The sequence below is a fragment of the Streptomyces californicus genome, from assembly GCF_000717645.1.
GTDB lineage: Bacteria > Actinomycetota > Actinomycetes > Streptomycetales > Streptomycetaceae > Streptomyces > Streptomyces californicus.
On the sequence record NZ_JNZZ01000006.1, the window covers coordinates 57,672 to 113,443 of the forward strand.

Consider the following 55,772-nt stretch of genomic DNA (forward strand, 5'->3'; position numbering starts at 1 on the left):
GGTCGTTCACCGCGAGGAGCTTGCCGTGCCGACGGCAGGCGTCGGCGAACACGGCGAGGTGCTCCAGCTCCTCGGCGGCCTCCAGCCCCTTGTCCCGGAGCTGGACGATGTCGACGCCGGAGGCGAGCACCGCGTCCAGGAAGGCGGGCAGATCGCCCCGGTCCTTGCGGGCGTCCGTGCACAGGTAGAGCCGGGCGTCGGACAACTGCTCGCGGATCGTGGACATCGGTGGCGCTCCCCCGTGGTCGTGACGGTGCACGGGCCGCGTCGAACGGCCCGTGCACCGCTTCCTGTCGGATCGGTCAGACGGCGAGCGCCTGGGCGCGGCGCTTCACCTCCGTCCCGCGATTCTCGCTCAGCGCCTGCGCGGGGGTGCCGGGCAGGGTCGGGTCGGCGGTGAAGAGCCACTCCAGCATCTCTTCGTCGGAGAAGCCGTCGTCCCTCAGGAGGGTCAGGGTGCCGGAGAGGCCCTTGACCACCTTGTCGCCGTCGATGAAGGCGGCGGGCACCTGGAGCGTCCGGTTCTCCCCACGGCGTACGGCGATGAGCTGGCCCTCCTTGACCAGCTGGCGTACGCGCGTCACCTCGATGTCGAGCATCTCGGCGATGTCGGGGAGGTGGAGCCAGGCGGGGACGAGAGCATCGGTCTTTGCGTCAATCTCGGTCACAGGGACAAGCGTGCCATCCAGGACCGACAGCCGGTAGCCGGGCCGACCGTACGGGGGCCCGCGGCGGGCGGCGGGCCCCTCCGGCTCCCTCAGAGCGCGGCGGACTTCAGCGGTACGGCGGGGTCGGCCGCCTTCTCCGGGTCGAGGGCGGCCCCCGACTCGATGAGCCGGCGCCCCTGGGCGAGGTCGCGGGGGCGGCCCACGGCCAGCACGGCGACCAGGGCGCCCTCCCGCAGCCAGCACACGGACCAGGCCGGGTCCGCGCCGCCACCGCGCCACAGCAGGGTGTCGGCGTCCGCGTGGTGGCCGGCGTACTGCACGAAGCGGCCGAACTGCTCGGACCAGAAGTACGGGACGGGGTCGTGGACGGGGAGCGGCGCACCGGTACCGGCGGCCATGACCGAGGCGGCGGCGGTGCGCGGGCCCTGGAGGGCGTTGTCCCAGTGGTGGACGAGCAGGCGGGTGGAGTAGCGGGCGGAGGGGAAGGAGGCGCAGTCCCCGACCGCGTACACGTCGGGCAGCGAGGTGCGCAGGGCGCTGTCGGCGGTGACCGAGCCGTCCGGGCCGAGCGCGATGCCGGAGCCGGCCAGCCAGCCGGTGGCGGGGCGCGCGCCGATGCCGACGACCACAGCTCCGGCGGGCAGCACCCGGCCGTCCACGAGGACGACGGAGCCCTCCTCGACGCGGTCGACCCGGGCCCCGGTGAGGAGTTCGGCGCCGCTCTGCGCGTACCAGGCGGCCATGGGGGCGGACACCTCGGCGGGCAGGGTTCCGGCGAGCGGGCGGGCGGCGGCCTCGACGACGGTGACCGCACAGCCCGCGGCGCGGGCGGCGGTGGCGAACTCCGCCCCGATCCAGCCCGCCCCGACGACCACCACGTCGTGCTGCCGCTCCAGGACGGGCCGCAGCCGGGCGGCGTCGTCGAGCGTGCGCAGCAGGTGGACGCCGGGCACGCCCTCGGAGCCGGGCAGGGTGATGGGCTCCGCGCCGGTCGCCAGGATCAGGGCGTCGTACGGGACGGGCCCCTCGGCGGTGTCCAGTACGTGGTCGGCGGCGCGCAGGGCGGTGACGTCCAGGCCGAGGCGCAGGGTGATGTCCAGCGCCTCGAAGTCGACGTCGAAGGCGGAGTGCTCCGCCTCGCCCAGCAGCACGGCCTTGGACAGCGGCGGGCGGTCGTAGGGCTGGTGGGGCTCGGCCCCGATCAGGGTCACGGGGCCGGCGAAGCCCGCCTGGCGCAGGGCGACGGCGCTCTGCACCCCGGCCATGCCCGCTCCGACGATCACGACGTTCCGGGCGGGGCTCTTCTCCGTCTGCTGCTCGCTCACCCGTCCACCTTAATCACCTGACGGTGCGTCAGAAAGGGGGCCTCCCGGAGGGGCCCGCCGGGAGGCGGCGGAACTGTCGTGCGTCAGGCGGGCAGTTCCTCCACCACGCTGGTCCCGCTGCCCTGCTGGGACTCCCACGTCCACCGCTCCTCCAGCCGCACCCGGCCGTCCGGGAGGCCGACGACGGTGGAGAGGCAGTGCCCGGAGGAAGTGGTGCCGTCCCGCTTGAGCTGGACGTAGCGGAAGTCCAGCGCGTCCCCGTCCCGGGTGCCGACGAGGTGGCCGCGGACCACGTCCCCGCCCGCGTACTCGGCCCAGATCCGGCCGTCCTGCTCGTGGTACGTGAACCGGGTGCGGGTCCCGACCTGGCCGGGGGCCTGATCGGCGACGGGCGAGAGGACGAGTCCGTCGAGCGAACGGGCCATGGCGACCGGCTCCCTGCTGGGCGGTGGGCGGCGGGGTTTAGGGTGGCCACGGTAGAACACTCGCGGGAGCCCGGACGCACCGGGCTGAGAGGGAGGCTGACCGGCCTCCGACCGTACGAACCTGATCCGGGTCATGCCGGCGAAGGGAGGGGCTGGACACCCATGCGCGTCTCGGGAAACACCCCCGGAGTTCCGGGAGGGGCCTGCGGGCCGGTCGCGTCCGACGGGCGGGCCTGCGGGCCGGCAGGGCCCGACGGGACGGCGGGGCCCGACGGGACGGCGGGGCCCGTCCCGTCGCACGTCTCCGCCGGGGCGGGGCCGACGGCCTCCGGCCGGGCGGAGGGGTCCGACGTCCTCGTCGTCGGCGGCGGCGTCATCGGCCTGGTGACCGCCTGGCGGGCCGCCCAGCGCGGGCTGTCCGTCACCGTGGCCGACCCGGAGCCGGGCGGCGGGGCCGCCCGGGTGGCGGCGGGGATGCTGGCCGCCGTCACCGAACTGCACTACGGCGAACAGCTGCTGCTCGGGCTCAACCTCGCCTCCGCCGCCCGCTATCCGGCGTTCGTCGCGGAGCTGGAGGAGGCGAGCGGCCGGGACACCGGTTTCCGGACCTGCGGCACGCTCGCCGTCGCGCTGGACGCCGACGACCGGGCGCATCTGCGCGAACTGCACGCCCTCCAGGAGCGGTCGGGCCTGGAGTCGGTCTGGCTGAACGGCCGTGAGTGCCGCCGCCTGGAACCGATGCTGGCCCCGGGCGTCCGGGGCGGCCTCCGGGTCGACGGCGACCACCAGGTGGACCCGCGCCGCCTCGCCGCCGCGCTGCTGACCGCCTGCGAGCGGGCCGGGGTCGTCTTCCTCCGGACGACCGCCGAGCGGCTCAACGTCACCGGCGACCGGGCAGCCGGGGCGCTGCTCGGCGACGGCACCGCGTTCGCCGCCGGTCAGGTCGTCCTCGCGGCGGGCAGTCTCAGCGGGCGGCTCGCGGGGCTCCCGCCGGAGCTCGTACCGCCGGTGCGCCCGGTCAAGGGCCAGGTTCTGCGGCTCACCGTGCCCCCGGCGTACGCCCCCTTCCTCAGCCGCACCGTGCGTGCGGTGGTCCGGGGCGGCCACGTCTACCTCGTACCGCGTGAGAACGGCGAGCTGGTCGTCGGCGCGACCAGCGAGGAGATGGGCTGGGACACCACGGTCACCGCGGGCGGGGTGTACGAGCTGCTGCGCGACGCCCATGAACTGGTGCCCGGGATCACCGAGTTGCCGCTGACCGAGACGCGGGCGGGGCTGCGTCCGGCCTCCCCGGACAACGCCCCGCTGCTCGGCCCCACCGCCCTGCCCGGCCTGCTGCTCGCCACCGGCCACCACCGCAACGGCGTCCTGCTGACACCCGTCACCGGGGACGCGATGGCCGACGCGCTGACCACCGGCGAGCTGCCCGAGGAGGCCCGCCCCTTCTCCCCCGGCCGTTTCCAGCCCGCCGCCGCCCCCGTACCCCAGGAGCAGCCCGTATGACCCAGCACTCCGCCGGACCGGAAGCCACCGCCGCCAAAACCGCACCCGCCGCCGGACACGGACCCGGCACCCGACCCGAGCCCGGTACCGACCTCGGAGCCGGGCCCCTGAGCGCGGCCGGAGAAGCCGTGCGCGACGCCCGCTCCGTCTCCGTCTCCGTCAACGGGGAGGCCCGCGCCCTGCCCGCCGGGACAGACCTGGGCACCCTTCTCGCCACCCTGACGCAGGCTGCCTCCGGGGTGGCCGCCGCCGTCAACGAGAGCGTCGTCCCGCGCGGCCGGTGGGCCGCCACCACGCTCGGCGAGGGCGACCGCGTCGAGATCCTGACCGCCGTGCAGGGAGGCTGACCATGTCGGACGACGTCTTCACCCTGGGGCCCGCCGCCTTCGGCTCCCGGCTGATCATGGGCACCGGCGGGGCGCCGAGCCTGGAGGTGCTGGAGCGGTCGCTGATCGCGTCGGGCACCGAGCTGACCACGGTCGCGATGCGCCGGCTGGACCCGACCGTGCGGGGGTCGGTGCTCTCGGTGCTGGAGCGGCTCTCCGTCCAGGTCCTGCCGAACACCGCGGGCTGCTTCACCGCGGGCGAGGCGGTGCTGACCGCCCGGCTGGCCCGGGAGGCGCTCGGCACGGACTGGGTGAAGCTGGAGGTGATCGCCGACGAGCGGACCCTGCTGCCCGACCCGATCGAGCTGCTGGACGCGGCGGAGGTCCTGGTCGACGACGGGTTCGTGGTGCTGCCCTACACCAACGACGATCCGGTGCTGGCCCGGAAGCTGGAGGACGTGGGGTGCGCGGCGATCATGCCGCTGGGCTCCCCCATCGGCTCCGGGCTCGGCATCCGCAACCCGCACAACTTCGAGCTGATCGTGGAGCGGGCCGGGGTGCCGGTGATCCTCGACGCGGGGGCCGGGACGGCGTCGGACGCGGCGCAGGCGATGGAGCTGGGGTGCGCCGCCGTGATGCTCGCCTCCGCCGTGACCCGGGCCCAGGAGCCGGAGCTGATGGCGGGTGCGATGCGTCACGCGGTGGAGGGCGGGCGGCTCGCGTACCGGGCGGGCCGGATTCCGCGCCGCCACTTCGCGGAGGCGTCGTCCCCGGCGGCCGGGCGGGCGGTGCTGGATCCGGAGCGGCCGGCCTTCTGAGGCGTGGCGCCTCCCGCCGCCTGCGACGTGTCCCTGTCACGGATCGGCTGCAGTACGGCCCCGGGAGCGCCCCGGCCCGTCCGGGGTGTCGGTGGCGGCTCGTAGACTCTCGGGGTGGACACGACCCTCCAGGACCCGCTCGTCGGACAGCTGCTCGACGGCCGGTACCGCATCGAGGCGCGCATCGCCGTCGGCGGGATGGCCACGGTCTACCGGGCCGTGGACACCCGCCTGGACCGGGTGCTCGCCCTCAAGGTGATGCACCCGGCGCTCGCCACCGACGTCTCCTTCGTCGAGCGCTTCATCCGGGAGGCCAAGTCGGTGGCGCGCCTCGCGCACCCCAACGTGGTCGCGGTCTTCGACCAGGGCGCCCAGGGCGCGTACGTGTACCTGGCGATGGAGTACGTGGCGGGCTGCACCCTGCGGGACGTGCTGCGCGAGCGCGGGGCCCTGCAGCCCCGGGCGGCGCTGGACATCCTGGAGCCGGTCCTCGCCGCGCTCGGGGCGGCGCACCGGGCGGGGTTCGTGCACCGCGACATGAAGCCGGAGAACGTCCTCATCGGGGACGACGGCCGGGTCAAGGTCGCCGACTTCGGCCTGGTCAGGGCGGTCGGCACGGCCACCGACACCACCGGTTCGCTGCTGGGCACCGTGTCGTACCTGGCCCCCGAGCAGATCGAGCACGGCAGCGCCGACACCCGCAGTGACGTGTACGCCTGCGGGGTCGTGCTCTACGAGATGCTGACCGGCGCCAAGCCGCACACCGGGGAGAACGCCGCCCAGGTCATCTACCGCCACCTGAACTCCGACGTGCCGCCCCCGTCCGCCGTCGTGCCGGGGCTCCCGGTCGCCCTGGACAGCCTGGTGGCGAGCGCGACCGCCCGCAATCCCGAGGTGCGCCCGCACGACGCGGTGCTGCTGCTGGCCGAGACCCGGGAGGCCCGTGCCGGGCTGACCGAGGCCGAGCTGGACGCCGTACCTCCGCAGGCCCTCTCGGACACCCATGACGGCGCGGACGACCGTACGAGCGTGATCCCCCGGGCCCTCCCGGCCGACGACGCCGGGACCGTGCACCGCACCAGCCGCCTGGAGACGCCTTTGGCGGTGTCCGCCGCCCGGCGCCGGCCGCTGCTGCGGCGCGGCCCCTTCGCCGGGCCGCACCGCACGCTGATCCTCGTGCTCACCGCCGTACTGCTGACGCTGGGCATCGGCACCGGCGTCTGGTACATCAACTCCGGGCAGTTCACCCAGGTCCCCTCGCTGCTCGGCCAGACCCAGCAGGAGGCCGAGCAGCGGATCGCCCGGGCCGGGCTCGACCTCAAGGGCGTGGAGCGGGTCTTCAGCGACAGCGTCGAGCGGGGCTCGGTCGTGCGCAGCGTCCCCGCGTCGGGGAACCGGATCCGGGGCAACGGCTCGGTGAAGCTCGTGGTCTCGCGGGGCCCGGAGATCGTGCGGGTGCCCGACGTCGTGGGCAGCTCCCTCGCGGACGCCCGGCGCTCCTTGAAGAAGGTGGGCCTGGTCCCCGGCATGGTGACCAAGGAGTTCAGCGAGGACGTGGCGCGGGGCGAGGTGGTCCGCACGGACCCCCGCGCGGGCACCGACCGCAACCCGGACACGGCCGTCGCGCTCGTCGTCAGCAAGGGCGCCCCGATCGACGTCCCGGACGTGACCGGGCTCTCCGTCGAGGACGCCACCGCCGAGCTGGAGGCCGAGGGGCTCAGGGCGGAGGTCCTGCCCGGCCGGGTCCACTCCACCGAGGTGAAGGGCGACATCGCCGAGCAGTCCCCCGGCGAGGGGACCGAGGCCGCCGAGGGCGACACCGTCGAGCTGACCGTCTCCAAGGGCCCCCGCATGCTGGACGTCCCCGACGTCACCGGCCGCGACGTCGACGAGGCGCGGAGCACCCTGGAGGAGGCGGGCTTCGAGGTCAAGGTCGACCGGCCGTTCCTCTCGTTCAGCGACACCGTCGCGAGCCAGTCCGTGGACGGCGGCGAGCAGGCGCCGGAGGGGTCCACGATCACCGTCAAGACCAAGGGGTTCTAGAACCGCATGCACGCTCTGCGCAATCCGGTGGGCGGCCACGTCCCGGTGGCCGGCGGTCTCGCCAAGGTCGGCCTGGAGTACGCCCGGGAGCTGGCGGCGGAAACCGTCCAGGTCTTCGTGGCCAACCCGCGCGGCTGGGCGACGCCCGCCGGGAACCCGGCGCAGGACGAGCTGTTCCGCGCCGGGTGCGCGGCGGCCTCGATCCCGGCGTACGTGCACGCCCCGTATTTGATCAACTTCGGCTCGCACACCGAGGCGACGGTGGAGAAGTCGGTGGACTCCCTGCGCCACTCGCTGCGGCGGGCGCGGGAGATCGGCGCGCTGGGCGTGGTGGTGCACACCGGGTCCGCGACCGGCGGCCGGCCGCGGGCGGAGGCGCTGGCACAGGTGCGCGAGCACATGCGGCCGCTGCTGGACGAGCTGACCCATGACGACGACCCGGATCTGCTGCTGGAGTCGACGGCGGGCCAGGGCTCCTCGCTCTGTTCGCGGACCTGGGACTTCGGGCCGTACTTCGAGGCGCTGGACTCCCACCCGAAGCTGGGGATCTGTCTGGACACCTGCCACATCTACGCCGCCGGCCACGACCTGACCGGCCCGTCCGGCATGCGGCAGACCCTGGACCTGCTGGTGGAGACGGTCGGCGCGGGACGGCTCAAGCTGATCCACGCCAACGACTCCAAGGACGTCGTGGGCGCCCACAAGGACCGGCACGAGAACATCGGGTCCGGTCACATCGGGGCGGAGCCGTTCGGCGAGCTGTTCGCGCATCCGGCGACCGAAGGCGTACCCCTGATCATCGAGACGCCCGGCGGCAAGGAGGGGCACGCGGCGGACGTGGCCCGGCTGAAGGATCTGCGGGCGGCCCGTTAGGGCTCGGGGCGAGGCCGCGGACGGGCCCGTCGGGACTCCGGGCGAAGCCGCGGGAGGCCCGGTTCGGGTTCTCGGCGAAGCCGCAGGGGCCCGTCAGCCGCCAAGCGCTCCCTACAGCTCGGGGCCGTCCCCGGGCTCCTCCTGGTAGGAGTAGCGCTGCTCGGACCAGGGGTCGCCGATGTTGTGGTAGCCCCGCTCCTCCCAGAAGCCGCGCCGGTCCGCCGTCATGTACTCGATGCCCCGGACCCATTTCGGGCCCTTCCACGCGTACAGGTGGGGGACGACGAGGCGGAGCGGGAAGCCGTGCTCGGCGGTGAGGAGTTCGCCGTCCTTGTGGGTGGCGAAGAGGGTGCCGTCGGCGGCGAAGTCGGCCATGCGGAGGTTCGAGGAGAAGCCGTACTCGGCCCAGACCATCACATGGGTGGCCTCGGGGGCGGGTGGCGCCAGTTCCAGGACCGTACGGGCGGGGACGCCGCCCCATTCCGCGCCGAGCATGCTGAACTTCGTCACGCAGTGCAGGTCCGCGACGACCGAGGAGAACGGGAGCGCCGAGAACTCCTGGTGGTTCCAGCAGTGTTTGTCGCCGTCGGCGGTGGCTCCGAAGACCCGGAACTCCCAGCGGTCGGGCTTGAACTTGGGAACGGGCCCGTAATGGGTGACCGGCCATCCGCGTTGCAGTCGCTGTCCCGGCGGAAGCTCCGACTGATCTGCTGCGCGATTCTCCCGGCTTTCCGGCTGACCCATGTCTCCATGGTGACAGACAGGCAGGGGTGGTCATGACCAGGCCGGACCGCCATCGGGGCAACTCGTACTAAGCGTGCACTTACTGGACGGCCGGTGGGCGCGGTGCGAGGATCTGGCCAACTCGCCAGTTCGATCACCGGTTGGAAGGAGCCTTTGCCATGCAGGGCGACCCCGAGGTCCTTGAGTTTCTCAATGAGCAGCTGACTGCCGAATTGACCGCCATCAACCAGTACTTCCTGCACGCCAAGATGCAGGAGAACTTCGGCTGGACCAAGCTCGCCAAGTACACCCGGGCCGAGTCCTTCGACGAGATGAAGCACGCCGAGATCCTGACCGACCGGATCCTCTTCCTGGACGGGCTGCCGAACTACCAGCGGCTCTTCCACGTCCGAGTGGGGCAGACGGTCACCGAGATGTTCCAGGCGGACCGCCAGGTCGAGGTGGAGGCGATCGACCGCCTCAAGCGGGGCATCGAAGTGATGCGCGCCAAGGGCGACATCACGTCGGCCAACATCTTCGAGTCGATCCTCGAGGACGAGGAGCACCACATCGACTATCTCGACACGCAGCTGGAGCTGGTGGAGAAGCTCGGTGAGCCGCTCTACATCGCGCAGCTGATCGAGCAGCCGGAGAGCTGACGGCTCAGGCGGCTTCCGGGAGGCGTACGTCCCCGATCGCGGCGACGGCGGCGGGCTCCTGCCGCTGGTCGAGGAGCTCGCGGCGAGCGCACTCGCCCCGGCCGAGCAGGGCCTGGATGCGGCGGACGCATCCTCCGCAGTCGGTTCCGGCCTTGCAGGCGGAGGCGATCTGCCGGGGGGTGCAGGCTCCGGCGTCCGCATGCTTCTTGACCTGTGCTTCCGTGACGCCGAAGCAGGAGCAGACGTACATGCGGTTCACCTCCCTGTGGATCGGTCGCGGGCGCCGCCCGTTTCCACGGTGAGGCTAACCTAACCTTACCCGCCGCTCAACCGACCGAAAAGGCCCGGGGACGACTGTGGGGCACGGATCACATGGATCCGTGCCCCACAGGTGCGTCCGCCGGGAATTCCCCGCCGACGGCGGGATTCCTACTGGTCGCGGTACATCTCGGCGACGAGGAAGGCCAGGTCGAGCGACTGGCTGCGGTTGAGCCGGGGGTCGCAGGCCGTCTCGTAGCGCTGGTGCAGGTCGTCCACGAAGATCTCGTGGCCGCCGCCCACGCACTCGGTGACGTCGTCGCCGGTCAGCTCCACGTGGATGCCGCCCGGGTGGGTGCCGAGGCCCTTGTGGACCTCGAAGAAGCCCTTGACCTCGTCCAGGACGTCGTCGAAGCGGCGCGTCTTGTGGCCGGAGGCGGCCTCGAAGGTGTTGCCGTGCATCGGGTCGGTCACCCAGGCGACGGTCGCGCCGGAGGCGGTGACCTTCTCGACCAGCTCGGGCAGCTTGTCGCGGACCTTGTCGGCGCCCATGCGGACGATGAAGGTCAGCCGGCCGGGCTCGCGCTCCGGGTCCAGGCGCTCCACGTAGCCGAGCGCCTCGTCGACGGTGGTCGTCGGACCGAGCTTGATGCCGATCGGGTTGCGGACCCGGGAGGCGAACTCGATGTGCGCGCCGTCCATCTGGCGGGTGCGCTCACCGATCCACACCATGTGGCCGGAGGTGTCGTACAGCTCGCCGGTGCGCGAGTCGGTACGGGTCAGCGCCGTCTCGTAGTCCAGCAGCAGGGCCTCGTGCGAGGCGTAGAACTCGACCGCCTTGAACTCGGCCGGGTCGGTGCCGCACGCCTTCATGAAGTTGAGCGCGTTGTCGATCTCGCGGGCCAGGGCCTCGTAGCGCTGGCCGGCCGGGGACGACTTCACGAAGTCCTGGTTCCAGGCGTGGACCTGGCGCAGGTCGGCGTAGCCGCCGGTGGTGAAGGCGCGCACCAGGTTCAGCGTGGAGGAGGACGCGTGGTACATCTGCTTCAGCCGCGCCGGGTCCGGGATCCGGGCCTCTTCGGTGAAGGCGAAGCCGTTCACCGAGTCGCCGCGGTAGGTCGGCAGCGTCACGCCGTCGCGGGTCTCGGTCGGCTTGGAGCGCGGCTTGGAGTACTGGCCCGCGATCCGGCCGACCTTGACGACGGGCACGGAGGCGGCGTAGGTGAGGACGGCGCTCATCTGGAGCAGCGTCTTCAGCTTGGCCCGGATGTGCTCGGCGGACACGGCGTCGAACGCCTCGGCGCAGTCGCCGCCCTGGAGCAGGAACGCCTCGCCCTTGGCGACGGCTCCCAGACGGGCGCGCAGCTGGTCGCACTCGCCCGCGAAGACGAGCGGCGGATACGACGCGAGGTCCGCGAGTACATCGCGCAGCGCCTCGGAGTCGGGGTACTCGGGCTGCTGCGCCGCGGGAAGGTCTCGCCAGGTGTTGCCACCGGCGACGGAGGTATTGGCGTTCACGGTCACGGTCACCACATTACGGGGTCCTGGAAGGCGTCCATCCGGGCGCTCAATGGGTGAGACGCCCGCTCCGATGCCCGGATCGTCCGCTAGGGTCGCACCATGTCGACGCAACAGATCCAGCTCTCGATCCAGAACTGGTGGTGGACCGCTCATCCGGCGGCCCGCTGATTCATCGCGCTGACACTTCGCGAAGGCCGCCCGAGGGGCGGCCTTCTCTGCGTTCGTCAGGCCGTTCCTCTCCCTGTGAACCCCGTGCGGATCCCCGGTGGATCTCCGTACGGGCCGTCCGGAAGGAACCGCACCCATGTCCCCGTACGCATCACCCTCCGCCGCCGCCCTCGTCCGCCGGCTGCTGGCCGAGGACGCCCCGCCGTTCGCCCTGCTGCGGCGGCGGACCCCCGGGCGTGACCACGATCACGTCGAACTGCTCGTCGGCGGGGTGCGGGAGGTGGACCGGCTGGCCGATCTGCCGGTGGGCGCGGCCCCGGCGCTGGCCCTGGTGCCGTTCCGGCAGATCGCCGAGCGCGGCTTCGACGTCCGCGACGACGGCACCCCGCTGAGCGTGCTGGTCGCCGACGAGGCGCACGAGCTGGAGCTCGCGGAGGTGCTGGCGGCGCTGCCCGCCCATGACGTACGGGTCGAGGACCGCGGCTTCGACGTGCCGGACGGGGAGTACGCGGAGATCGTGCGGCGGGTGATCCGGGACGAGATCGGACGCGGCGAGGGCGCGAACTTCGTGATCCGGCGGACGTTCCGGGGGGAGATCCCCGGGTTCGGGCGGGCGGACGCGCTGGCGCTGTTCCGGCGGCTGCTGGCGGGCGAGCGGGGCGCGTACTGGACGTTCGTGGTGCACACGGGCGGCAGCGGGCCCGGAGGGGCCTCCGTCCCGGGGCGGCGGGGGGAGACGGGTGGGCGGACGCTGGTGGGCGCGAGCCCGGAGGTGCATGTGCGGATGTCGGGCGGGACGGTCGTGATGAATCCGATCAGCGGGACCTACCGCTACCCGGACGGGGGCCCCACCGCGGAGAGCCTGCTGGCGTTCCTCGGGGACCGCAAGGAGAGCGAGGAGCTGTCCATGGTGGTCGACGAGGAGCTGAAGATGATGTGCACGGTGGGCGACATGGGCGGGGTGGTCGTCGGGCCCCGGCTCAAGGAGATGGCGCACCTCGCGCACACCGAGTACGAGTTGCGCGGCAAGTCCTCGCTGGACGTGCGGGAGGTGCTGCGCGAGACGATGTTCGCGGCGACCGTCACCGGCTCCCCGGTGCAGAACGCCTGCCGGGTGATCGAGCGGTACGAGTCCGGGGGCCGCGGCTACTACGCGGGGGCGCTGGCGCTGCTGGGCCGGGACGCGAACGGGGCGCAGACGCTGGACTCGCCGATCCTGATCCGTACCGCCGACATCGCCCCGGACGGCGGGCTGAGGGTGCCGGTCGGCGCCACGCTCGTACGCCACTCGGACCCGGAGAGCGAGGTGGCCGAGACGCACGCCAAGGCGGCCGGGGTGCTCGCCGCGCTCGGGGTGCGGCCGGGCCGCCCGGCGGCGGAGGCGGACCGGCCGCGGCTGGCCGACGACCCCCGGGTGCGAGCGGCGCTGGACGGCCGGCGCGGCGGGCTCGCGCCGTTCTGGCTGCGGATGCGGGAGCGCGTCCGGGACCTGTCCGGTCACGCGCTGGTGGTGGACGGCGAGGACACGTTCACCGCGATGCTGGCCCATCTGCTGCGGGCCTCCGGTCTGGAGGTCTCGGTGCGCCGCTACGACGAGCCGGGGCTGCGCGAGGCGGTCCGGGCGCACGAGGGGCCGGTGGTGCTGGGCCCCGGCCCGGGGAACCCGGGCGATCAGGGCGACCCGAAGATGCGGCTGCTGCGGGAGATCGCCGCCGAACTGGTGCGGGACCACCGGCACGGGCTGCTGGGGGTCTGCCTCGGGCATGAGCTGATCGCGGCGGAGCTGGGCCTGGAGATCGTCCGCAAGGCGGTGCCGTACCAGGGGGCGCAGACCCGGATCGAGCTGTTCGGGCGGCCGGAGACGGTGGGCTTCTACAACAGCTTCACCGCCCGGTGCGACACCTCCGCCGCGGCCGAGCTGGCCGCGCACGGCATCGAGGTGAGCCGGGACGGGGAGAGCGGCGAACTGCACGCCCTGCGGGGGCCGGGCTTCGCCTCGGTGCAGTTCCACCCGGAGTCGGTGCTGACCGTGCGGGGCGCGGCGATCGTGACGGAGCTGCTGGCGGGGCTGCCGGTGGCGGGCTGAGCGCACGGGGCCGCCCGTGGCGCGAGGGCGGCCCTCAGGCCCTCGGCACGAGGACGTTCTCGCTGTGGCGGCGGGCCAGGTGGTCGGTGACGTTCCGAACGGTCGCGTCGATGATCTGGCCCACCGCGTCCTCGGTGTAGTACGCCTGGTGGGAGGTGACGACGACGTTGGGGAAGGTCACCAGCCGGGCCAGGGTGTCGTCGTCGATGCCCTCCAGGGACTTGTCGAGGAAGAACAGCCCCGCCTCCGCCTCGTACACGTCGAGTCCGACGCCGAGGAAGCGGCCCGCGCGGAGTTCGGTGACCAGGGCGGCGGTGTCGATGAGGCCGCCGCGGCTGGAGTTCACGAGGATCGCGTCGTCCTTCATCGCCTTGAGGGCGGCCTCGTCGATGATGTGCTGGGTGGCGGGGAGCAGCGGCACGTGCAGGCTGATCAGGTCGGCCTCGGCGAACAGCCGCTCCTTCTCGACGTACTCCATCCCCAGCTCGACGCAGGCCGGGTTGTGGGCCACGTCCCAGCCGAGCAGCTTCATGCCGTAGCCGTGGGCGATCCGGGTGAACGCCTCCCCGATCTTGCCGGTGCCGACCACCCCGACGGTCCGGCCGTGCATGTCCCGGCCGAGCAGCCCGTCGAGCCGGAAGTCGAAGTCCCGGGTGCGGCTCGCGGCGCGGATGATGCGCCGGTTGACGGCCATGGCGAGGGTCCAGGCGAACTCGGCGACCGAGTACGGCGAGTAGTGGGAGACCCGGGCGACGCGCAGGGCGAGCCGCTCGGCGACCTCCAGGTCGATGTTGTTGAAGCCCGTGGAGCGCTGGGCGATCATCTGCGTGCCGCCGGCGGCGAGCGTCTGGAGGACCGGGGCGCTCAGGTCGGCGTTGACGCTCGTGGAGACGATCTCGTAGCCGGCCGCGATGGGGGCGGTGTCCCGGTTGAGGAAGACGTCCAGGCAGCGGACCTCGTGGAGGCCAGCGAAGGCCCTCTCGATCAGGGGCTTCTCGTCGGACTGGACGCCGAAGGCCAGGATTTCCACGGGCTCTCCCGATCCGGAGCTGTTCGCGGGGCGGGGCCGTGCCCAGGAGAAGGGGGCGGGGCCGCATCCGCGTCGATGTGGCGGGGCCGTACCCCCGTGAATATACGGCCCCGCTCCGCCGCCCGCCGGTCAGACGTCGTCGAGGCCGCGCTCGATGGCGTACCGCACCAGCTCCACCCGGTTGTGCAGCTGGAGCTTGCCGAGGGTGTTCTGCACGTGGTTCTGGACCGTGCGGTGGGAGATCACCAGCCGCTCGGCGATCTGCTTGTACGACAGGCCCTTGGCGACCAGCCGCAGCACCTCGGTCTCGCGCTCGGTGAGCTGCGGGGCCTTGGGCTCGTTCGACGCCGCGGGGGCGGGGTCGGAGGCGAGGCGGCGGTACTCGCCGAGAACGAGGCCCGCCAGCCCCGGGGTGAAGACGGGGTCCCCGGCGGCGGTGGAGCGGACGGCCTCGATCAGCTCCTGGGTGGAGGCCGACTTCAGCAGGTATCCGGTGGCCCCGGACTTCACCGCCTCCAGAACGTCGGCGTGCTCGCCGCTGGCGGAGAGCACCAGGACCCGCAGGGCCGGGTTGGCGCCGACCAGTTCCTTGCAGACCTGGACGCCGGGCATGCCGGGCAGGTTCAGGTCGAGGACGAGGACGTCCGGGCGCACGGCTCCGGCCCGGCGGACGGCGCCCGGCCCGTCGCCGGCGGTGGCGACCACGTCGAACCCGGCCTCGGCCAGATCGCGGGCGACCGCGTCGCGCCACATCGGGTGGTCGTCGACGACCATGACCCTGAGGGGCCGGCCGCCGGCCCCCTGCTCGTCCTGTGCTGTGCTGGGCGTACTCATCGGGCCGATCCTGCCTTCCCCCGGGAAACCTTCGGTGCTCTGGGAACCTTCAACTCGACCTCGCAGCCCTGTCCGGGCACCGAGATCAGCTCTGCCGTACCGCCGAGATCGCGCAGCCGGCCGCGGATGGACAGGGCGACCCCGAGCCGCCCCTCGCCCTCCGCCTGGGCGAGCCGTCCCTCCGGGATGCCCGGACCGTCGTCGCGGACGGTGACGATCACCTCGTCCGGCTCGTCCTCGACGAGGATCCACGCCTGGGCGTCGGCCCCTGCGTGCACCCGTACGTTGTCCAGGGCGGCGCCGACGGCGGCGGCCAGTTCGCGGGCCGAGGCGGCCGGGAGCAGGACCGGGGCGCCCGGCTCGGCGAGGCTGGTCCGGGCTCCGGCGTGCGGGGCGAGCAGGGCGCGCAGATCGCAGGCGGCCTCGTCGCCGGCCGGCTCGTCGGCCACGTCGACGGTGCGGACCACGGCCCCGTCGGCGGCGTCCTCGGAGACCCGGGTGGGCGGCACCAGTCCGCTGGAGACGAGGGTGCGCAGGGCGACCTCCTGCTCCCCGGCCAGCCGTCCCAGCTCGGCCGCCTCGCCGCCGATCGCCGCGCCCCGGCGCTGCACCATGGCGAGGACCTGGAGGACGCTGTCGTGGATGTCGCGGGCGAGCCGTTCGCGTTCGCGGGTGGCGGCCTCGATCTCCAGGGCGCGGGCGAGGGTGCGCTCACTGGCGCGGGCGACCTCGACGACGTACCCGATGGCGATGGAGGCGACCCAGACCAGCAGGACGTTGTGGAAGGTGTCCCGGCTGGGGTCGCCGCGCTGGATGATGTTGGCGGCGGCGACGAACGTGGAGGCGAAGGCCGCCCACCGCCAGCCGCCCTTGATGGCGAAGGCGAGGACCGATCCGGCCGTCCAGATCGAGGGTAGCGTCGGTCCGTCGAAGGTCTGGGAGTCGAGGTCGGCGAGCGGCGTGAGCAGGATGCCGGTCAGGGCGACGACGAGGTCGGCGCCGAGGAAGCGCTTGGTGCAGTTGGCCGCCGAGCGGACCTTGGGCAGGGTGGCGAGCGTCCAGACGACGAGGAAGCCGAGGTAGGCGGCGGCCACCCAGGGCCGTTCGAACTTCTCCCGGCCGAAGGCGGCGAGCAGCACCGCGTAGACCGCGGTCAGCACGCGGTAGCCGGTCAGCGCACGCCACAGCGGCAGCTCGACCGACATCCGTACGACCCGCTCACGCTTGGCCATGGCACACCCCCCGGACGGTGGACGACGCGGTTACGCGCCGGACCGTTCCGTTCCGTTTCCGTCGTTCGCGGCCGCCTGCTTCCGCTCCCGCTTGGCCTCCTCCGCCTTGGCCTTCGCCTCCTCGGCGATCTGGCGCTTGGCGGCGGTGGCGTAGACGTCGACGTACTCCTGGCCGGAGAGCTTCATGATCTCGTACATGACCTCGTCGGTCACCGAGCGGAGGATGAAGCGGTCGCCGTCCATGCCCTGGTAGCGGCTGAAGTCGAGGGGCTCGCCGATCCTGATGCCGGGGCGCATGAGCTTGGGCATCACCTGGCCGGGCGGCTGGATCTTCTCGGTGTCGATCATGGCGACCGGGATCACGGGCGCTCCGGTGGCCAGCGCGACCCGGGCCAGCCCGCCGGGCTTGCCCCGGTAGAGGCGGCCGTCGGGCGAGCGGGTGCCCTCGGGGTAGATGCCGAAGAGGTTGCCGCTCTCGACGACCTGGATGCCGGCCTTGATCGCGGCCTCGCCCGCGCCGCGCGCTCCGGAGCGGTCGACGGGGAGCTGGCCGACGCCCTTGAAGAAGGCGGCGGTGAGCTTGCCCTTGACCCCGGGGGCGGTGAAGTACTCGGACTTGGCGATGAACGTGACCTTGCGGTCCAGCACGGCCGGGAGGAAGAACGAGTCGGAGAAGGAGAGGTGGTTGCTCGCGAGGATCGCCGGACCGCGCTCGGGAATGTTCTCCAGGCCCTCCACCCACGGCCGGAAGGCGAGCTTCAGGGACCCGCCGATGGAGAACTTCATTGCGCCGTAGATCAACTCTGGTGCCTCCTGTGTGCTGTCCGTAGACCTTAGCCTGTGGGACCTCCTCCTCCCCCGCCCGCCCGGGGGCCGCCCGGCCGGACTGGGAGCCCGCGCGGGGCCGGGACGGCCCTGGTCGGTGTCGGTCCGGTCGCGTACGGTGAAGTCATCCGTCAAGCACTCCCCCAGGTGCGTCCTCCCCCGCCCCGTCCCACGAACAGGAGACCCTGGTGCCGGTCCTCCCTGGAGCCGAGCCGTTCCGCCACGAGGGCGGAGAGGTCGGCGTCCTCCTCTGTCATGGCTTCACCGGATCCCCGCAGTCGCTGCGCCCCTGGGCCGACCACCTCGCCGAGCGGGGGCTGACGGTCTCGCTGCCGCTGCTGCCGGGCCACGGCACCCGCTGGGAGGACATGGCGGTCACTGGCTGGCAGGACTGGTACGCGGAGGTGGACCGGGAGCTGCGGATCCTCGTCGGGAAGTGCGAGCGGGTCTTCGTCTTCGGGCTCTCCATGGGCGGGGCGCTGTCCCTGCGGCTCGCGGCCAAGCACGGCGACGCGATCAGCGGTCTGGTGCTGGTCAACCCGGCCAACAAGGTGCACGGCCTCTCGGCGTACGCGCTGCCGGTCGCCCGTCATCTGGTGCGGACGACGAAGGGCGTGGCCGACGACATCGCGCTGCCCGGCTCCCACGAGGTGGGGTACACCAAGGTGCCGCTGCACGCCGCCCACTCGCTGCGGAGGTTCCTGGCGCTGGTCGACGGGGAGCTGCCCCAGGTGACCCAGCCGCTGGTGCTGCTGCGCAGCCCGCAGGACCACGTCGTGCCGCCCGCCGACAGCGCGCGCGTCCTGAGCCGGATCTCCTCCACGGACGTCGAGGAGATCCTGCTGGAACAGAGCTACCACGTGGCGACGTTGGACCATGACGCGGAGCGGATCTTCGATGAGAGCTACCGGTTCATCGGCCGTCTCGCACCGAACGTCGGGATGAAGGGGAGCACGTCCGGTGGCTGAGAACGACGCGGAGCGCACGAGCGGCGACGAGGAGCGCGAACCGCGCCCCACCGAGCCGGCGGCCGTCCCGGAGGGGACGGCGAAGCCGGCCGGGGCCGAGGGGGCGGAGCAGGAGCGGGCGATCGACGAGGACGCGGCGTGGGCCGCGATCGTCGCGGGGTACGGGGAGGAGCCGCCGGACCCGCCGGGCGCCAAGCCGTTCAAGTCGATCGAGGACCTGGCTCTGCTGGAGGAAGACCAGCTCAACGCGGTGGGGCCGGACGGCTCCGCCGGGGGTCCGGCGGACAAGGGATCCGGCAAGACGCCCCCGAAGCCGCCGGAGAAGAAGCCGCTGGGCAGTTCGGTGGTCTTCGCGCCGGGCGTCGCGGGTCCGCGCGACTACGAGCTGCCCGGGTCGAAGGACGACGGGGTCGGCGCTCCGGACGACGGGGACGAGGGCCATTTCGTGCCCCCGGAGCCGCCGCCGCTGCCGGAGGCCGACGTCACCGCGAAGTTCGCCTGGCTCGCGGTGATCGGCGGGCCGGTGCTGATGCTGGTCGCGGTGCTGTTCCAGTGGGAGATGACGTGGTGGCTCACCACGCTGTGCATCGGCGGCTTCCTCGGCGGCTTCGCCACCCTGGTGGCCCGGATGCCGCACGACGACGATGACGACACCTACGACGACCCGGGGCGCGGCGCGGTCGTGTAGGGCGGGTCCGGCGGATCCCGGCGCGGTCGTGCAGGGCGGGGGGTCCGGCGGATCCCGGCGCGGTCGTGCAGGGCGCGTCCGGCGGATCGTGACCGGGTCCGCGTCGCCCGGTGCGGCCTGTCCGGTTCCGTTACGCCCGGCACGCCCCGGGTCACCCGGCGGCGGGGACCCTGAGGGCGGCCAGGACCGGCAGATGGTCGGTGGCCGCCCTCAGGTCGTCCTCGCTCACGCCGGGCAGCCCGGTCGGCACCCCGCAGCCGAGCACCTCGATGCCCGGTGTCGCGAAGACCGCGTCGATGCGCTTACGGGGCTCCGGGGGCGGGAACGTCAGCTCGCCGCCCCACGGGGCGACGGCCCGGCAGTCCTGGAGCGGCCCGGCCAGGCGCCGGAACGCGTTCCCGGTCGGTACGTCGTTGAGGTCGCCGCCCGCCACGGCGTGCTCCACTCCCATCGCGGCCAGCCGCTCCAGCAGCAGGTCGGCCTGGGCGAGCCGTTCGTCGCGCTGGAGGCTCAGGTGGCAGCTCAGCACCCCGAGGCGGGCGCCGCCGATCCGCACCACGGCGGTGGCGAAGCCCCGGCGGTGCAGGCCGGGGGTACGCGGCAGCAGGACGTCCTCGGTGCGCTCGACGCCCGCCCGCAGCGAGCACAGCAGCAGGGGTCCGGCGGCGGTGGCCCCGCCGCTCAGCACGAGCAGATCGCTGCTCCTGGCGAGCCGCGCGGCGGCCTTGCGCCAGCGGAAGAAGCGCGGGGCCTCCTGGACGAGGACCAGGTCGGGGGCGCAGGCGCGGATGACGCGGGCCAGGGCCTCGGTGTCGTCGCGCATCGAGCGGACGTTGTAGCTCAGCACCCGGACGACGGCTGAACCGTCCGCCTCGGTACGGGAGTCGGGCAGGGGCGTCAGGACCATGCGGGCCACGATACGACGGACGCCCGCCGCTGCCCCGGAGGGCGGCGGCGGGCGTCGGGTGCGTCGTGCGCGGGTCCGGATCAGCCCTGGCGGGCGAGGTCGGCCGCGCCCACGAGCCCTGCCTTGCCGCCGAGTTGGGCGGCGAGGACCTGGGCGTGCGGGCGCCATTCGCCGCCGATCAGCCAGCGCCGGAACGACTTGCGGATCGGGTCGAGGACCAGCTCGCCCTCGTCCGAGACGCCGCCGCCGACGATGAACGCGGACGGGTCGAACAGCGAGGCGAGGTCGGCCAGTCCGGCGCCGGCCCAGCGGGCCAGCTCGCGGAAGGAGTCGATGGCGACCGGGTCGCCCTGGCGGGCGGCCTCGCTGATGTGCTTGCCCTCGATGCCGTCCACCGAGCCGTCGCCGAGGCCGAGGAGCACGGTGGCGTTCTCGGGGGTGGCGTTGGCACGCTGCTTGGCGTACCGGACCAGTGCGCGGCCGGAGGCGTACTGCTCCCAGCAGCCCTGGCTGCCGCAGCCGCAGAGCAGACCGTCCGGGACGACCCGGATGTGGCCGAACTCGGCGGCCACGCCGAAGCGTCCGCGGCGCAGCTTGTTGCCGATGATGATGCCGCCGCCGAGGCCGGTGCCGAGCGTGATGCAGATGACGTCGTCGTGGCCCTGGCCGGCCCCGAAGCGGTATTCGCCCCAGGCCGCGGCGTTGGCGTCGTTCTCGACGACGACGGGCAGGCCGACGCGCTGTTCGACCTTGTCCTTGAGCGGCTCGTGGCGCCAGTCGATGTTGGGCGCGAACAGGACGGTGGCACGCTTGTCGTCCACGTAGCCGGCGGCGCCGATGCCGACGGCCTCCACGTCGTGTCCGTCGCTCGCTCCGGCGACCGCCGCGCAGATCGCGTCGACGATGCCTTCGGCCGTCGGCGGGGTCGCCACCTTGAACGTCGAGAGGATCCGGCCCTCTTCGTCGACCACTCCAGCCGCGATCTTCGTGCCGCCGATATCGACGCCGATGGTGAGTCCCATGAATCCCTCAGTTCCGGTCGAGCCCCGCTAGGGCCAACCGTACCCGAGGCCGGGCCCCGCACCGGCCGGAGCCGGTGGGTACCGGCCGCTGTGCGCGGCCGGTACCGGGCGGCCGGGCCGTCAGTCGAGGTCGATGCGCTCGGTGCCGGAGGGGCCTTCGTCGCGGGGGTCGGCGGGGTCGTCGGCGGGCTTCTCCGCCGGGCGGGACGAGCCGGACGCGCCGTCGGTGGTGCGGGTCCAGCGGCTCTCCTGGCCCTCGACCGCGGAGCGGTAGGCGGCGAGGAGTTCGCTGCCGGCCGCCGCGAGGTGGTCGAAGACCTGGGGGTTGCGTTCGATGACCGGCTCGACGGCGGACCTGGCCTGCCGGATGGCCTGCTGGACCGCGCCCTGGGCGGCGATGCCGAGGAGCGGGGTCTGGAGCGAGGAGACCTTGTCGGCGACGGCGTCGACGAGCTTGCGCAGCTCCTCGGCGGCCGAGCCGGGCGGGGGCCCGTACCGGGCGCGGCGGCGGGCCTGCTCGGAGGCGAGGTCCTCGGCGCAGGCGTCGGCCCACGCGTCGCCGTCGACGGGACGATCGGTGGCTTCACTCATGGCGGGCTCCTGCGACGCGGGCGGCCGACGGTCGGCCTGCGGTTCGCGTACCACCGACGTTACCCGAACGGCCCCGGGCGGTTCAGGTGGTGCGCGGCCACAGCGCCGGATCGGGCGTGAACCGGACCCGCAGCACCCCGTCGGTCAGCGCGGCGCCGGAGACGGTGCAGCGGCGCAGCGCGGAGGCGATCCGCACGATCCGGTGGAAGGGGCCGACGGTCAGGAGGAGTTCGTCGCCGCGGCGGACCAGGCGCAGGTGCTCCTTGGCGGCCCCGGGCAGCGGCAGGCACCAGGTGAGGGTGGTGGCCCCGTCCTCGGCGTCCCGCTCCTCCTCGGTCCACCACGGCTCCCCGGCCCGGCCCGGCGTACGGGTGTCGGGGGCAGGGATCTCCAGGGCGGCGAGGTCGTCCGGGCCGTGCGGGTCGCGGCCCAGGTGGGCGGCCTCGTGCACGGGGAGGCCCGGGGCGTCCTGGCGCCAGTGGTCGAGGCACTTCTCCTGCTGGGCGGCGAGCCCGGCGAACCAGGGGTCCGAGGAGTGGCGGGGCAGGACGCGGGAGGCGACCAGCAGGTCGGCGCGGAGCCCGTACAGCGCGAGGCCGGTCCGGGCGGTGCGCAGGGCGTCCTCGGCGGCCGGGCCGGGCTCCGCGACCAGCCGGAGCGTGGTGGAGGCGTCCTCGATCAGCGCCTGGACGGCGGCCAGTTCGGCGTCCTTGCGGGCGGCGGCCTCGTACAGCCACTGGGCGGGCATCGGGACCCCGGCGAGCTGGGCGAGGACCGGGCGCAGGGCGCGGGCGGCCTGGCGTTCGGCGGGGAGGAGCCGGCGCAGGTAGCGGCGGAGCTGTTCGGGGAGGGCGAGCAGTGCCAGCGCCTCGGTCAGCGGTGGCAGGTCGACGACGAGGACGTCGTAGCCGGACCAGTCGCCCTCGGCGGCGCGGCGCAGGGCGTGCAGGAGGGCGAGCTGCGGGGCGCCGGGGAGTTCGGTCAGCTCCTCGCCGTCGAGCCGGCCCGCGCCGAGCAGGTCCAGGAGGCCGGAGGCGCGGTCCTGGAGGTCGGTGAGTTCGGCGCGGAAGTGCGCGCCGGAGTCGATGCGGGCGTGGTCGAGCGGGCCGGCGACCCGGGTGGGCTCGGCGGCGGCCGGGAGGCCGGGTATCGGCTCGGCGGAGAGCAGCAGGGTGCGGGCGCCGTCCGCGGCGGCGGCCAGGGCCGTGGCCGCCGCGACGGTGGTACGGCCCGCGCCGCCGGGGCCGGTGACCAGGACCGTACGCACGGGGCTCAGGTCCCCGGGGCGGACTCGACGCGCTTCTTGAGGCCGGCGAGGGCGCGGTCGATGATGACCTTCTCGGCCTTGCGCTTGATCATGCCGAGGAGCGGGATCTTGACGTCGACGGCGAGCCGGTAGGTGACCTCGGTGCGCGTGCCGCCGGCGAGCGGGGTGAGGGCGTAGGTGCCGTCGAGGGAGCGCAGCATCTGGGACTTGACCAGGCTCCAGCTGACCTCGTTCTCGCCGGTCCAGGTGTAGGAGAGGACGTGGTCGTCCTTGATCGCGCCGGCGTCCAGGACGAGGCGGACCCGCTCGGCGCGGCCCCGGTCGTCGGTGGCGAGGACCTCGGCCTCCTTGACCTCGCCGGTCCACTCCGGGTAGCGGGCGAAGTCGGCGATCACGCCCATGACGTCGGCCGGCGCCGCCTCGATCGTGATGCTCGAGCTGGTGTGTTCAGCCATCGCCGTGGCCCTCCAGTGCGGTGTAACCGGTCCCGTTCGGCAGAGGTCTGCCGCTGTGCAGGCTATCGCGTGCCCAGGGCGCTCCGGTCCGCGGCCCGGCGGCCCGCGTTCACCAGCTCAGCGCCCAGGGGGTCCCGGTGGAGGCGAAGTGGCCGACGTTGACGCACTCGGTGGCGCCGATGCGCATCCGGCGGACCAACGGCTGGTGAACATGGCCGAAAAGCGCGTATCGGGGGCGGGTCGCGCGTATCGCCTCCAGCAGGGCCGGGCTGCCGCGCTCGAAGCGGCGGGCGACGGTGTCGTACGTCAGCTCGGGGACCTCGGGCGGGATGTGCGAGCAGAGGACGTCCACCTCGCCGAGCGCCTCGACCTTGGCGGCGTACTCCTCGTCGCTGATCTCGTACGGGGTGTTCATCGGCGTCCTGAGCCCGCCGCCGACGAAGCCGAAGACCCGGCCGCCGATCTCGACGCGCTCGCCGTCCAGCACGGTGGTGCCCGGCCGGGTGTACTCGGGCCAGAGGTCGGGGACGTCGACGTTGCCGTAGGTGGCGTACGTCGGAGTGGGGAAGGCCGCGAAGAGTTCGGCGTACTGTCTGCGCACCGCGCCGAGGATCTCCGCGTTGCGGTCGCGGCCCGCCCACAGCTCGCGGCCGAAGGCTCGGGCCTCGTCGTAGCGGCGGGCGGTGCGCAGGGCGACGATGCGGTCGGCGTTCTCCACGCCGAACAGATCGGGGAAGATGCCGCGCGAGTGGTCGGCGTAGTCGAGGAAGAGCACCAGGTCACCGAGGCAGATCAGGGCGTCGGCGCCGTCTCCGGCGCGGGCCAGGGCCTCGGTGTTGCCGTGCACGTCGCTGACCACGTGGATCCGGGTGGGCCGGGTGGCCGCGCCCCCGTCGTCCGGTTCGCTGCCTCGCATGGGATCACCCTAGGCGGCCCGCTCCTTCGCTGGGTAGACCGTCCGGACCTGCGGTTACTTCCACGTCGGGACGGCTGTGGACTACTGTGCGCGAAAGGGCCATTTATATGTGTGATGCATAAGACATCTGGCCGGAACCCCCTATCCGGAACCGAGTACCGGTGGGTAACGTCCCGGGCAGTCCAGTCGTGCTCACCCCACTGAGCACCCGCCATTCCTGGACAGCAGCCGGTGCGTCACACAGAGCCGTGGCACCGGAGCCCGATGAGGAGCAGCAGTCTTGCGCGAGTTCAGCCTTCCGGCCCTGTACGAGGTCCCGACGGACGGCAACCTGACGGATCTCATCCGCCGCAATGCCGCTCAGCATCCCGATGTCGCGGTCATGGGCCGCAAGGTGGGCGGCGTCTGGACGGACGTCACCGCCACCGAGTTCCTGGCCGAGGTGAGAGCCGCCGCCAAAGGGCTGATCGCCTCCGGGGTGGAGCCCGGCGACCGGGTCGCCCTGATGTCGCGCACCCGCTACGAGTGGGTGCTGCTGGACTTCGCGATCTGGAGCGCGGGCGCGGTGACCGTGCCGGTGTACGAGACCAGCTCCGCCGAGCAGGTGCAGTGGATCCTCGGTGACTCCGGGGCGGTGGCGGTGCTCGTGGAGAGCGACGCGCACGCCGCCGCGGTGGCCTCCGTACGGGACGCGCTGCCCGGTCTCGCGCACGTGTGGCAGATCGACGACGGCGCGGTGGAGGCGCTGGGCGCGGCGGGGGCCGAGGTCTCGGAGGAGACCAGCGACCTGCGGATGCGCAGCGCCAAGGCGGACGACCCGGCGACGATCGTCTACACCTCGGGCACCACGGGCCGCCCCAAGGGCTGTGTGCTCACCCACCGCAGCTTCTTCGCGGAGTGCGGCAACGTGGTGGAGCGGCTGAAGCCCCTCTTCCGTACGGGCGAGTGCTCGGTGCTGCTGTTCCTGCCCGCCGCGCACGTCTTCGGCCGGCTGGTCGAGGTGGCGTCGGTGATGGCTCCGATCAAGCTCGGCTGCGTCCCCGACATCAAGAACCTCACCGACGAGCTGTCCGCGTTCCGGCCGACGCTGATCCTGGGCGTGCCCCGGGTCTTCGAGAAGGTCTACAACGCGGCCCGCGCCAAGGCGCAGGCGGACGGCAAGGGCAAGATCTTCGACCGGGCGGCCGACACGGCGATCGCCTACAGCCGGGCGCTCAGCACCCCGCAGGGCCCGGCCCTGGGGCTGAGGCTCAAGCACAAGCTCTTCGACAAGCTGGTCTTCGGCAAGCTGCGCGCCGTCCTCGGCGGCCGCGGCGAGCACGCGATCTCCGGCGGCGCCCCGCTGGGCGAGCGGCTCGGCCACTTCTTCCGGGGCATCGGCTTCACCGTCCTGGAGGGCTACGGCCTGACCGAGTCGTGCGCGGCCACCGCGTTCAACCCGTGGGACCGTCCGAAGATCGGCACGGTCGGCCAGCCGCTGCCCGGTTCGGTGGTCCGGATCGCGGACGACGGCGAGGTGCTGCTCCACGGCGAGCACCTGTTCACCGGCTACTGGCACAACGAGGCGGCGACCGCCGAGGCGCTGGCCGACGGCTGGTTCCACACCGGGGACATCGGCACGCTGGACGAGGACGGCTACCTCGCGATCACCGGCCGCAAGAAGGAGATCATCGTGACGGCGGGCGGCAAGAACGTCGCCCCGGCCGTCATCGAGGACCGGATCCGCGCGCACGCCCTGGTCGCGGAGTGCATGGTGGTCGGCGACGGCCGCCCGTTCGTCGGCGCGCTGGTCACGCTGGACGAGGAGTTCCTGGGCCGCTGGGCGCGGGAGCACGGCAAGCCGGCGGACTCCACGGCCCTGTCGCTGCGCGACGACGCGGAGCTGCTGGCCGAGGTGCAGCGCGCGGTGGACGACGGGAACGCGGCGGTCTCCAAGGCCGAGTCGGTGCGCAAGTTCCGTATCCTGCCGACCCAGTTCACCGAGGAGGCGGGCCACATCACGCCGTCGCTGAAGCTGAAGCGCAACGTGGTGGCGAAGGACTTCTCGGACGAGGTGGAGTCGATCTACCGCGGCTGAGCGGTGCACGCGTACGAAGGGGCTCGCGCCTGGTGACCAGGCGCGAGCCCTTCGCGGCAGTTCGCGGGCCCTTCGCGGTAGTCACCGTCACAGCAGGGTCTTGAGCTTCTCCGCCAGCAGGTCCCAGCGCCACTTCTCCTCGACCCAGGCCCGGCCGCGCTCCCCCATCCGCTGCCGCAGCTCCGGGTCCCCGAGCAGCGTGACGATCCGGTCGGCGGCGTCCTCGGCGCTGCCGCCGCGCACCACCCAGCCGGTCTCGCCGTCCAGCACCGCGTCCGGGGCGCCGCCGGAGTCACCGGCCACCACGGGCAGCCCGGTCGCGGACGCCTCCAGGTAGACGATGCCGAGCCCCTCCACGTCGAGGCCGCCGCGCCGGGTCCGGCACGGCATCGCGAAGACGTCGCCCGCCCCGTAGTGCGCGGGCAGTTCCGCCCAGGGCACCGCCCCGGTGAAGCGCACGGCGTCCCGCACCCCGGTCTCCTCCGCGAGCCGCCGGAGGTCCTCGGCGTAGGGTCCGCCGCCGACGATCAGGAGCACCGCGTCCGGCACCTGCGCGAGGATCGCGGGCATCGCCAGGATCAGCGTGTCCTGGCCCTTGCGCGGCACCAGCCGGGAGACGCAGACGACGACGGGGCGGTCGGAGAGGCCGAGCCGGGCCCGGACCCGGTCCCCGCCGGAGGCCGGGTGGAAGGTCTTCTCGTCGACGCCGGGGGGCAGTTGGACCATGCGCCCGGCCGCGTCCGGGGTGAGCGCGGCGGCGATCCGGGAGCGGGTGTACTCCCCCAGGTAGGTGATCGTGTCCGTGCCCTCCCCGATCCTGCGCAGCAGTTGCCGGGAGGCGGGCAGCTGCGCCCAGGCGGCCTCGTGCCCGTGGGTGGTGGCGACCAGCCGGCGCGCGCCCGCGCGGCGCAGGGCGGGGGCCATCAGGCCGAGCGGGGCGGCGGCGCCGAACCAGACGGAAGTGCAGCCGTGTTCGCGCAGCAGGCCGGCGGCCCGGCGGGTGACGCGCGGGGTCGGCAGCAGCATCGTCGTACGGTCGCGGACCACGGTGAAGGGCTGCTCGGCGTCGAAGGCTGCGGTGGCCGCCGCGCCCTCCTCGCCGCGCTTCCAGGTGGAGGCGTAGACGACGACGCGGTCGGGATCCAGGCGCAGCGCCATGTTGTGCAGGAACGCCTGGATGCCGCCGGGGCGGGGCGGGAAGTCGTTGGTCACGATCAAGGTCTTGTCCATCGCCGCCGACAGTACCGAACGGCCGCGCTTCACCGCTCCCGCGGCCTCCCGGCGGCATCATGATCCGCCGGGGGCGGCCGGAACGGACGACGACAGGTGCGGCGATGACGGGACGAACACCCACCGGCGCGGGACCGTGGCCGTACGCGGTCTGGGCGCTGACCCGGGCCTGGCTGCTGGCCTGTGTGTTCCAGGTGGTCACGGTGGCGGGGCCCGACGTCACGGTGGACGTGTCGGTGATCTACCGGGGCTGGTACGAGACCCTGCTGACCGGCACGTACCCCCTGGACGACGTCACCTGGCAGTACCCGCCCGGTGCGGCGCTGGCGATCCTCTCCCCCGCCCTGCTGCCGTTCCTGGAGTACGCGGCCGCGTTCTTCGTCCTGGTGCTGGTGTGCGACGCGGTGGTGCTGGGGCTGCTGCTGTACGTGGCGCGGCGGCCGGGCATGCGGGCGGCGGGCGCCTGGGTGTGGGTCGTGGGGGTGCCGCTGCTGGGGCCGACGGTCTACGCCCGCTACGACCTGATGGTGACGGCGGTCGCGGTGGCGGCGCTGCTGGCCGGGGTGCGCAGGCCCCGGGCGCTGGGGGCGCTGGCCGCGTTCGGGGCGCTGCTGAAGGGGTGGCCGGCGCTGCTGCTGACGGGGGTGCGCAAGGGGCGTCCGACCCGGGCGGCGTGGACCTCGGCGGCTCTGGGCGCGGCGTGGCTCGCGGTGGCGTTCGCCCTGTGGATGCCGGGGGCCTTCGCCTTCCTGTCCTTCCAGCGGGACCGGGGCACGGAGGTGGAGTCGCTGGGGGCGCTGGTCTTCCATGTGGCGCGGCACATGGGGTGGGAGGGGCGGGTGGAGCTGCGGTACGGCTCGCTGGAGTTCCTCGGCCCGCACGTGGAGACGGTGTCGGCGCTGGCGCTGGGGCTCGCCGCCCTGGCGCTGGGCTGGCTGCTGCTGTGGCGGCTCCGGGCGCGGACGTTCGCGGCGCGCACCCCGGCCGAGGCGGCGTTCACGGCGGTGCTGCTGTTCACGGTCACCAGCCGGGTGATCAGCCCGCAGTACGTGGTGTGGCTGGTCGGCCTCGCCGCGGTGTGCCTGCTGTTCCGGGAGACCGCGATGACGGCTCCGGCCGTCCTGGTGGTGGTGTCGGCGGGGGTGACGCTGCTGGAGTTCCCGATCGGCTTCGGACAGGTGGTGGCGAGCGACGCGTGGGGCGTGGTGCTCCTGTTCGTACGGAACGGGCTCCTGGTGGCGGCAGCGCTGACGGCGGCGCGGCGGCTGTGGCGGTCGACGGTGCCGCCCCGGCCGCGTGCGCGGGAGACGGGGGCGCGGGAGGGTCAGCCGAGCCGGGCGGCGAGGTAGTCGCGCCAGTCGGCGGTGAACTGCTCCAGCGTGGTGGCGAGCACCGCCTTCATGGCCTGCTCCACCGCCCCCTCGCGCCCCTGGTGCCCGCCCACGGTCTCGTAGAAGGCGATCAGCTTCTCCGTGCCCCACCGCTCGGCGATCAGCTCGCAGGCCAGCCAGCCGCCCTCGTACGCCCCGGCCAGCTCGGCCGCCTCGCCGTCGAAGCCGAAGTCCCGGTCGGCGGGGAGCTTCGCGGGGGTCCGGCCGCCGCGGACGGCGTCGGCCAGCTCGGGGGCGACCGCCCCGGCGGACCGGTCCTCGCCCCGGTAGGCGGCCCAGTCGGCGAACCCCTCGGAGAGCCAGACGGGGGTGGCCGCGGAGGTGCTCGTCCGGGTGGCGACATGGGTCGTCTCATGGGTCAGGACGATCCGCTGCCCGAAGCTGCCGAGGGTGGCGTACGCCTGCGGGTTGACGACCACCCGGTCGGCGATGGCGGGGCGTTCGCCCGTGCCGCCGGCCTCCCCGGTGGTGACGGCGGCGATGCCCCGGTAGCTGGTCTCCGGCGAGCCCAGCAGCTTCGCCATGGACGACACGGAGTCCGGGACCAGGACCACCACGCGGCCGCTCCAGGGACGCGGCCACGCTTCCGAGACGGCGGGCACCGCGAGGTCCACGGTGTCGGCGATCTGCCGCAGCTCCTCCGCGCCCCGGCCGACGCCCAGGACGATGCTGTGGTCGCCCTTCACGACCTCCACGTCCCCCTGCTGCCAGAGCTGCCCCGACGCGCCGTCGGCGGGCCGGTCGGCGGTGATGTACCAGCGGTCCCCGTCGCGCATCAGCTCCAGGACGCGGCGGGTGGCGACCGGGGCGGTGTCGTACCCGGCGATCCGGTAGCGCAGCTCCACCTCGGCGGTGGCCCACTGCCCGTCCTGCTCGGTGATGTCCTTGACGTCGTACGTCCACGACTTCAGCGGCACGTCGGCGAGCCGGTCGAGTTCGGTGCGCTGGGCGGCCCGCAGCTTGGCGGCCTCGGGGGCCAGCGCGTCGAGATAGCCGGCCCGGTCGTGGGCGAGGACGGCGGCGGCGCGGCGCTCCAGGGTGGCGTCGAGGGCCCCGGTGGTGAGGGTGTCGTCCCGGTCGGCGGGGATCGCGCAGGCGGACGCGGTCAGGAGCGCGGCGAGCAGCGGGCCCGCCGCGCGCCACCGCAGCGGGGCTCTCGCGCCCGCGTCACGTCCTCGTACGGCCATCCGCCGATCGTACGGTCAGATCCGGGTGACGGACGAGACGGGCATCATGCCGACCGGATCGTAGCGGACCGCCGCACCGGGGTAGGGGGCGTGGATGACCTGGCCGTTGCCGACGTACATGCCGATGTGGCTGGCGTCGGCCCGGTAGGCGACCAGGTCGCCGGGTTGCGCCTGGGAGAGCGGCACCATGCGGCCGGCGTAGCGCTGGGCCTGGGAGGTGCGGGGCAGGCTCACCCCGGCCTGGGCGTAGGCCCACTGCATCAGGCCGGAACAGTCGAATCCGGAGGGGCCGTTGGCGCCCCAGACGTAGGGCCGGCCGAGGGCCTGGTGGACGGCGGCGACGGCGGACATCGCGCGCCCGGAGGCGGGGCCGAGGCCGGAGAGGTCGGGCGCGGCGTCGCGGCCGGAGCGCGAGGACCGGTCGAAGGAGGCGCGGTCCTGGGCCGGCAGGGACGCGAGCAGCCGGCGGGCCTCGCGGAGCTTGCCCTCGACGGCGCGCTTGTGGCGGGCGACGGCGGTGCGGCTGTGCTCCAGGTCGGACAGGGCGCGGGTGGCCTCGGCGCGGTTCTGGGCCATCGTGCGCTGGGCGTGGCGCAGCTTGTTGAGGGTGATCGCCTGGCGGGCCCCCGCCCGGTCGAGGGCGGCGGCCCGTTCCAGGTAGGTGTCCGGGTCGCCGGAGAGCAGCAGCGCGAGCGAGGGGTCGATGGCGCCGGTGCGGTACTGGGCGCCCGCCATCGCCCCGAGTTCGTCGCGCATCCGGTTGACCCGGTCCTGGCCCCGGGCGGTGGCGTCCAGGGCGCGGTCCGCCTCACCGCGCAGCCGGTCCACGCGCTCCCCGGCCTCGTTGAACCGCTCGGTGGCCCGCTCGGCCTCTTCGTAGAGGCGGTCGACGGCGGCCTTGGCGCTCTCCCGGGTCTCCTTCGGGTCGGCGCTCGCGGGAGCCGCCGTGAGCGTCGCCGCCGCGGTGGCGGCGGCCGCCGAGACGACCGTGACCCGGACGCCTCTGGTGAAGCCGGACTGTGTGGAACGGCGATGGGACACCACAGGTAGCCGCACTCCCTTCCGCTGACGCGGTGGTGCGCAGCCCCTGCCGCCCGGGCGGGCGGACCAAGTCCGGGAGCTGCGCAGCAGCCAGACAGTAATCGGCCGACTACGCGGCGGCCAAAGACCGCGCCGGTGGCGCAGGGGTGTCCCGACGCGGCCGCCCCGCCGGTGACCTTGGTCTCCGACGGGGCGGGGGCGTCAGTGCGGTGCGCGCGGATTCCCTCGTTCGGGCGTGCCGTCGCGGGTTTCCCGGGGGCGCTTCGGCGTCAGATGCGGACACCGAACTGGAAGGTGCCCATGTAGTCCATCGACTCGTAGCGGACGACGGTGCCCGGCTTGGGGGCGTGCAGGATCTGGTTGTTGCCGGCGTAGAAGCCGACGTGCGCCAGGTTGTTGAAGAAGACCAGGTCGCCCGGCTTGAGCTGGCTGCGGCCGATCTTCGTGCCGTCGTTGTGCTGGGTGAACGTGGTCCGGGTGATGTGGACGTTCGCCTGGGCGAAGGCCCACTGGGTCAGCCCGGAGCAGTCGTAGGCGTTGGGGCCGGTGGCGCCGGAGACGTACGGCTTGCCGAGCTGGGTGGCGGCGGCGGCGAGGGCGGCGGCGCCGCGGTTGGACGCGGGGGCCTCGTTGCCGAGCTTGACCCGGTCGCCGGCGTCGCGGCTGGCGCGCTGCTCCTCCTGGGCCATCTTGGTGCGCTCGGCCTGCGTCAGCGTGTTGAGGAGCCGCTGGGCGTCGGCGAGCTTGGCCTGGTACTTCTTCTTGTTCTCGCCGAGCTTCTTACGGACGTCGGCGAGGTCGCCGAGCTTGTCCTGGGCTTCCTTGCGCTGCTGGGCGAGGGTGCGCTGCTTGGACTGGATCTTCTGCAGCGACTCCGTCTGCTTGACCGTCAACTGGTCGAGCGCGGAAGCCTGTTCGAGGAAGCTGTCCGGGTCCGAGGCGAGGAAGAGGGCCACGGAGGGGTCGAGGCCGCCGCTGCGGTACTGCGCGGTGGCGATCGAACCGAGTTCGGAGCGGAGCGTGTTCAGCTCGGCCTGGCCGCGGGCGACCTTGTCCTGGAGCGCGTCGACTTCCTTCTTCAGGTTGTCCTGCTGCTCCTTGGCGCCGTTGTACTTCTCGGTGGCGGCCTCGGCCTCGTGGTAGAGCTTGTCGACCTTCGCCTTGACTTCGCTCTTGCTGGGCTTCGGGTCGGCGTGGGCGGCCTGGGAGGTCAGGGCCACGGCGGCGGCGGCAGTCGCGGTGAGCACGGTGACGCGGGCCCGGCTCGGCTGCTTGGGACGACGGTGGGACGCCACGGAGGCGAGCTCCTTCTTCCTCAGCCGCCTACCGGGCAAGTGGGGGAAGAAATCCCCGGCTCCGTGCACATGACGGACTCGGCGGTTCCTTCGCCGTCACCCCCAATGGGTGATCAACCGTGCGAAGGTTCGAGCCCTGACCCTAGTGACCATCTTGTGATCAGTTCAAATCCCCACAGGATTTTTCTCGTCACACCAGGCACTTCTTTACTCTCACCGCACCGCGTGTAGCGGCGACTTGACGGTACGTTCCCAGAAATCCGGCATGTCACACATGCCACCCAAAGCCCTTTAGACGCGCGAAAGGCGCTTGAGGAGCATGACGGACGCGACGGGCCGCGCCCCGGCCTTCGCCACACCGTCCGCCACCTCCCGGTCCGTGGAGACGACCACCACGGGCCGTCCCGGCGGCTCCGCGCGGGCGAGTTGACGGATCACCTCGTCCGCCGTGACGCCGGGCTTGCTGAACAGCACCCGCACTCCGCGCGGCGGGGCCAGCAGCACCGGGGCCGCCAGTTCCGCCCCGTCGAAGACGCAGGTCATCTCGGCTCCGGTCTGCGCCGCGAGCACCGAGAGCCCGCCCAGCAGCCGCAACCGCTGCTTCTCCAGCGGCATCTGGGGATAGCCGGTCTTGGTGACGTTGTAGCCGTCCACGATGAGATGGGCCTGCGGCAGCGCCAGGAGCTGGTCCAGCAGGGCCGGATCGGTCTCGGAGAGAGCGCGCGCGGCGATGTCCTTGGGCGACATCCGGCCCGGCTCCAGCGCGTCCACGGTGTCGGCGGGGTGCGTCGTCGCCGGGGGCAGAGCCAGCTCCCGCCGCAGCCCCGACGCCGCGTCCAGCACGGTGTCCAGGAGCAGCCGCAGCCGCATGTCCTCCACCGACCGGCCCTCGCGAGCGGCCCGGCGGCTCGCCTCCAGCGCCGACTCGGCCTCCCCCAGCCGCCCCTTGAGCCGCCGCGACTCGCTCTCCGCGGCGGAGAGCTGGGCGGCCGACTCGGCCCGTACGGCGTCGGTCTCGGCGACGCTGCGGCGCAGGGCGGCCTCGCCGCGCTTGACCTCGCTCTGGGCGCTGCGCAGCTTGCGGTGGAGCGACTCGGCCTCCTTGCGGGCCGCCTCCAGCTCCGTACGCAGCCGTTCGGTCTCGGCACGGGTCTGCGCACGGGCGCGCTCCAGCTCCTCGCGCACCTGCTCCAGCTCGCGCCGGGTCTCCTCGTCCGCCCGTTCCGCGTCGGCGCGCTGGACCTCCTCGCCGGCGGCCTCGACCAGCTTGACCCACCCGGTCGGGCGCAACACGTAGGCGGCCGCGGCGACATCGAGGGGATCGGCGGCGGCGGGCGGCGAACCCGCCTCCAGGGCGCCGGTCAGCTCCGGCTGGGACTGGCCGAGCCGCTCTCCGATCCGCTGCCGGAAGACGGCGTCGCTCTCCAGCGCGGCGGCCATCGCGTTCCCCGCGAACTTCGCCCGCCGGGTCGGGGTGAACCGGGCGTACTGTCGTAGCTGGGACGGCAGTTCGGAGACGGTCAGGCCGCCGAAGGCGTCCGCGACCAGCGCGATCACCCGCCGTCGCACGCCTTCGGGCAGCGGACGGCCGAGCGCCTCTGCGCCGCCGCCGGCCTCATCGGCCGGTCCGGCGCCGCTGGTCGGCTGTTCCACCGTCCGTCACCCCATATACGTGAAGGGCCCGCTCCTCAGGAAGCGGCGCCCGGCTTGTCCACCAGTTCGATCTGGTCCACCGCGTTGCACCAACGACAACGGACCGACTCGATGGTCTCACTGACCACCTCCCGCTCCTCGACACTCGGCTCACCGGCCAGGTCGAGGTGGACGTACTCCACGACCTTGGAGAAACGGGTCACGTCGAAGCGCGTGAGGTTGCCGCACAGGGTGCAGCGCCAGCGGGTCCCGTCGGTCGGCAGGGGAACCGTCGTCATCGTTGCGTCCTCTTTCGTCGTCTCCAGGAGTCCGCGCCGGGCGCGCCGCCGCGTCTCCACCTGTCTACGTCAAGGATCTCGCGGTGCGCCGTCGAACTGCGGAAGTCCTGGCGTAACCCTACGGCCTCGCGTATAGCCATCGGCACGGCGAGGCGCTCCCTCCCGTTCTGAGCCGTTACGTCATGCTCTGTACATGATCGAGTGGCGGCAGGCCGGTTGGCGGACCACGGCGAGGAGGATCAGGGACTCGGCGACGGCGGGCGGCGCCCCGGTCACGTACGGACTCATCGGCGTCTGCGGGGTGGTGTTCCTGATCAGCCCGCTCTCCGGGTTCGGCGGCGCCGCGCACCGCACCGAGGACGCGCTGCTCGCCGCCCAGGCCGCCTACTTCGAGCGGTGGGGGGTGATCCCGGCGGAGCTGTGGCAGGGCTCCGCGCACGCGCTGATCACCCCGTTCACCGCGCTGTTCGTGCACGGCAGCTGGCTGCACCTGCTGGGGAACCTGCTGTTCCTGTACGTGTTCGGCGCGATGGTCGAGGAGCGCATGGGCCGCGTGGGGTTCACCCTGTTCTACGTGGGCTGCGGCTATGTGGCCCTGGTCTGCTACGCGGCGGCGCACGCGGACTCCGAGCAGACGCTGGTCGGGGCGTCGGGCGCGATCTCCGCGGTACTGGGCGCGTTCCTGTACCTCTTCCCCAAGGCCCGGGTCACCAGCCTGTTCCCGTTCCTCTTCTTCCTGCCGCTGCGCTTCCCCGCCTGGATCGTGCTGGTCTTCTGGTTCGCCCTCCAGTGGGCGGCGGCGCAGGGCGCGGACGCGGGCCCCGGAGTGGCGTATCTGGCGCACGTGGCGGGCTTTGCAGCCGGGTTCCTCTGCGCGTGGGCGGGCTACGGGCGTCGGGCTAGAGTGAGGACTCCAGCCACCGAGGGAGACAGCCAGCCGTGATCACCGCGATCGTGCTCATCAAGACCAGCGTGGACCGGATTCCGGAGATCGCCGAGGCCATCGCCGCGCTGGACAGCGTCAGCGAGGTCTTCTCCGTGACCGGCACCTACGACCTGATCGCCATGGTCCGGGTCGCCCGCCACGACGACCTCGCCGACGTCATCCCCGGCCGGATCAGCAAGATCCCGGGCGTCGAGGGCACCGACACCCATGTGGCCTTCCGTACGTACTCGCAGCACGACCTGGAAGCGGCGTTCGCCATCGGCCTCGACGCGTGACTCCGGTGCACCGACGCGTGACTCCGGTGCACCCCGGCCGGGGACGGGCAGCGCGCCCGTCCCCGGCCGGGGTGTCTCAGGCGGTACGGGCGGCCTCGCCGCGGTCCGGGACGCAGCGGCCGTCCTCGGTGCGGTAGTTCCAGCGGGCGCCGTCGCGGACCAGTTCGGAGACCGCGCGCAGGAAGCGGTCGATGTGCTCGTCGGGCGTACCGGCTCCGAAGCTCACCCGGATCGCGTTGAGCGAGCGCTCGCCCGGCTCGGCCTCGGGCGCGCCGCACTCCCCCGGGTCCTGCGGGTCACTGCCGAGCAGGGTGCGGACCAGCGGGTGGGCGCAGAAGAGGCCGTCGCGGACGCCGATGCCGTACTCGGCGGAGAGCGCGGCGGCGAAGTGCGAGCTGTTCCAGCCGCGCACCACGAAGGAGATGACGCCGACCCGGGGCGCGTCGTCGCCGAACAGCGAGAGCACCTGCACCTCGGGCACCTCGGCGAGCCCCTCGCGGACCCGGGAGACCAACTCCTGCTCCCGGGCGACGAGGTTGTCGAAACCGGCCTCGGTCAGGGCCTTGCAGGCGGAGGCGATGGAGTAGACGCCGATGACGTTGGGCGAGCCGGCCTCGTGGCGGGCGGCGGTGGTGTGCCAGTCCACGTCCACACCGCCGTCGGCGCGGCGGGAGACCTTGCGGGACGCTCCGCCGCCGGCGAGGTAGGGCTCGGCTTCCCGGAGCCAGTCGGCGCGGCCGGCCAGGACTCCGGAGCCGAAGGGCGCGTACAGCTTGTGCCCGGAGAACGCGACCCAGTCGACGTCCAGTTCGGCGATGTCCACCGGGTGGTGCGGGGCGAGCTGCGCGGCGTCCAGGACGATACGGGCGCCGTGCGCGTGGGCGGCGGCGGCCAGCTCCTTCACGGGCCACAGCTCTCCGGTCACGTTGGAGGCGCCGGTGACGCAGACGAGGGCGGGGCCGTAGGGGTCGCGGTCGGCCAGCGCGCGCTCCAGGGTCTCGACTGCCTGGGCCGGGGTGCGGGGCGCGTCGAGGTAGGTGACCCGGGCGTCGCGCCACGGCAGCAGGGACGCGTGGTGCTCGGTCTCGTAGACGAAGACCTGGCAGTCGGCGGGGAGCGCGGCGGCCAGCAGGTTGAGGGAGTCGGTCGTGGAGCGGGTGAAGACCACCTGGTCCTCGGCGCGGCAGCCGAGGAACTCGGCGACCGTGCGGCGGCTGTTCTCGAAAAGGTCGGTGGAGAGCTGCGAGAGGTAGCCGGCGCCGCGGTGGACGCTGCCGTAGTACGGGGCGTACGCGGCGACGTCGTCCCAGACCCGCTGGAGGGCCGGGGCGCTGGCGGCGTAGTCGAGCGCGGCGTAGACGACCTCACCGCCGGTGACGAGCGGAACGGTGACGTCCTGTCCCAGCACGGGCAGCGGGGCACAGACCGACGGGTCGAGGGCAGCGGTGGTGACAGACATGGCGAACTCCCGTTACAGGCAGGCGAAATCCGTGCGCCGGCGGATACGCGGCAGCGCAAGGAGGAGATGAGGAAAGAGGTGCGCGGAAGAAGGGCCGACCGGCCCGGGGGCCGAAAGGGCCCTACCGCATTCGCTTGCTCACAGAAGGCTCCCTAGGGACCAGGACCCCGGGGGCTGACATCCGCTGGATGCCGAGGGGCCCGCGCTTGCCGCAGACCTCGCTGCCTACGGCCTGGTCTTCACCCGGGGCACCCCGCCACGGACGGAGGGTTGCCGGACAGCGGGCCGGGGCCGTAGTCGCTGTCACTCATGACCTGCGCAGCATCTTGCCACATGTGTCCGTGCGCGCAAGGGCGCGGTCCGGCATCCGGACCGCGCCCTCTCCCGTGGTGGGGCCTTCTCAGGCGTTGCTGGCCGTCACCCAGCGCTCCAGGGCCCGCTTGGCCGCCCCGGAGTCGATGGATTCGGCCGCGACCGCGATCTTCGCCGCGATCTGTTCGTCGAGCGTTCCGCTGCCGGGGTCGAGGGCGACCAGGGCCGCCGCCGAGTTGAGCAGGACCGCCTCCCGGACCGCCCCGCCCTCGCCGTCCAGCAGCCGGCGGGCCACATCGGCGTTGTACGAGGCGTCCGCGCCGCGCAGCGCCTCGACGGGGACGATGGGCAGCCCGACGTCGCGCGGGTCGAACGCCTCCTCGCGGACCGCGCCGTCCCGCACCACCCAGACCCGGGAGGTGGCGGTGGTGGTCAGCTCGTCCAGTCCGTCGTCGCCGCGGAAGACCAGGGCGGAGTTGCCCCGGTCGGCCAGGACGCCCGCGACGATGGGCGCCATGCGGGCGTCGGCGACGCCGACCGCCTGGGCGCGGACCTGCGCCGGGTTGGTGAGGGGGCCCAGCACGTTGAACGTGGTCTGCGCGCCGAGTTCCTTGCGGGCCTTGGCGGCGTACCGCAGGGCGGGGTGGAACTTCACGGCGAAGCAGAAGGTGATACCCGCCTGCTCGGCGACCTCGACGACCCGTCGCGGGGTCAGCTCCAGGTTGACGCCGAGCTTCTCCAGCACGTCGGAGGAGCCGCTGGCGGAGGAGGCGGCCCGGTTGCCGTGCTTGACGACCTTGGCGCCGGTGCCGGCGATGACGATCGCGGACATGGTCGAGATGTTGACCGTCCTGGCCAGGTCGCCGCCGGTGCCGACGATGTCGACCGTGCGGCCCGGCACCTCGATGGTGTTGGCGTGGGCGTACATCGCGCGCACCAGCCCGGTGACCTCGTCGACCGTCTCCCCCTTGGCCCGCAGCGCCACGGCGAACCCGGCGATCTGCGCGTCGGTGGCCTCGCCGCTCATGATGCGGTCCATGGCCCAGGCGGTCTCCTCGGAGCTGAGGTCCTCGCCGCGCAGGAGCGGGTTCAGGAGGCCGGGCCAGGAGGGGGCCGCCACGCCGTCGCCGCCGCTCGGGGTCACCACGTTCATGGTCCGCTCCAGGGTCCACAGCCGGTCAGATGGATGGGTTCCACCCTATCCAGCCCCGGGGACCGCGAAGAGCCCCGTCCAGCGAATGGACGGGGCTCTCGCGGTGGCGATCAGTTCAGGTGATCAGTGGTGGCCGTGGCCCTCGCTGATCTCCTTGTACTCCTCGGGGGTCGCCTTGGGGATCTGGTTCCCCTCGCCGTAGTACCCCTTGCTGAGCTTGGCGCGCAGCTTCTGCACCGGGGAGATCTTGCGCTTGACGCCGTTCTCGTCGACCTCGGGCCCGAGCTCGACCGGCCGGTACTGCTCGTGCGCCGTGAGCGTGTGCAGCTGGCCCGGGCTGAGCGGCTCGTGGACCTCGACGAACTCACCGTGCGGCAGGCGCTTGATGAGACCGGACTCGCGTCCGTGCAGCACCTTGTCCCGGTCGCGGCGCTGGAGGCCGAGGCAGATCCGCTTGGTGACGATGAAGACGATGACCGGTCCGAGGAAGAAGAAGATCCGGACGAACCAGGTGATCGCGTTGATCGACAGGTGGAAGTGCGTGGCCCACAGGTCGTTGCCGCCGCCGATGAGGCCGACGAAGTACGCCGTGATCCACGCGGCGCCGAACGCGGTGCGTGTCGGGGCGTTGCGCGGGCGGTCCAGGATGTGGTGCTCGCGCTTGTCGCCGGTGACCCAGGACTCGATGAACGGGTACATGGCGATGGCGCCGAGCACCAGACCGAAGGCGACCAGCGGGATGAACACGCCCAGGACGAGCGTGTGGCCCCACAGGTTGATCTCCCAGCCCGGCATGACACGGACCAGACCCTCGGCGAAGCCCATGTACCAGTCGGGCTGGGCCCCGGTGGACACCTGGTCGACCCGGTAGGGGCCGATGGCCCAGATCGGGTTGATCGTGGCGATGGCCGCGATGGCCGCGATGACGCCGAAGACGAGGAAGAAGAACCCTCCGGCCTTCGCCATGTACACGGGCAGCAGCGGCATGCCGACGACGTTCTTGTTGGTCCGGCCGGGACCCGCGAACTGCGTGTGCTTGTGGTAGAAGACCAGGATCAGGTGGGCCACCAGCAGACCGAGCATGATGCCCGGCAGCAGCAGGATGTGGATCGAGTAGAACCGGGCCACGAAGTCGTGGCCGGGGAACTCGCCGCCGAACAGGAACATCGAGATGTACGTGCCGACGATCGGCACGGACAGGATCGCGCCCTGGGTGAAGCGGACACCCGTACCGGAGAGCAGGTCGTCCGGGAGGGAGTAACCGGTGAACCCGGTGAACATGCCGAGCACGAACAGCAGGAAGCCGAACATCCAGTTGATCTCGCGCGGCTTGCGGAAGGCGCCCGTGAAGAAGACGCGCATCATGTGCACGAACATGCCGGCGAGGAAGATCAGCGCGGCCCAGTGGTGGATCTGCCGCACGAGCAGACCACCGCGGACCTCGAAGCTGATCTTCAGCGTCGAGGCGTACGCCTCCGACATCCGGATGCCCTGCATGGGCTCGTACGGACCGTGGTAGACGATCTCGCCCATGCTCGGCTGGAAGAACAGCGTCAGATACACACCCGTGAGGATGATGATGATGAAGCTGTAGAGGCAGACCTCACCGAGCATGAAGGACCAGTGGTCCGGGAAGATCTTGCGCATGTTGGCCTTGGCCAGGCCGTAGATGCCCAGGCGGCCGTCCGCCCAGTCGGCGACCCGCTCACCCGCCGGGGCCTTGCGCCCGCTCGCCGGTTCGGCGGCGGAGGGGTTTGTCGTCGCAGTACTCATCCGCGCTCCCAGAAGGCAGCACCGACGGGCTCGTCGAAGTCGCCGAGCGCCTCGAGGTTGCCCTCGCTGTTGACACCGATCCGCAGCTGCGGAAGGGGGTGGCCGGCGGGACCGAAGATGACGCGAGCGCCGTCGGAAAGGTCGAAGGTGGACTGGTGGCACGGGCAGAGCACGTGGTGCGTCTGCTGCTCGTAGAGGCTGATCGGGCAGCCGACGTGGGTGCAGACCTTGGAGAAGGCGACGATGCCCTCGTGGGCCCAGTCCCGCTGGCGCTTGTCCTTGATGTCGTCCGGCTCGATGCGGACGAGCATCAGGGCGGCCTTGCCCATCTGCGTCTGGAAGTCGTGCGCCTCCGGGTCGAGCCCCTCGGGCATGGCGAAGGCCAGCGACCCGACGGTGATGTGCTCGGGGCGCAGCGGCTTCATCGTGTTCATGTTGATGAGCTGCTTGCCCTCCGCCCAGAGGGTCTTGCGGAGCTTCTTCTCCGGCAGCGGACCGAGGTCGCGCAGCAGGACCACGCCGGAGAGCGGCACCAGGGCCAGCGCGCCGAACATGGTGTTGCGGATCAGCTTGCGGCGGCCGATCGCGGACTCCTCGGCGCCGGCCGCGAAGTCGGCCATGACCTGGGCCTTGACCTCGGGGGTCGCCTCGATCGGGTGACGCTCGGCCGCGACCTCGACGTCGGACATCAGGGTGCGCGCCCAGTGGACGGCGCCCGCGCCGATGAAGAAGAGCGCCGCACCGAGGGTGAGGCCCAGGGAGAAGTTGAGCGCGCTCACGTGGCCGAAGGGCCAGATGTAGACGATCTTGTCCACCGGGAAGATGACGTAGGAGGCGATGAAGCCCACCGTCGCCAGCATCGAGAGGGTGAACATGAGCGCGACGGCCCGCTCCGAGCGCTTCGCTGCGCGCTCGTCGAGGTCCTGGATGCGCGGCTGGTGGGCCGGCAGCCCGGGGTCGGCGAACGGGTCGTCCGAACGCTCCACCGCGCCGTGCGCGGTCTCCTGCACCACGGGCAGGTTGTCTTCTGGAATCTGTTGGCTACTCATGACTTCTTGGCCTTAGCGGTGTGGGCCGCGACCCAAACGGCGACTGCGACGAGCGCACCGAGTCCGAAGATCCAGGCGAACAGGCCCTCGCTGACCGGGCCGAGACCGCCGAGGGCCAGACCGCCGGGGCTCTCCGTCTTGTCGCCGTTCACCGTCTCGATGTACGCGATGATGTCCTTCTTCTCCTGCTCCGGCATCGTCGTGTCGGGGAAGGAGGGCATGCTCTGCGGGCCGGTCTGCATGGCCTCGTAGATGTGCTTCGGGCTCACACCTTCGAGGTCGGGCGCGTACTTGCCCTCGGTCAGGGCTCCGCCCTTACCGGTGAAGTTGTGGCACTGGGCGCAGTTGGTGCGGAACAGTTCGCCACCGTTGGCGACGTCCGCGCCCGCCGGGTCGACCTGCTTGTCGGTCGGCGTGATCGGACCGGCGCCGAGCGACGCGACGTACGCCGCGAGCTGGTCGATCTCCGCCTGGCTGTAGATGACCTTCTTCTTCGGTACCTGGGCGCCCGGCTGCTGCGCGGGCATGCGGCCCGTACCGACCTGGAAGTCCACGGCGGCGGAGCCGACGCCCACGAGGGACGGCCCGTCGGTGGTGCCCTGACCGCCGGTTCCGTGGCAGCTGGCGCAGCCTACGGCGTAGAGCTTCTTGCCCTCTTCGATGGCGAGGGACTGGGCGGTTTCATCGGCCTGCGCCTTGCCCGCAGGCGCAAACGCGGCGTACAGCCCCCCGGTAGCCGCCAGCGCGAGGAGTAGTACGACGACCGCCGCCAGCGGATGGCGTCGTCGTGCGGAGAGCTTTTTCACGGATTACCCCGGTGTCAGGATCTTCTGCGTCGATGGTGGGCGGGTGCGAGCCCGGTTACTTGATCATGTAGATCGTTGCGAACAGACCGATCCATACGACATCGACGAAGTGCCAGTAGTAGGACACGACGATGGCGGCGGTGGCCTGATCGTGGGTGAACCTCTTGGCCGCGTACGTTCTGCCGAGGACCAGCAGGAAGGCGATGAGACCGCCTGTCACGTGCAGACCGTGGAAGCCGGTGGTCAGGTAGAACACCGAGCCGTAGGGGTCGGACGAGAGGGAGAGCCCCGCGTCCTTGACCAGCTCGGTGTACTCCAGGACCTGGCCGCCGATGAAGATCGCACCCATCACGAACGTGATGATGAACCAGGTGCGGAGCTTCTTCACATCGCCCCGCTCGGCGGCGAAGACGCCGAGCTGGCAGGTGAGTGAGGAGAGCACCAGGATCGTGGTGTTCGTCGCCGAGAACGGGAAGTTCAGATGGTCGGACATCTCCTTCCAGTACTCGGGTCCCATCACCGATCGCAGGGTGAAGTACATCGCGAAGAGGGCCGCGAAGAACATCAGCTCGGAACTCAACCAGATGATGGTTCCGACGCTGGTGAGGTTCGGCCGATTGACCGACGGGTGCGCGTGCCCGGTTTCTACTGTCGTTGCTGTCGCCACGACCGACATTATGTCGGTCGCTTATCCCGCCCTCACCCCGGGGGGTGCCGTTCGGTGTGTCCGTACCGTCCGCAGGGGTCGCGCCCTGCGCCGAACGGCCCATCCGAAGGTCGTCATTACCGGTGCTGACGGCCGGTCGGGCGGAGTACGATCCGCGCATCGGTTCATGCCCCGAGAGCCCCGACGACGTCGATGTCACGGAGGAACAATGCAGGCGACCGCCACGGTCCTGGTCTACAGCGACGACGCCAACATCCGGGAGCAGGTGCGGCTGGCAGCCGGACGCCGGCCCGCCGCGGACGTTCCACCGGTGGAGTTCCTGGAGTGCGCGACGCTCCCCGCCGTCCTCGCGGCGCTGGACGCCGGGGGCGTCGACGTCTGTGTCCTGGACGGGGAGACGGCTCCCGTCGGCGGGATGGGCGTCTGCCGCCAGATCAAGGACGAGATCTTCCGCTGCCCGCCGGTGCTCCTGCTGATCGGCCGCCCCCAGGACGCGTGGCTGGCCACCTGGAGCCGCGCGGAGGCGGCGGTGACGCTGCCGGTGGAGCCGGTGGAGTTCGCCGACGCGCTGGCCGCCCTGCTGCGGCAGCGGCTGGCCGTGGAGGCCTGAGCGGCCTCCACGGCCCGATGCTCGACGCCCGGCGGCCTGTCCGGCCCGGGTCTCAGACGTGGGGACGCAGCCGGGCCGCCTGGAGGGTCTGCGGGCTGTCCGGCGCCCCCTCGTGGAGGGCGCTGCCCTGCTGCCACTTCTCCCAGGAGAGGTTCCAGTCGCCGAACCCGTTGCCGAACGGGTCCATCTCCTCGCCCTCGCTGCCGACGACCTTGACGATGTCGCCCTCCCGGACGGTGTCGAAGAACCATTCGGCGTTGCTCGTGCTCATGCCGGTGCAGCCGTGGCTGACGTTGGCACTGCCCTGGGAGCCGACGGACCACGGGGCGGCGTGCACGTACTCGCCGCTCCACGTCACCCGGGTGGCCCAGTAGACCGGCAGGTCGTACGACTCCGACGAGCCGGCCGCGATGCCGATGCTCTCGCCGCGCATCCGGACGAACTGCTCCTTGGCGAGGACCACCTTGACGCCGTTGCGGGTGGAGAACCCGGGCTTGCCGGTGGTGACCGGAATGGTGTTGATCACTTCTCCGTTGCGCAGGACCGTCATGGAGTGGTCCGAGGCGTCGGTGATCGCCTCGACCCGGTCGCCGGTCTTCAGCTGGAGGGGCTTGGCGTCGGCTCCGTAGAGCGCGTTGGTCACCTTGATGCCCGCGAGGTTGGACCGCACCTCGATGGAGGCGTTGGCCGGCCAGTACTCCTTCGGGCGGTAGTGCAGCTTCTTGTCGTCCACCCAGTGCCAGGAGCCGGTGACCGCCGGGGTGGAGCGGACCTTCAGGGCGCGCTCGACGGTGGCCCGGGCCGCCTTGTCGGTGATCGGAGCGCTGAGTTCCGCTGTGATGGGCTGTCCGACGCCGTAGGTGCCCGCCTCCGGGCCGAAGGCGACCTTCAGCAGCTTCTTGGGCGAGGAGGTGTCGAAGGAGAGCGTACGGACGCCTGGGGCGCCGTCGCCGTTCTCCATGGCGACCCTGACGGTGTATCCGGCGCCGGCCGCCAGCGGGGCGGTGGAGCGCCAGCGCCGACCGTCGGCGGAGAGCTCGCCCGCGAGGTGGCGGCCGCCGGTGTCGACGGCGCTGACGTCGGTGATGCGCCCGTCGTCGCCCTTGACCGTGATTTCCAGGGGCTTGTCGGGGTCGGCCTTCTCCTTGGCGGAGGGGCCGTTGAAGGAGACCTGGTCGCTCGCGTCGAACGGCTTCGTCGAGAGCGGGTGGCCGTCGGGGGAGCCACAGGCGGTCGCACCCGCGACGAGGGTGGCGACCAGCAGGGTGCAGCTCACTGCGGTGCGGATGCGCGGCGTGTGGTTCATGCCGTCCACGCTAGGAAGATTCATCCGTTCCGGCGCGTCGGGTGACTGCAAACGAGGGAAGGGCCCGCGTCGCTCTCGGCGACGCGGGCCCTTCCTGGTACAGCGCGTTTCACCGCCGGGGCGGTGTAACGGTCTGCGGTGTCACTGGGTGCGGTTCTCGCCCCGGTAGTACTCGAAGACCCAGCCGAAGAGGCCGATCAGGAGCATGGGGGCGGAGAAGTACAGGAGCCACCAGCCGAAGACGACGCCCATGAAGGCGAAGGCTCCGCCGACCGCCAGGGAGAGCGGCTGCCAGCTGTGCGGGGAGAAGAACCCCAGCTCGCCGGCCTCGTCGGCGACGTCGGCTTCCTTGTTGTCCTGGGCCATCGCGTCGACCCGCTTGGCCGTGAAGGCCAGGTAGAAGCCGATCATGAGGGCCAGCCCGAAGGCCAGGAAGAGCGCCGTGGTGCCGACCGGCTCCTTCGACCACACGCCGTACACGCCGGCCATGACGAGGATGAAGACGCTCAGCCAGATGAACATCTGTCCCTGGATCTTCACTTGCCTGCCTCCTTGCCGCCGGCGAGGGCCTTGTCCGACTCGGAGTCATGGCCGAGCTGCTCCAGCGCGGTGATCTCCGGGTGGTGCAGGTCGAACGCCGGGGATTCGGAACGGATCCGCGGCAGCGTGAGGAAGTTGTGCCGCGGCGGCGGGCAGGAGGTGGCCCACTCCAGCGAACGGCCGTAGCCCCACGGGTCGTCGACCTCGATCTTCTTGCCGTACTTCGCGGTCTTCCAGACGTTGTAGAAGAACGGGAGCATCGACAGGCCGAGCAGGAACGAGGAGATCGTCGAGATCGTGTTCAGCGCGGTGAAGCCGTCGGCGTCGAGGTAGTCCGCGTAACGACGCGGCATGCCCTCGGCACCGAGCCAGTGCTGCACCAGGAACGTGCCGTGGAAGCCCACGAACAGGGTCCAGAACGTGATCTTGCCGAGCCGCTCGTCCAGCATCTTGCCGGTGAACTTCGGCCACCAGAAGTGGAACCCGGAGAACATCGCGAAGACCACGGTGCCGAAGATGACGTAGTGGAAGTGCGCGACGACGAAGTACGAGTCGGAGACGTGGAAGTCCATCGGGGGCGAGGCCAGGATGACGCCGGTCAGACCACCGAAGGTGAAGGTGATCAGGAAGCCGACGGCCCAGAGCATCGGTGTCTCGAAGGACAACGACCCCTTCCACATCGTGCCGATCCAGTTGAAGAACTTCACACCGGTCGGTACCGCGATGAGGAATGTCATGAACGAGAAGAACGGTAGGAGCACGCCGCCCGTCACGTACATGTGGTGCGCCCACACCGTCACCGAAAGGCCGGCGATGGCGATGGTGGCCGCGACCAGACCGATGTAGCCGAACATCGGCTTGCGGCTGAATACCGGAATGACCTCGGAAATGATTCCGAAGAATGGTAGCGCGATGATGTACACCTCTGGATGGCCGAAGAACCAGAAGAGGTGTTGCCATAGCAAGGCGCCGCCATTGGCCGCGTCGAAGACGTGCGCACCGAATTTACGGTCGGCCTCCAGCGCGAAGAGCGCGGCGGCCAGCACCGGGAAGGCCAGCAGGACCAGGACACCGGTCAGCAGGACGTTCCAGGTGAAGATCGGCATGCGGAACATCGTCATGCCGGGAGCGCGCATGCAGATGATCGTGGTGATGAAGTTGACCGAGCCGAGGATCGTGCCGAAGCCGGAGAAGGCCAGACCCATGATCCACATGTCGGCGCCGACGCCCGGCGACCGGACCGCGTCCGAGAGCGGGGAGTAGGCGAACCAGCCGAAGTCGGCGGCGCCCTGCGGGGTGAGGAAGCCGGCCACCGCGATGATCGAGCCGAAGAGGTACAGCCAGTACGCGAACATGTTCAGCCGCGGGAACGCCACGTCGGGCGCGCCGATCTGCAGCGGCATGATCCAGTTCGCGAATCCGGCGAACAGCGGCGTCGCGAACATCAGCAGCATGATCGTGCCGTGACCAGGTAGAGCGTACCGATCGTCTTGTGGTCGGTGGTGGTCAGCCACTTCACGACGATGTTTCCCGGCTGCTTGCGCCGCACGGGCAGCTCGTCCTCGTACGAGTCGTCTGCCGGAGCGGCACCCTGAGGTTCGTTGAGGATGCTCACAGTTGGTTCTTCTCCGCATTCCTGGCCGGGTCGGTCTGGGCGATGCCTGCCGGCACGTAGCCCGTCTGACCCTTCTCAGCCAGCTCCTTGAGGTGCTGCTGGTAACGCTCCGGGGAGACGACCTTGACGTTGAAGAGCATCCGGGAGTGGTCGGCGCCGCAGAGCTCGGCGCACTTGCCCATGAAGGTGCCCTCCCGGTTGGGAGTGACCTCGAACGCGTTGGTGTGGCCCGGGATGACGTCCTGCTTCATGAGGAACGGCACCACCCAGAAGGAGTGGATGACGTCACGCGAAGTCAGGACGAAGCGGACCTTCTCGCCCTTCGGCAGCCACAGGGTCGGACCCGGGTTGCCGTTCTGCGGGTTGCGGGTCCCGGGGATGCCCACGTCGTAGACGCCGCCGGCGCCCTCGGGGAAGTCCTCGCGGAACCGGTCGGGGATGGCGTCGAGCTCCTTGGGGAACTCGGGGCCCGCTGCGGGCTGGCCGTCCACCTTCTCGATGTAGTTGAAGCCCCAGCTCCACTGGAAGCCGACCACGTTGATGGTGTGGGCGGGCTTGTCGGAGAGCTCCAGGAGCTTCGACTCGTCCCGGGCGGTGAAGTAGAACAGCACCGAGACGATGATGAGGGGAACCACTGTGTACAACGCCTCGATGGGCATGTTGTACCTGGTCTGCGGAGGTACCTCCACCTTGGTCCGGCTACGCCGGTGGAAGATGACGCTCCAGAGGATCAGCCCCCAGACAAGGACACCCGTGACGAGCGCTGCCGCCCACGAGCCTTGCCAGAGGGAGAGGATCCGAGGGGCCTCTTCCGTTACCGGTGTGGGCATTCCGAGGCGGGGGAAATCCTCCCAGTTGTATGAACAACCGGAGGCCGTCGCCAGGACCAGGCCCGCAGTCAGCACCTGCGGCAGCTTCCGCCGCATCGGGCGCCGCGACGAGCGGTCGGAGCCGTTGGGACTCACGTAGCGCCTTCCCGAGAGTCTCGCCCGCACGGTTCGGCGCGCCCGTATGTCTCTGGTCGGTCGCCGGCCCTGACGCGGGCAGGGGTTTGGATGTTTATGCGGACCAAACCCTACTGGACGCTATTTGGGGTCGCGCGGGGAGGGTGCCCAACGCGCCGCCGGACACCCCCATGGAGTGGAATCCACGCCTCCGGCCCCCATCTGACGGCCCCTCGCCCGTCCCCGCGGGGCGGCCCCCGGCGAGGTGGGGCCGGGTGCGGGCTAGCGTGGCCGGGTGCCCTACTTCGATGCCGCCTCCGCCGCCCCCCTGCACCCCGTCGCACGCCAGGCCCTGCTTGCCGCGCTCGACGAGGGCTGGGCCGATCCAGCCCGTCTGTACCGGGAGGGGCGGCGGGCCCGGCTGCTGCTGGACGCGGCCCGCGAGGCCGCGGCGGAGGCCGTGGGCTGCCGTCCGGACGAGCTGGTCTTCACCTCGTCGGGGACGACGGCGGTGCACGCGGGAATTGCCGGGGCTCTTTCGGGGCGTCGGCGTGTCGGCCGCCATCTGGCCCACTCCGCGGTCGAACACTCGTCGGTGCTCCACGCGGCGGCGGCCCATGAGGCGGACGGCGGATCGGTCACCGAGGTCCCGGTGGACCGCTCCGGGGCGGTGGACCCGGCGGTGTACGGCGACGCCCTGCGGGCGGACACCGCGCTGGCCTGCCTCCAGTCGGCCAACCACGAGGTGGGCACCGAACAGCCGGTGGCGGAGGTCGGCGCGCTCTGCGCGGAGGCGGGGGTGCCGCTCCTGGTGGACGCCGCCCAGTCGCTCGGCTGGGGCCCGGTCCCCGCGGGCTGGTCGCTGCTGACCGCGAGCGCGCACAAGTGGGGCGGGCCGGCCGGGGTCGGGCTGCTCGCGGTCCGCAAGGGGGTGCGCTTCGCCCCGCGGGGCCCGGCCGGTGAGCGGGAGTCGGGGCGGGCGCCGGGGTTCGAGAACCTGCCGGCGATCGTGGCGGCGGCGGCCTCGCTGCGCGCGGTGCGGGCGGAGGCGGCGGCCGAGGCGGTACGGCTGCGGGCCCTGGTGGACCGGGTCCGCAGCGTGGTGGCCGAGCGGGTGCCCGATGTGGAGATGGTGGGCGATCCGGAGCGGCGGCTGCCGCATCTGGTCACCTTCTCCTGTCTCTATGTCGACGGGGAGACGCTGCTGCACGAGCTGGACCGCAGGGAGTTCTCCGTATCGTCCGGTTCGTCCTGTACGAGCAGCACGCTGACGCCGAGCCATGTGCTGAGGGCGATGGGCGTGCTCTCGGAGGGGAACATCCGGGTGTCGCTGCCGCCGGGCACCGCCGGGGCGGACGTGGACCGCTTCCTGGAGGTGCTGCCCGGGGTGGTCGCCGAGGTGCGCGAACGGCTCGGTGCCCCGGCCGCCCCGCTCTCGCCGCCCCACTCCCCCGCGCCCGCCGCGTCCCTGGTGGTCGACGCGCTGGGGCGCCGGTGCCCGATCCCGGTGATCGAACTCGCAAAGGTGATCGGGGAGGTACCGGTGGGCGCCACGGTGACGGTGCTCGCCGACGACGAGGCGGCCCGGCTGGACATCCCGGCCTGGTGCGAGATGCGGGGTCAGGAGTACGTGGGCGAGGAGCCGGCGGACCGGGGCTCCGCGTACGTGGTCCGCCGGCTCGGCTGATCAGACCAGGTGCTGCTGGACCTCGGCGGCGGCCTCGTGCCCGTACGCCTTGGTGAAGCGGTCCATGAAGGCGGTGCGGCGCAGGGTGTACTCCTGGGTGCCGACCGTCTCGATGACCAGCGTGGCGAGCATGCAGCCGACCTGGGCGGCGCGCTCCAGACCGACGCCCCAGGCCAGGCCGGAGAGGAAGCCGGCCCGGAAGGCGTCGCCGACGCCGGTCGGGTCGGCCTTGGCGGTCTCCTCGGGGCAGCCGACCTCGATGACCGCCTCGCCGGCGCGCTCGATCCGGACACCGCGGGCGCCGAGGGTGGTGACCCGGTGGCCGACCTTGGAGAGGATCTCCTCGTCGCTCCAGCCGGTCTTGGACTCGATGAGCCCCTTCTCGTACTCGTTGGAGAAGAGGTAGGTGGCGCCGTCGAGGAGGATGCGGATCTCCTCGCCGTCCATCCGCGCGATCTGCTGGGAGAAGTCGGCGGCGAACGGGATGTTCCGGGAGCGGCACTCCTCCGTGTGGCGGAGCATCGCCTCGGGGTCGTCGGCGCCGATCGAGACGAGGTCGAGGCCGCCCACGCGGTCGGCGACGCTCTTGAGCTCGATGAGGCGGGCCTCGCTCATCGCGCCCGTGTAGAAGGAGCCGATCTGGTTGTGGTCGGCGTCGGTGGTGCAGACGAAGCGGGCGGTGTGCAGGACCTCGGAGATCCGGACGGAACCGGTTTCGACGCCGTGCCGGTCGAGCCAGGCGCGGTACTCGTCGAAGTCGGACCCGGCGGCGCCGACCAGGATCGGGCGGGTGCCCAGCATCCCCATTCCGAAGCAGATGTTGGCGGCGACACCGCCCCGGCGCACATCGAGGTTGTCGACCAGGAAGGAGAGGGAGACCGTGTGCAGCTGATCGGCGACCAGCTGGTCGGCGAAGCGGCCGGGGAAGGTCATGAGGTGGTCGGTGGCGATCGAGCCGGTGACTGCAATACGCACGGGGAGACTGCTCCTGCGGAAGGCGAAGGGCCGTGAGTGCGCCCTCCGGGACGACGTGACAGTTCACGCTACCGGGTGAGCCCGACGACCGGGAAAAGGGAAAACTACCCGATAGTAGGGCTTACTACCTGAGCGTGGGCGTGGTTACGGTGCGGATATGTCGAACCACACCGCACCGCACGAGTCGGAATTGAGCCTGGCCGCCCTGCGCGGCGACTGCGCGCGGATGGCGCCGCACTGGACGGCGCCCCCCAGGAGCGCCCCGGCCCCCGTGAAGCCGTCCCTGATCAACGGGGTGACGGTGCCGTCCTCGTCGGCGCGGCTGGTCGGCTCGATGTCCGAGTACGGGGACTGAGCGCCGGTCGGGACCGTTCGCACGGCAGCGGCTTCAGGCCGTTTCCTGGCGGGTTGCCGGTCGTACGGCAGCGGCTTCCGGCCGTTCCGTACCGGTTGCCGGTCGTACGGCCGGGTGGCCCCGCTCCCCCGGGGCCACCCGGCCGGGGCACACGGTCGGCCGGTCGGTGGAACCGCGCGCTCCTCCGCTCCGTCCCATCGGTGTCCCCGCCCGGGGGCACGCGGTTGGCACCGCGACGTCAACGCAGGCGAAGGAGCGATCCGGTGAGCACCGAGCGACCCGACAACGACGTGACCGGTCCCCGGCGGCGGCGTCCGCCGCTCGCGGTGGCCTCGGTGGCCGCGGCCGTCCTGCTGGCCGGCGGCGGCGGCGCCTACTGGGCCGCCACCGCCTCGGGTGACGGCGGCGGGGCGGACAGCGCGGCGGCGGCGCGGGGCGAGATCCGGCCGTTGTCCCTGGACGCCGCCGCCGACGACCCGCGCGGCGCCTCCTCGGCCTCGGACTCCCCGCCCGCGGGCATCGCGCCCGGCGAGCCGGACCCGTCCGGCCCGCCCGTGGTCTACCGGGCGGCGGGCGAACTGCCGGACGGCCCGGACGAGGCGGCGGTCCACGAGGCGAAGGGCTCGGTGGCCTCGGCCGACGTCGCCCGGCTGGCGAAGGCGCTGGGCGTTCCCGGCACGCCGCGTACCGAGGGCGCGTCCTGGGTGATCGGGGACGACGACGGCCCCGGCGCCCTCCTCAAGGTGGCGAAGCAGGCCCCGGGCACCTGGACGTTCGCCCGGACCACCCCGGCCCAGCCCTGCGAGCCGGGGAAGATGTGCGCGAACGGGCCCGCCGAGCCGGGAGCGGGCGGCGGGGAACCGGTGAGCGAGAAGGCCGCGAAGGCGGCCGCGGCCCCGGTGCTCAAGGCGGTCGGCCAGGACGACGCGGCCCTGAACGCGGGTCAGCTGATGGGCGACGTCCGCGTCGTCAACGCCGACCCGAAGGTCGACGGGCTCCCGACCTACGGCTGGTCCACCGGCGTCCAGGTGGGCCCGGACGGCGAGGTGACCGGCGGCAGCGGCCACCTCAAGGCGCTGGAGAAGGGCGACACCTACCCGGTCGTCGGCGCGGACGAGGCGCTGAAGCAGTTGAACGCGGAGAGCAGGGGGAAGGGCGACGGCGGCCGGGACATCGGCGGCTGCGCCACGCCCGCGCCGCTGGAAGGGGAGCAGAAGTCGCCGTCCGACCCCCAGTGCGTGCCGTCGAACGGCAAGCGGGCGCCGGTGGAGCAGACGGTGGAGGACGCGCGGCTCGGCCTGGCGCTGAACCACGTGGACGGCCGGCCGATGCTGGTGCCGACCTGGCTGTTCACGGTCAAGCAGGCCCCGGGCGGCCCGGAGAACACGGTCACGCGGATCGCGGTGGACCCGGAGTTCGTCGAGAAGCCGCAGACCCCGACGCCGTCCGGGGACCGGAAGGTGACCTCGTACGGGGCCGACGGGCGGACCCTCGACGTGACCTTCTGGGGCGGTGTGTGCAGTACGTACACGGCGAGCGCGCGGGAGAGCGCGGGCCAGGTGCGGATCACGGTCACGGAGAAGCCGCAGGAGGGGAAGAAGGCCTGCATCATGATCGCCAAGGAGCTGACCCGGACGGTGGAGCTGGAGAAGCCGCTGGGCGACCGTACGGTGATCGACGCGGCCTCGGGCGGGGCGGTGCCGCGCGGCTGACGCGGACCCGCGCCACGACGAGACGGAGGCGGCCCCGGGAGTGATTCCCGGGGCCGCCTCCGTACGCCGTACTGGCGGCGCTCAGCTGAACGAGTCGCCGCAGGCGCAGGAGCCGGTGGCGTTCGGGTTGTCGATCGTGAAGCCCTGCTTCTCGATGGTGTCGACGAAGTCGATGGAGGCGCCGCCCAGGTACGGGGCGCTCATCCGGTCGGTGACGACCTTGACACCGTCGAAGTCCTTGACGACGTCACCGTCGAGCGAGCGCTCGTCGAAGAAGAGCTGGTAGCGCAGGCCCGAGCAACCGCCGGGCTGGACGGCGACGCGCAGCGCCAGGTCCTCGCGGCCCTCCTGCTCCAGCAGGGCCTTGACCTTGGAGGCGGCGGCGTCGGACAGGAGGATGCCGTCGCTCACGGTGGTGGTCTCGTCCGATACGGACATCTGCTTCTCTCCCGGGTTGTACGGACTGCTTGCCGACGGTTCAACCGCCAGACCCGCGTATTCATTCCGGGCCAAGCGCTTGTCTGTTCCTTTTCATGCTCGCACACCCGGTCGCCCGGGGGATGCGTCACATCGACGCTATCGGCATCGTCAAAGTGACACGAAGCGGCTATGATAGATAGCGTCAAATAGACGAAAAGGCGCGTTCGCCGAAGCGCAGAGCAGAACGCAGAGAAGAAAGGGTGCGTGACGTGACCACGGCCCAGCCCCTGGACGTACAGCCGACACCCCTCGCGCTGCTGCTGCTCGGCCGGGAGGCCGACCCGAGGAGCGAGCGCGGCGTCGAGTGCCCCGGGGACCTTCCGTCCCCGTCCGACCCGGACCTGGTGGCGCGCGCCCGCGCCGCGAAGGAGAAGCTCGGGGACAAGGTCTTCGTCCTCGGCCACCACTACCAGCGCGACGAGGTCATCCAGTTCGCGGACGTCACCGGCGACTCGTTCAAGCTGGCCCGCGACGCGGCGGCCCGCCCGGAGGCGGAGTACATCGTCTTCTGCGGTGTGCACTTCATGGCCGAGTCCGCCGACATCCTCACCACGGACGACCAGGCGGTCGTCCTGCCCGACCTGGCGGCCGGCTGCTCGATGGCCGACATGGCCACCGCCGAGCAGGTCGCGGAGTGCTGGGACGTGCTGACGGACGCCGGGATCGCCGACCAGGTGGTCCCCGTCTCGTACATGAACTCCTCCGCCGACATCAAGGCGTTCACCGGCCGGCACGGCGGCACGATCTGCACCTCGTCCAACGCGAAGCGGGCCCTGGAGTGGGCCTTCGAGCAGGGCGAGAAGATCCTCTTCCTCCCCGACCAGCACCTGGGCCGCAACACGGCCGTGCGGGACATGGGGATGACCCTGGACGACTGCGTCGTCTACAACCCGCACAAGCCGAACGGCGGGCTCACCGCGGAGCAGCTGCGGAACGCGAAGATGATCCTGTGGCGCGGGCACTGCTCGGTCCACGGCCGCTTCTCGGTCGAGTCGGTCGAGGACGTACGGGCCCGCATCCCCGGCGTCAACGTCCTGGTGCACCCGGAGTGCAAGCACGAGGTCGTCGCCGCGGCGGATCACGTGGGCTCGACGGAGTACATCATCAAGGCCCTGGAGGCGGCCCCGCGCGGCTCGAAGTGGGCCATCGGCACGGAGCTGAACCTGGTGCGCCGCCTGGCGAACCGTTTCGCCGACGAGGACAAGGAGATCGTCTTCCTCGACAAGACGGTCTGCTTCTGCTCGACGATGAACCGCATCGACCTGCCGCACCTGGTCTGGACCCTGGAGTCGCTGGCCGACGGCAAGCTGGTCAACCGGATCGAGGTCGACCCGGAGACGGAGAAGTACGCGAAGCTCGCGCTGGAGCGGATGCTGGCGCTGCCGTAACGGACACCCTCTCCCGCCGGGAGCCCCGGCATGCCGCAGGTCGGCGTGCCGGGGCTCCCGCGCGCCGGGGCCTTCGCGCGCCTGGGCCTTCGCGCGCGGGGCCCTTCGCGCACCGGCCTGTCGCGTACCGGCCTGTCGCGTACCGGCCGGGGATCGCCGGGCCGCTCCGCCGACGGGTTCTCCCATACGCCACCCGGCGACACCGCCCTGTAACTACGCTGCTACTCACCGCAGCGGATCACCGTGCGGGCGGAGCCGATACGGCTGAGCGGAACGAGCGGCGAGGACGGTGGGGCGGGCGTGGTGCACGAGAACCGTGGGACAGGTGCGGGCGACGAGACGCGCGGGGTTCGTGACGAGGGTGCGGCGGCAGGTGCGGCCGAAGGCGCCGGTGGCGCGCGCAGGGGCGGGGACGCGGGGGCGCGCACGGGCGCGGACGCGGGGACGCTCACGGACGCGGGGACGCGTACGGAAACGGCGGCGGTGCCGGCGCCCGCGCGGGAGGCTGACGTGCTGGAGCGCGCGGAGGAGGTGCGGCGGCTGCGGGCCGAGGCCGAGCGGGACCCCGCCCGCCGGCCCGACCTGGCCGCGGCCCTGCACCGGTGGTCGGAACGGCTCGCCGCCCTCGGCGACCACCGGGCCGCCCTGCGCCCGGCCGAGGACTCCGCGGAGATCTACGTCGGGCTGGGGGTGGAGTGCCCCGGGATGTTCCAGCAGGAGTCGGCGCTGACCATGGGCGTGCTGGGCGAACGCATCGCCGCGGCCGGGGACCCGGCGGGCGCGGTGCCGTTCGCGAAGCAATCGGTCCGACTCCAGCGCGAGTTGGTGACGGAGGGGCAGCCGGGGGCGTCCGTTCCGGCGCTCGCCGCGTCCCTCCTGTCCTACGCCGCGCGGCTGGCGGAGACCGGGCAGAGCGTGGCGGCCGTCCCCCCCGCCGAGGAGGCGGTCGGCCTCCTGCGGGGGCTCGCCGAGGAGGACCCGGACGCCTTCCTGCCCCGGCTCGCCGCCGCCCTCGACGCCCTGGGCCACCACCGCGCGGCCGTGAGCGACGCGTCCGGGGCCGTCGAGGCGGCCCGGGAGGCACGCGACCGCTACCGGGCGCTCGGCGCGGAGCGGCCGGACGCGTTCCGCCCGGAGCTGGCCGCAGCGCTGGAGGGGCTCGCCCGCCATCTCGGCCGGGCCGGCGATCCGGCGGAGGGGCTGCGGGCGGCCCAGGAGGCCGTCGCCCTGCGCCGCGCGGCGGCGGCCGAGCGCCCGGAGGCGTCCGCAGCACTCGCCGCCGCCCTGCGCACCCTCGCCGGGAGCCTGGCCGCCACCGGCGATCCGCAGGGCGCCCTGCCCCCGGCGCGGGAAGCGGTGGGCCTGCTCCGGGCCGAGGGAGACGCCGTATCGGCCGAACTCGCGGACTGTCTCCAGGTGTTCGGTACGTACGTGGAG

The 55,772-nt window shown here is 72.3% G+C and carries 54 protein-coding genes, 1 pseudogene and 2 riboswitches (2 of these 57 cut by a window edge); of the genes and pseudogenes, 20 read left to right on the forward strand and 35 right to left on the reverse strand.

Features of this window, described 5'->3' with window-relative positions; genetic code table 11:
• The 4 genes from thiE to IF19_RS0109620 all read right to left on the reverse strand — a co-directional run.
• Positions 1–226, reverse strand: the start of a protein-coding gene (gene thiE, locus IF19_RS0109605) for a thiamine phosphate synthase (protein WP_030117809.1). The gene continues 425 nt to the left of window position 1, outside the view; only the first 226 of its 651 coding nucleotides appear in the window; the start codon lies at positions 224–226; the stop codon falls past the left edge of the window.
• A 76-nt stretch (positions 227–302) separates the two neighbouring features.
• Positions 303–668 (reverse strand): Rv2175c family DNA-binding protein, encoded by a 366-nt coding sequence (locus IF19_RS0109610; protein WP_030117810.1) that lies wholly within the window; start codon positions 666–668, stop codon positions 303–305.
• Between the two features lie 89 nt (positions 669–757).
• The gene (locus tag IF19_RS0109615) at positions 758–1,933 is read right to left on the reverse strand and encodes an NAD(P)/FAD-dependent oxidoreductase (RefSeq protein WP_234313189.1); all 1,176 of its coding nucleotides are present in this window, start codon (positions 1,931–1,933) and stop codon (positions 758–760) included.
• 143 nt (positions 1,934–2,076) lie between these two features.
• Complete coding sequence (locus tag IF19_RS0109620) at positions 2,077–2,418, reverse strand: avidin-fold protein (RefSeq protein ID WP_030117812.1); 342 nt, start codon at positions 2,416–2,418, stop codon at positions 2,077–2,079.
• 52 nt (positions 2,419–2,470) lie between these two features.
• A riboswitch (TPP riboswitch) is annotated at positions 2,471–2,583 on the forward strand.
• Here IF19_RS0109620 and thiO point away from each other — a divergent pair.
• The 5 genes from thiO (at position 2,581) to IF19_RS0109645 (ending at position 7,981) form a co-directional block, all read left to right on the forward strand.
• Positions 2,581–3,921: a glycine oxidase ThiO gene (gene thiO, locus IF19_RS0109625; protein ID WP_078580686.1), complete on the forward strand. Its 1,341-nt coding sequence runs from the start codon at positions 2,581–2,583 to the stop codon at positions 3,919–3,921. Its footprint overlaps the riboswitch before it by 3 nt.
• A gap of 128 nt (positions 3,922–4,049) precedes the next feature.
• A complete protein-coding gene (thiS, locus tag IF19_RS1000000138170; protein WP_030117814.1) occupies positions 4,050–4,268 on the forward strand; it encodes a sulfur carrier protein ThiS in 219 nt (72 codons plus the stop codon).
• 2 nt (positions 4,269–4,270) lie between these two features.
• Entirely contained in the window at positions 4,271–5,065 is a 795-nt protein-coding gene (locus tag IF19_RS0109635) for a thiazole synthase (protein WP_030117815.1), read from the forward strand.
• 114 nt (positions 5,066–5,179) lie between these two features.
• Positions 5,180–7,108, forward strand: a complete 1,929-nt coding sequence (pknB, locus tag IF19_RS0109640) for a Stk1 family PASTA domain-containing Ser/Thr kinase (protein ID WP_030117816.1) — start codon at positions 5,180–5,182, stop codon at positions 7,106–7,108.
• Positions 7,109–7,114: 6 nt separating this feature from the next.
• Positions 7,115–7,981, forward strand: a complete 867-nt coding sequence (locus IF19_RS0109645; RefSeq protein WP_030117817.1) for a deoxyribonuclease IV — start codon at positions 7,115–7,117, stop codon at positions 7,979–7,981.
• A gap of 111 nt (positions 7,982–8,092) precedes the next feature.
• On the opposite strand, the gene IF19_RS0109650 is transcribed toward IF19_RS0109645, so the two are convergent.
• Positions 8,093–8,725: a sulfite oxidase-like oxidoreductase gene (locus IF19_RS0109650; protein ID WP_030117818.1), complete on the reverse strand. Its 633-nt coding sequence runs from the start codon at positions 8,723–8,725 to the stop codon at positions 8,093–8,095.
• Between the two features lie 158 nt (positions 8,726–8,883).
• On the opposite strand from IF19_RS0109650, the gene bfr reads away from it, so the two are divergent.
• Complete coding sequence (gene bfr / locus IF19_RS0109655; RefSeq protein WP_030117819.1) at positions 8,884–9,363, forward strand: bacterioferritin; 480 nt, start codon at positions 8,884–8,886, stop codon at positions 9,361–9,363.
• A 4-nt stretch (positions 9,364–9,367) separates the two neighbouring features.
• On the opposite strand, the gene IF19_RS0109660 is transcribed toward bfr, so the two are convergent.
• Both IF19_RS0109660 and IF19_RS0109665 read right to left on the reverse strand, forming a co-directional pair.
• Complete coding sequence (locus IF19_RS0109660; RefSeq protein ID WP_030191634.1) at positions 9,368–9,613, reverse strand: (2Fe-2S)-binding protein; 246 nt, start codon at positions 9,611–9,613, stop codon at positions 9,368–9,370.
• Positions 9,614–9,792: 179 nt separating this feature from the next.
• On the reverse strand, positions 9,793–11,139 hold the full coding sequence (locus IF19_RS0109665) for a class II 3-deoxy-7-phosphoheptulonate synthase (protein WP_030117821.1): 1,347 nt from the start codon (positions 11,137–11,139) through the stop codon (positions 9,793–9,795).
• Positions 11,140–11,241: 102 nt separating this feature from the next.
• Here IF19_RS0109665 and IF19_RS1000000138890 point away from each other — a divergent pair, with 102 nt between their 5' ends.
• Together IF19_RS1000000138890 and IF19_RS0109670 are read left to right on the forward strand one after the other, a co-directional pair.
• The gene (locus IF19_RS1000000138890; protein ID WP_106973636.1) at positions 11,242–11,310 is read left to right on the forward strand and encodes a trp operon leader peptide; all 69 of its coding nucleotides are present in this window, start codon (positions 11,242–11,244) and stop codon (positions 11,308–11,310) included.
• A gap of 136 nt (positions 11,311–11,446) precedes the next feature.
• Positions 11,447–13,396, forward strand: a complete 1,950-nt coding sequence (locus tag IF19_RS0109670; RefSeq protein WP_030121797.1) for an anthranilate synthase family protein — start codon at positions 11,447–11,449, stop codon at positions 13,394–13,396.
• A 34-nt stretch (positions 13,397–13,430) separates the two neighbouring features.
• On the opposite strand, the gene IF19_RS0109675 is transcribed toward IF19_RS0109670, so the two are convergent.
• The 4 genes from IF19_RS0109675 to IF19_RS0109690 form a co-directional block, all read right to left on the reverse strand.
• Positions 13,431–14,426 (reverse strand): 2-hydroxyacid dehydrogenase, encoded by a 996-nt coding sequence (locus tag IF19_RS0109675; protein ID WP_030117824.1) that lies wholly within the window; start codon positions 14,424–14,426, stop codon positions 13,431–13,433.
• A 129-nt stretch (positions 14,427–14,555) separates the two neighbouring features.
• Positions 14,556–15,260, reverse strand: a complete 705-nt coding sequence (locus IF19_RS0109680) for a response regulator (protein ID WP_030117825.1) — start codon at positions 15,258–15,260, stop codon at positions 14,556–14,558.
• Entirely contained in the window at positions 15,257–16,492 is a 1,236-nt protein-coding gene (macS, locus tag IF19_RS0109685; protein WP_030117826.1) for a MacS family sensor histidine kinase, read from the reverse strand. Before macS ends, IF19_RS0109680 begins: the two co-directional genes overlap by 4 nt.
• A 30-nt stretch (positions 16,493–16,522) precedes the next feature.
• Positions 16,523–17,293 (reverse strand): lysophospholipid acyltransferase family protein, encoded by a 771-nt coding sequence (locus IF19_RS0109690; RefSeq protein WP_030117827.1) that lies wholly within the window; start codon positions 17,291–17,293, stop codon positions 16,523–16,525.
• 212 nt (positions 17,294–17,505) lie between these two features.
• Here IF19_RS0109690 and IF19_RS0109695 point away from each other — a divergent pair, with 212 nt between their 5' ends.
• Both IF19_RS0109695 and IF19_RS0109700 read left to right on the forward strand, forming a co-directional pair.
• Complete coding sequence (locus IF19_RS0109695) at positions 17,506–18,285, forward strand: alpha/beta hydrolase (protein ID WP_030117828.1); 780 nt, start codon at positions 17,506–17,508, stop codon at positions 18,283–18,285.
• The gene (locus IF19_RS0109700) at positions 18,278–18,973 is read left to right on the forward strand and encodes a hypothetical protein (protein WP_030117829.1); all 696 of its coding nucleotides are present in this window, start codon (positions 18,278–18,280) and stop codon (positions 18,971–18,973) included. The genes IF19_RS0109695 and IF19_RS0109700 overlap by 8 nt, the downstream gene beginning before the upstream one ends.
• 151 nt (positions 18,974–19,124) lie before the next feature.
• On the opposite strand, the gene IF19_RS0109705 is transcribed toward IF19_RS0109700, so the two are convergent.
• The 6 genes from IF19_RS0109705 to IF19_RS0109730 all read right to left on the reverse strand — a co-directional run bounded on the left by IF19_RS0109705 (position 19,125) and on the right by IF19_RS0109730 (position 24,131).
• Complete coding sequence (locus IF19_RS0109705; protein ID WP_030121796.1) at positions 19,125–19,880, reverse strand: endonuclease/exonuclease/phosphatase family protein; 756 nt, start codon at positions 19,878–19,880, stop codon at positions 19,125–19,127.
• An 80-nt stretch (positions 19,881–19,960) separates the two neighbouring features.
• Positions 19,961–20,902, reverse strand: a complete 942-nt coding sequence (locus IF19_RS0109710) for an ROK family glucokinase (protein WP_030117832.1) — start codon at positions 20,900–20,902, stop codon at positions 19,961–19,963.
• Between the two features lie 120 nt (positions 20,903–21,022).
• Positions 21,023–21,493, reverse strand: a complete 471-nt coding sequence (locus IF19_RS0109715; protein ID WP_030117833.1) for a DUF5304 domain-containing protein — start codon at positions 21,491–21,493, stop codon at positions 21,023–21,025.
• A gap of 82 nt (positions 21,494–21,575) precedes the next feature.
• Entirely contained in the window at positions 21,576–22,760 is a 1,185-nt protein-coding gene (locus IF19_RS0109720) for an ArsA family ATPase (protein WP_030121795.1), read from the reverse strand.
• 5 nt (positions 22,761–22,765) lie between these two features.
• Positions 22,766–23,215 carry an SRPBCC family protein gene (locus tag IF19_RS0109725; protein ID WP_030117835.1) on the reverse strand — a complete coding sequence of 150 codons (450 nt, stop codon included), beginning with the start codon at positions 23,213–23,215 and terminating at the stop codon, positions 22,766–22,768.
• Positions 23,216–23,324: 109 nt separating this feature from the next.
• A complete protein-coding gene (locus IF19_RS0109730; protein WP_030117836.1) occupies positions 23,325–24,131 on the reverse strand; it encodes a metallophosphoesterase family protein in 807 nt (268 codons plus the stop codon).
• A gap of 280 nt (positions 24,132–24,411) precedes the next feature.
• On the opposite strand from IF19_RS0109730, the gene IF19_RS0109735 reads away from it, so the two are divergent.
• A complete protein-coding gene (locus tag IF19_RS0109735; RefSeq protein WP_030117837.1) occupies positions 24,412–26,208 on the forward strand; it encodes an AMP-dependent synthetase/ligase in 1,797 nt (598 codons plus the stop codon).
• 87 nt (positions 26,209–26,295) lie between these two features.
• Here IF19_RS0109735 and IF19_RS0109740 read toward each other — a convergent pair whose 3' ends face one another.
• The gene (locus IF19_RS0109740; RefSeq protein ID WP_030277307.1) at positions 26,296–27,438 is read right to left on the reverse strand and encodes a glycosyltransferase family 4 protein; all 1,143 of its coding nucleotides are present in this window, start codon (positions 27,436–27,438) and stop codon (positions 26,296–26,298) included.
• A 104-nt stretch (positions 27,439–27,542) separates the two neighbouring features.
• Here IF19_RS0109740 and IF19_RS0109745 point away from each other — a divergent pair, with 104 nt between their 5' ends.
• Entirely contained in the window at positions 27,543–28,787 is a 1,245-nt protein-coding gene (locus IF19_RS0109745; RefSeq protein ID WP_030117839.1) for a glycosyltransferase family 87 protein, read from the forward strand.
• Here IF19_RS0109745 and IF19_RS0109750 read toward each other — a convergent pair.
• From IF19_RS0109750 to IF19_RS0109770, 5 genes are all read right to left on the reverse strand, one after another.
• Positions 28,763–30,016 carry a hypothetical protein gene (locus IF19_RS0109750; RefSeq protein ID WP_030117840.1) on the reverse strand — a complete coding sequence of 418 codons (1,254 nt, stop codon included), beginning with the start codon at positions 30,014–30,016 and terminating at the stop codon, positions 28,763–28,765. The genes IF19_RS0109745 and IF19_RS0109750 overlap by 25 nt on opposite strands.
• A 15-nt stretch (positions 30,017–30,031) precedes the next feature.
• Positions 30,032–31,060, reverse strand: coding sequence for a C40 family peptidase (locus tag IF19_RS0109755; RefSeq protein WP_030191602.1), 1,029 nt, complete (start codon positions 31,058–31,060; stop codon positions 30,032–30,034).
• 266 nt (positions 31,061–31,326) lie between these two features.
• Positions 31,327–32,352 carry a C40 family peptidase gene (locus tag IF19_RS0109760; RefSeq protein WP_030117842.1) on the reverse strand — a complete coding sequence of 342 codons (1,026 nt, stop codon included), beginning with the start codon at positions 32,350–32,352 and terminating at the stop codon, positions 31,327–31,329.
• Between the two features lie 291 nt (positions 32,353–32,643).
• The gene (locus IF19_RS0109765; protein WP_030277309.1) at positions 32,644–34,005 is read right to left on the reverse strand and encodes an NYN domain-containing protein; all 1,362 of its coding nucleotides are present in this window, start codon (positions 34,003–34,005) and stop codon (positions 32,644–32,646) included.
• Between the two features lie 35 nt (positions 34,006–34,040).
• Positions 34,041–34,283 carry a hypothetical protein gene (locus tag IF19_RS0109770; protein WP_030117845.1) on the reverse strand — a complete coding sequence of 81 codons (243 nt, stop codon included), beginning with the start codon at positions 34,281–34,283 and terminating at the stop codon, positions 34,041–34,043.
• 193 nt (positions 34,284–34,476) lie between these two features.
• Here IF19_RS0109770 and IF19_RS0109775 point away from each other — a divergent pair, with 193 nt between their 5' ends.
• Both IF19_RS0109775 and IF19_RS0109780 read left to right on the forward strand, forming a co-directional pair.
• A complete protein-coding gene (locus tag IF19_RS0109775) occupies positions 34,477–35,226 on the forward strand; it encodes a rhomboid family intramembrane serine protease (protein ID WP_030117846.1) in 750 nt (249 codons plus the stop codon).
• Positions 35,223–35,504 carry an Lrp/AsnC family transcriptional regulator gene (locus IF19_RS0109780; protein WP_003969641.1) on the forward strand — a complete coding sequence of 94 codons (282 nt, stop codon included), beginning with the start codon at positions 35,223–35,225 and terminating at the stop codon, positions 35,502–35,504. Before IF19_RS0109775 ends, IF19_RS0109780 begins: the two co-directional genes overlap by 4 nt.
• A gap of 76 nt (positions 35,505–35,580) precedes the next feature.
• Here the strand turns inward: IF19_RS0109780 and IF19_RS0109785 are convergent, their stop codons facing one another.
• The 6 genes from IF19_RS0109785 to ctaE form a co-directional block, all read right to left on the reverse strand.
• Positions 35,581–36,963 (reverse strand): aminotransferase class V-fold PLP-dependent enzyme, encoded by a 1,383-nt coding sequence (locus IF19_RS0109785; protein WP_030117847.1) that lies wholly within the window; start codon positions 36,961–36,963, stop codon positions 35,581–35,583.
• 197 nt (positions 36,964–37,160) lie between these two features.
• Positions 37,161–37,278, reverse strand: a riboswitch (SAM riboswitch).
• An 85-nt stretch (positions 37,279–37,363) separates the two neighbouring features.
• The gene (gene trpD, locus IF19_RS0109790) at positions 37,364–38,428 is read right to left on the reverse strand and encodes an anthranilate phosphoribosyltransferase (RefSeq protein ID WP_030117848.1); all 1,065 of its coding nucleotides are present in this window, start codon (positions 38,426–38,428) and stop codon (positions 37,364–37,366) included.
• Positions 38,429–38,551: 123 nt separating this feature from the next.
• Positions 38,552–40,201, reverse strand: coding sequence for a cytochrome bc1 complex cytochrome b subunit (qcrB, locus tag IF19_RS0109795; RefSeq protein ID WP_030117849.1), 1,650 nt, complete (start codon positions 40,199–40,201; stop codon positions 38,552–38,554).
• The gene (gene qcrA / locus IF19_RS0109800; RefSeq protein ID WP_030117850.1) at positions 40,198–41,250 is read right to left on the reverse strand and encodes a cytochrome bc1 complex Rieske iron-sulfur subunit; all 1,053 of its coding nucleotides are present in this window, start codon (positions 41,248–41,250) and stop codon (positions 40,198–40,200) included. The genes qcrB and qcrA overlap by 4 nt, the downstream gene beginning before the upstream one ends.
• A complete protein-coding gene (gene qcrC / locus IF19_RS0109805; RefSeq protein WP_030117851.1) occupies positions 41,247–42,056 on the reverse strand; it encodes a cytochrome bc1 complex diheme cytochrome c subunit in 810 nt (269 codons plus the stop codon). The genes qcrA and qcrC overlap by 4 nt, the downstream gene beginning before the upstream one ends.
• Positions 42,057–42,111: 55 nt before the next feature.
• Entirely contained in the window at positions 42,112–42,732 is a 621-nt protein-coding gene (gene ctaE / locus IF19_RS0109810) for an aa3-type cytochrome oxidase subunit III (RefSeq protein WP_030117852.1), read from the reverse strand.
• Positions 42,733–42,931: 199 nt separating this feature from the next.
• Here ctaE and IF19_RS0109815 point away from each other — a divergent pair, with 199 nt between their 5' ends.
• On the forward strand, positions 42,932–43,333 hold the full coding sequence (locus IF19_RS0109815; RefSeq protein WP_030191593.1) for a DNA-binding transcriptional response regulator: 402 nt from the start codon (positions 42,932–42,934) through the stop codon (positions 43,331–43,333).
• Between the two features lie 52 nt (positions 43,334–43,385).
• Here IF19_RS0109815 and IF19_RS0109820 read toward each other — a convergent pair whose 3' ends face one another.
• The 4 genes and pseudogenes from IF19_RS0109820 to ctaC all read right to left on the reverse strand — a co-directional run bounded on the left by IF19_RS0109820 (position 43,386) and on the right by ctaC (position 47,759).
• A complete protein-coding gene (locus tag IF19_RS0109820; RefSeq protein WP_030117854.1) occupies positions 43,386–44,639 on the reverse strand; it encodes a L,D-transpeptidase in 1,254 nt (417 codons plus the stop codon).
• Positions 44,640–44,780: 141 nt separating this feature from the next.
• Positions 44,781–45,179: a cytochrome c oxidase subunit 4 gene (locus IF19_RS0109825; protein ID WP_030117855.1), complete on the reverse strand. Its 399-nt coding sequence runs from the start codon at positions 45,177–45,179 to the stop codon at positions 44,781–44,783.
• Positions 45,176–46,794: pseudogene (gene ctaD / locus IF19_RS01000000134615) on the reverse strand (aa3-type cytochrome oxidase subunit I). The gene IF19_RS0109825 and the pseudogene ctaD overlap by 4 nt, the downstream one beginning before the upstream one ends.
• Positions 46,791–47,759 (reverse strand): aa3-type cytochrome oxidase subunit II, encoded by a 969-nt coding sequence (ctaC, locus tag IF19_RS0109835; RefSeq protein WP_030118063.1) that lies wholly within the window; start codon positions 47,757–47,759, stop codon positions 46,791–46,793. Before ctaC ends, ctaD begins: the two are co-directional and overlap by 4 nt.
• 274 nt (positions 47,760–48,033) lie before the next feature.
• On the opposite strand from ctaC, the gene IF19_RS0109840 reads away from it, so the two are divergent.
• A complete protein-coding gene (locus tag IF19_RS0109840) occupies positions 48,034–49,425 on the forward strand; it encodes a cysteine desulfurase/sulfurtransferase TusA family protein (protein WP_030277311.1) in 1,392 nt (463 codons plus the stop codon).
• On the opposite strand, the gene IF19_RS0109845 is transcribed toward IF19_RS0109840, so the two are convergent.
• Positions 49,426–50,400, reverse strand: coding sequence for a carbohydrate kinase family protein (locus IF19_RS0109845; protein ID WP_030289933.1), 975 nt, complete (start codon positions 50,398–50,400; stop codon positions 49,426–49,428).
• A gap of 157 nt (positions 50,401–50,557) precedes the next feature.
• On the opposite strand from IF19_RS0109845, the gene IF19_RS1000000136010 reads away from it, so the two are divergent.
• Positions 50,558–50,755, forward strand: coding sequence for a hypothetical protein (locus tag IF19_RS1000000136010; protein WP_030732863.1), 198 nt, complete (start codon positions 50,558–50,560; stop codon positions 50,753–50,755).
• A gap of 263 nt (positions 50,756–51,018) precedes the next feature.
• Positions 51,019–52,467, forward strand: coding sequence for a hypothetical protein (locus IF19_RS0109855; protein WP_030277313.1), 1,449 nt, complete (start codon positions 51,019–51,021; stop codon positions 52,465–52,467).
• Positions 52,468–52,548: 81 nt separating this feature from the next.
• Here IF19_RS0109855 and IF19_RS0109860 read toward each other — a convergent pair whose 3' ends face one another.
• Complete coding sequence (locus IF19_RS0109860) at positions 52,549–52,905, reverse strand: HesB/IscA family protein (RefSeq protein WP_030118057.1); 357 nt, start codon at positions 52,903–52,905, stop codon at positions 52,549–52,551.
• 251 nt (positions 52,906–53,156) lie between these two features.
• Here IF19_RS0109860 and nadA point away from each other — a divergent pair, with 251 nt between their 5' ends.
• Both nadA and IF19_RS0109875 read left to right on the forward strand, forming a co-directional pair.
• Positions 53,157–54,335, forward strand: a complete 1,179-nt coding sequence (gene nadA / locus IF19_RS0109865; protein WP_030191577.1) for a quinolinate synthase NadA — start codon at positions 53,157–53,159, stop codon at positions 54,333–54,335.
• Between the two features lie 300 nt (positions 54,336–54,635).
• On the forward strand, positions 54,636–55,772 hold the 5' portion of the coding sequence (locus tag IF19_RS0109875) for a hypothetical protein (RefSeq protein WP_078580688.1). It continues 1,239 nt past the right edge of the window; 1,137 of the gene's 2,376 nt are visible here — the first part of the coding sequence; its start codon is at positions 54,636–54,638; its stop codon lies beyond the right edge, outside the window.

What these genes read in the sequence shown, in the direction of transcription:
- IF19_RS0109615 (WP_234313189.1), bottom strand. Translation starts at nt 1,933, where the DNA reads ATGGCCGGGGTGCAGAGCGCCGTCGCCCTGCGCCAGGCGGGCTTCGCC.
- IF19_RS0109620 (WP_030117812.1), bottom strand. Translation starts at nt 2,418, where the DNA reads ATGGCCCGTTCGCTCGACGGACTCGTCCTCTCGCCCGTCGCCGATCAG.
- thiO (WP_078580686.1), top strand. Translation starts at nt 2,581, where the DNA reads ATGCGCGTCTCGGGAAACACCCCCGGAGTTCCGGGAGGGGCCTGCGGG.
- IF19_RS0109635 (WP_030117815.1), top strand. Translation starts at nt 4,271, where the DNA reads ATGTCGGACGACGTCTTCACCCTGGGGCCCGCCGCCTTCGGCTCCCGG.
- IF19_RS0109645 (WP_030117817.1), top strand. Translation starts at nt 7,115, where the DNA reads ATGCACGCTCTGCGCAATCCGGTGGGCGGCCACGTCCCGGTGGCCGGC.
- IF19_RS0109650 (WP_030117818.1), bottom strand. Translation starts at nt 8,725, where the DNA reads ATGGGTCAGCCGGAAAGCCGGGAGAATCGCGCAGCAGATCAGTCGGAG.
- bfr (WP_030117819.1), top strand. Translation starts at nt 8,884, where the DNA reads ATGCAGGGCGACCCCGAGGTCCTTGAGTTTCTCAATGAGCAGCTGACT.
- IF19_RS0109660 (WP_030191634.1), bottom strand. Translation starts at nt 9,613, where the DNA reads ATGTACGTCTGCTCCTGCTTCGGCGTCACGGAAGCACAGGTCAAGAAG.
- IF19_RS0109670 (WP_030121797.1), top strand. Translation starts at nt 11,447, where the DNA reads ATGTCCCCGTACGCATCACCCTCCGCCGCCGCCCTCGTCCGCCGGCTG.
- IF19_RS0109680 (WP_030117825.1), bottom strand. Translation starts at nt 15,260, where the DNA reads ATGAGTACGCCCAGCACAGCACAGGACGAGCAGGGGGCCGGCGGCCGG.
- macS (WP_030117826.1), bottom strand. Translation starts at nt 16,492, where the DNA reads ATGGCCAAGCGTGAGCGGGTCGTACGGATGTCGGTCGAGCTGCCGCTG.
- IF19_RS0109705 (WP_030121796.1), bottom strand. Translation starts at nt 19,880, where the DNA reads ATGGTCCTGACGCCCCTGCCCGACTCCCGTACCGAGGCGGACGGTTCA.
- IF19_RS0109710 (WP_030117832.1), bottom strand. Translation starts at nt 20,902, where the DNA reads ATGGGACTCACCATCGGCGTCGATATCGGCGGCACGAAGATCGCGGCT.
- IF19_RS0109715 (WP_030117833.1), bottom strand. Translation starts at nt 21,493, where the DNA reads ATGAGTGAAGCCACCGATCGTCCCGTCGACGGCGACGCGTGGGCCGAC.
- IF19_RS0109725 (WP_030117835.1), bottom strand. Translation starts at nt 23,215, where the DNA reads ATGGCTGAACACACCAGCTCGAGCATCACGATCGAGGCGGCGCCGGCC.
- IF19_RS0109730 (WP_030117836.1), bottom strand. Translation starts at nt 24,131, where the DNA reads ATGCGAGGCAGCGAACCGGACGACGGGGGCGCGGCCACCCGGCCCACC.
- IF19_RS0109740 (WP_030277307.1), bottom strand. Translation starts at nt 27,438, where the DNA reads ATGGACAAGACCTTGATCGTGACCAACGACTTCCCGCCCCGCCCCGGC.
- IF19_RS0109745 (WP_030117839.1), top strand. Translation starts at nt 27,543, where the DNA reads ATGACGGGACGAACACCCACCGGCGCGGGACCGTGGCCGTACGCGGTC.
- IF19_RS0109750 (WP_030117840.1), bottom strand. Translation starts at nt 30,016, where the DNA reads ATGGCCGTACGAGGACGTGACGCGGGCGCGAGAGCCCCGCTGCGGTGG.
- IF19_RS0109770 (WP_030117845.1), bottom strand. Translation starts at nt 34,283, where the DNA reads ATGACGACGGTTCCCCTGCCGACCGACGGGACCCGCTGGCGCTGCACC.
- IF19_RS0109775 (WP_030117846.1), top strand. Translation starts at nt 34,477, where the DNA reads ATGATCGAGTGGCGGCAGGCCGGTTGGCGGACCACGGCGAGGAGGATC.
- IF19_RS0109785 (WP_030117847.1), bottom strand. Translation starts at nt 36,963, where the DNA reads ATGTCTGTCACCACCGCTGCCCTCGACCCGTCGGTCTGTGCCCCGCTG.
- trpD (WP_030117848.1), bottom strand. Translation starts at nt 38,428, where the DNA reads ATGAACGTGGTGACCCCGAGCGGCGGCGACGGCGTGGCGGCCCCCTCC.
- qcrB (WP_030117849.1), bottom strand. Translation starts at nt 40,201, where the DNA reads ATGAGTACTGCGACGACAAACCCCTCCGCCGCCGAACCGGCGAGCGGG.
- qcrA (WP_030117850.1), bottom strand. Translation starts at nt 41,250, where the DNA reads ATGAGTAGCCAACAGATTCCAGAAGACAACCTGCCCGTGGTGCAGGAG.
- ctaE (WP_030117852.1), bottom strand. Translation starts at nt 42,732, where the DNA reads ATGTCGGTCGTGGCGACAGCAACGACAGTAGAAACCGGGCACGCGCAC.
- IF19_RS0109815 (WP_030191593.1), top strand. Translation starts at nt 42,932, where the DNA reads ATGCAGGCGACCGCCACGGTCCTGGTCTACAGCGACGACGCCAACATC.
- IF19_RS0109820 (WP_030117854.1), bottom strand. Translation starts at nt 44,639, where the DNA reads ATGAACCACACGCCGCGCATCCGCACCGCAGTGAGCTGCACCCTGCTG.
- IF19_RS1000000136010 (WP_030732863.1), top strand. Translation starts at nt 50,558, where the DNA reads ATGTCGAACCACACCGCACCGCACGAGTCGGAATTGAGCCTGGCCGCC.
- IF19_RS0109860 (WP_030118057.1), bottom strand. Translation starts at nt 52,905, where the DNA reads ATGTCCGTATCGGACGAGACCACCACCGTGAGCGACGGCATCCTCCTG.